The organism is Qipengyuania sphaerica, assembly GCF_019711595.1.
Lineage (GTDB): Bacteria > Pseudomonadota > Alphaproteobacteria > Sphingomonadales > Sphingomonadaceae > Qipengyuania > Qipengyuania sphaerica.
Genome location: NZ_JAIGNR010000003.1, coordinates 334,184 through 390,334 on the forward strand (window position 1 = coordinate 334,184; position 56,151 = coordinate 390,334).

Consider the following 56,151-nt stretch of genomic DNA (forward strand, 5'->3'; position numbering starts at 1 on the left):
TCGAACACGAGGGCTACCGCTTCGACATCGGCGGGCACCGCTTCTTCTCGAAGAGCCAGCAGGTTGTCGACCTGTGGAACGAGATCCTTGGCGAAGACGATTTCATCCAGCGCCCGCGCATGAGCCGCATCTATTACGAAGGCAAGTTCTACAGCTATCCGCTGCGTGCCTTCGAGGCCCTGTGGAACCTCGGCATCCTGCGCTCGACTGTCTGCATGGCGAGCTACCTCCAGTACAAACTCTTCCCCAAGAAGGACGTGAAGAGCTTCGAGGACTGGACCGTCAACCAGTTCGGCCACAAGCTCTATTCGATCTTCTTCAAGACCTATACCGAGAAGGTGTGGGGCATGCCCTGCGACGAGATGAGCGCAGACTGGGCCGCACAGCGTATCAAGGGTCTTTCGCTCTGGGGTGCCGTTGTCGATGGCCTCAAGCGTTCGCTCGGCCTCAACAAGAAGCCGAACGACGGCCAGGCTGTGAAGACGCTGCTCGAAACCTTCCGCTACCCGCGTCTCGGCCCGGGCATGATGTGGGATGCCGCACGCGACAAGATCCTCGCCACCGGCAAGGGCCATGTGATCATGGGTCACGGCCTCAAGCAGCTTGCCAGCGACGGCAAGGGCGGCTGGCGCATGAGCGCAGAAGGCCCCGATGGCGAAGTGGTGATCGAAGCCGCCCACGCCATCAGCTCGGCCCCGATGCGCGAACTCTCCAAGCGCCTGCACCCGCTGCCGCAGTCCACGCTGCAGGCGAACGATCTCAAGTACCGCGACTTCCTTACCGTCGCTTTGATGGTCGAGGGCGAGGACCTGTTCCCGGACAACTGGATCTACATCCACGACAGCAAGGTGAAGGTCGGCCGCGTGCAGAACTTCCGTAGCTGGTCGCCGGAGATGATCCCCGACGAAGACATGGCCTGCGTCGGTCTCGAATATTTCTGCTTCGAAGGCGACGGATTGTGGTCGATGGAAGACGAGGATCTCGTCAGCCTCGCCACCGACGAGATGGAAATCCTCGGTCTCGTCGACCGCAAGAAGGTCAAGTCGGGCGCCGTGGTTCGCCAGGAAAAGGCCTATCCGGTCTATGACGAGACCTATGCCGCCAATGTCGATGCCATGCGCCGCGAACTGGAGGAAAAGCATCCGACGCTGCACCTCGTGGGCCGCAACGGCATGCACCGCTACAACAACCAGGACCACGCGATGATGACCGCCATGCTGACGGTCGAAAACATCCTCGCCGGCGAACGTGTCTACGACACCTGGTGCGTGAATGAGGATGCCGAGTATCACGAGGCAGGCGACGAAGGTGCGGAAACCGCGCTTCCCAATCGCCAGCTCACCGAGGACCAGGCAGCCGCTCTCAATTCGGTGCGCGACGTGCCGACCAAGGTCGCCGAAGGCGATCGCGAAGCGGCGTAAGACGGGTCACGGGGGGGGCTCGCCATGACGGAGATCATTTCAAGGCTCCAGCGCATACGTCTCATCCGCTACGGGTTTGCCAGTGTGGCAGCCCTGGCGGTGGACATGGGAGCGTTCCTCGCACTGCTCGCATTCATGGTCCCGGCCGCCATCGCTTCGGCGGCGGCTTACAGCGCCGGGATCGTGACGCACTGGCTGTTTTCGAGCCGCACCGTCTTCACCGATACGGTGGCCGCGCGCGGTCCCGAACGCACCCGCCAGAAAGCGCTCTTCGTGGTTTCGGCGCTGGTCGGCCTCGCCCTCACCATCGCCATCGTCGGCGCAGCCGACCTGGCCGGGATCGATCCGCGGCTGGCCAAGCTTGTGGCGATCGTCGTGAGCTTTGCGGCAACCTGGCTCTTGCGCAGCCGCCTCGTTTTCCGCTCTACGCCCTGACATGACCGCCGATCGTCGCACCCGGCCCGGGGAATTTCCCGGAAGAGCCCTGTTCTTCGCGTTCCTGACGGTCGCCGCAATCCTGTTCATTTCGGGCATCGACCGGTTGGTGGAGCGCCAGTTCCCCGATCCCGACGATGTCTTGCGGCTGGTCCAGGTACGCGACGTGTTCGCAGGACAGGGGTGGTTCGACCCCACCCAATACAGGATCGATCCGCCCCATGGCACGCCCATGCACTGGTCGCGGCTGGTCGATGCGCCGATACTCTTCGTAATGGTTTTGCTGACCCCGCTCGTTGGGCAGGCCATGGCGGAGACCGCAGCGCTGATAATCGTGCCGCTGGTGACATTCGGCCTCACCGCAGCAATCCTTGGCAGGCTGGCCTGGCGATTGCTGGGAACGCGGGCCGCGATCTTCGCGGTTCTGGCTTGCGGTTTCCTTCCGCCGGTCCTGTTCCAATTCCGTCCGATGCGGATCGATCATCACGGCTGGCAGATATTCAGTGTCACGCTTGCGCTATGGGCGATCAGCTGGCGCGACGCACGCAAGGGCGGCTGGGTGGCCGGCCTTGCCATGGCCTTCGGCCTCAGCATTTCTCTCGAGGTGCTCCCGATGGCAGGGGCATTCGGCGGCGTGCTGTTCCTGCGCTGGTGGCAGGATGCCGGCCGGCGAGACTGGCTGGTCGCATTCATGCAGGCGCTCTCGGGCGGCTTGGCTTTCTTCTATCTGGCGACCCGCGGGCTTTCGCCGATCGAATATTGCGATGCCATATCGCCTGCGCATATCGCATTCTTCCTCGTCGCGGCCCTGGGCACATGGCTGGTTGCGAAAGCCGGCAGCTTGCGCGGACTGGCACTCGTTTTCCTCTTCGCACTGGTTGCGGCGGCAGGTTTGGGCGTGTTCGCGCTCATGTCGCCGGACTGTCTCGCGACGCCTTTCGCCAGACTCGATCCGGCTGTCGACCAGTTCTGGTACCGCCGCGTTCTCGAAGGCCAGCCGTTCTGGGAACAGGCGGCCAATTACGTCATTCCGATGCTTATCCAGTTTGCGGCCGCGATCGGCGCGACAGTGGTTTTGAGGATGCGCTCGCACGACTGGTTGCGAAGCTGGTGGACCGATTACCTCCTGGTGCTGGTCGCGGCCTTCGTACTCTCGCTACTGGTCGCTCGCTCTGCCGCAATCGCTGCAATGATCGCGACCATTCCGCTCGGCTGGCTGGCATCGAGCATGCTGCTCGGCTTGAGGCAGGCCGCCAGCACCGCTCGGAAACTTGCGATCGCACTCGCCTTCCTGCTGCTGCTGGCGCCCTATGCCCCGGTGACGCTGTATTCGATGGCACTACCCACCGAAGAGAACATGGCATTCCGGCAGGCGAATCTTGGCGAGGCGGAATGCCGGGTTCGCGAACAGGTTCCGCTGCTCGATGCTATCCCGGCTACTACGATCTTCACGCCGCTCGACATCGGGCCGACGGTGCTACTCGGCAGCCATCATTCGGTCGTGGCGACGGGCCACCATCGTTCCGAAGAGGCGATGGCTGACGTGATCAACGCGTTCTTGTGGAGTCCGGACGAGGCGGAACCGATTGTGAAGCGCCATGCCGATTACCTGGCTCTGTGCGCGGATCTGACCGAGACCCTGCTTTACGAAAACGGCAATCCCGAGGGGCTGGGCGCGCTGCTGAAGGCCGGAGGCCATCCCGACTGGCTGGAGCCGGTCGACCTCGGGCAGAGCGAACAGTTCCTGCTGTTTCGCGTGACCGACTAGGCCGCGACGAAATCCATCGCCACGCCATTGATGCAATGGCGCTTGCCGGTGGGGCGGGGACCGTCATTGAAGATATGCCCGAGATGCCCGCCGCAATCGGCGCAGTGCACTTCGGTGCGCGGATAGCCGATCTTGTAATCGGTGCTCGTTCCCACCGCGTCGCTGTCGATCGCCTTCCAGAAGCTGGGCCAGCCGGTCTTCGAATCGTATTTGGTTTTCGAGGAATAAAGCGCGTTTCCGCACCCGGCGCACACGAAGGTGCCCGCGCGCTTCTCGTCATTGAGCGGCGAGGAATAGGGCCGCTCGGTTCCCGCTTCGCGCAGGACGTAGAATTCGCTCTTGGTCAGCTTCTTGCGCCATTCTCCCTCGCTCAGCGAGACGGGGAAGTCCTTCGCATTGGCTTCGCTCGATCCGCATGCGGCAAGCGTCGAGGCGGCAACTCCCGAGCCAAGCAGGCCGAGGAAGGTGCGGCGATTGTGCGATTGGTCGTGCATGGGCTCATCCATAGGCTTCTGCCCATGAATACGCCCGGAACAGGCAAAAGGTTACCTCAGAACTCGGTAATCTCGACTTCGAGCTTGCGGAAACCATGGACGAAATTCGCCCGGACGCGCTCGATATCGCCTGCGACATGCACGCGCATGCGGCGCTTGTGCAGTTCCTCGAGCAGGATGCGCAGCTGGAGTTCGGCAAGCCGCGCTCCGACGCAGCGGTGGATGCCGTAGCCGAAGGCGATGTGCCGCCGCGCATTCTCGCGGGTAATGTCGAGCTTGTCGGGGTTCTCGAAGACCTGCTCGTCGCGGTTCGCCGAGAGGTACCAGAGCACGACCTTGTCGCCCTTCTTGATCTGCTGGCCGAAGACCTCGGTATCCTCGGTGCAGGTGCGGCGCATGTGCGCGAGCGGGGTCTGCATGCGCAGGATTTCCTGCACGGCATTGGGAATGAGGTCGGGCTGCTGCTCGAACAGCTTGCGCTGGTCGGGGTTTTTGTCGAGCTGGTAGATGATGCCGCTCATCGAATTGCGGGTGGTATCGTTGCCGCCGACGATGAGGAGGACCAGATTGCCCATGAACTCTTCCGGGCTCATCTGGTTCATCGCTTCCGAATGGATCATCATCGAGATGAGATCGTCGCCCGGCTCCTTGTCGTGCGTGCGCTCGATCCACAGCGACTGGAAATAGGCACCCATCTCATGGAGGAAGCCCCAGCGCATCTGGTCGAGTTCGCGCACGGTGGCCAGCTCGGTATCGCCCGACCAGTCGGACCAGAAGGTCAGCAGGCGGCGGTCCTCCCACGGGAAGCCGAACAGGATCGCGAGCATGCCGGTGGTGAGCTCGATCGAGACCTTGTCGACCCAGTCGAAGACCTCGCCGCGCGGGAGCGAATCGAGCAGTTCGCCGGTGCGCTGGCGGATTTCCGGCTCCATCTCGGTCATGCCGCTGGGAGTGAACTTGGGCGCGACAGTACGGCGCTGGCCAGTGTGCTGCGGACGGTCCATGGCGATGAACATCGGCAATTCGCGCCGTTCGATGCCGCTTTCGGCGAGCTCTTCTTCGGTTAGGCGGTTGAGAATGGTGATCCCGCCGTATTCCCAGCTGGACGAGAAGATGTCGGGCAGCGCCTCGATATGCTGGATCGCCTTGTGCTGGACCACCGCCCAATAGGGGCCGAACGGGCTTTCATCGATATAATGAAGGGGCCCCGCCTCGCGCATTTCCCGGAAAATCGGCTGCCAGGTATTGTCGGCATAGATATCGCTGCGGCTCACATCCCATTTGTGCGGATGTTCGGGCCGCTGTTCGGGATGCTCCTCGAAATGCTTCTTCAGCGCTTCGTAGGCGGTGGGGCTCGAACGGACTTCGGGCCGCTGGGGGGCGATGGTGGCCATGTCTCTCTCCCGGGCGGGAATCCGCGAAATTGGATTGCCGCTCTCTCATGCGCATCCTGCCTTAACTGACACGGGTGTCAATAGTGCGTTGCAAAAGAGAACCTAATGTCGCCGCCGGGAGCTGTCTTGGACCCTCCCGACATCAGGCGGGTTTCGCGCCGAACCTTTTCTTGCCTGCGCCGCCGCTCGGTCCCGATTTCATCACCTTGCGGCGGAACAGCGTAGCGCCCGTCTTTACGAAAATCGCTACCCACAGTGCCTGCCACGCCAACGCGAGCACATGCGTCCAGATCGCGGGATCCTGCGCGGCCCGGGCTACCATGGCGTAGGGGGAGGAGACGGGGAAGCCGACTGCGAACAGCTCTGTCGCCGATCCCGGATCGCTCAGCGAATAGGTCGCGAGAAAGAAGACGCCAAGCTGCAGGAAAGTGGCGGGCATGGACAAGGTCTGCACGTCGCGCACGGTGGGCGCCATCGAACCGATGGTCAGGAAGACCGAGCCGATCAGCAAATAGGCCATCGCGAAATAGATCACGAACAGCGCGATGAAGAGCGGCCAACCGACGGCGGGCACCGGAACCGGCCCGATGGCCGCGCTTCCGAGCGCCAGGATCGCGCCCGCAATCGACCCCCAGACGGCGATGCCGACGAAGCTGACACCCAGCATGGCGAAAATCTTGCCGTAGAAGACTGCGTCCATCGGGATGGCGGCAGCCAGGATCTCGATGATCTTGTTCGCCTTCTCCTCGACGAGGTTGGACAGAACCATGCCCGCGAGCAGCATGGTCAGGAGGAACAGCAGAGTGATTGCACCGGTTGCGGTGGCCGTTTGCGCGCTTCGGGTCTTGGCGACACTGGATTGCACGGGTTCAAGCGCAATCGATGGCAACGGCGTGCCAGTACCGCCGCTCGCCTCGGCGCTGAGCAAGGCGACTTCACCCTCCCAGCGCGCAATCCTGTCCTGCGTGCCGCTGAGTTTCGGCTCGGACAGCGAACCTGAAAGAACCGCACCGAAATTCCGCGAGGTGTCGGCCAGCAGGCCCTGCGCATCGAGCGCCTCGTCGCGCGCCACCAATTCTATCTGCGGCAAGCCGATGGCATCGTCGAGACGCGCATGCGCGGCTTCGAAGGCGGCACTTTCCGCCTCGTCCAGCATGACCGCCAGGCGCGGCGGGTTGTTGTTCTCTGCAGCCTTCGCGCCCAGCGTTCCGGCCACGATGCTGATCGCACCGAAAAAGATCGGACCGAGCAGGAAGAACAGGAAGGCCTTGGAAAACAGGATCGCCTTGAAGTCGCGGCGTGCAACCACGAAGGCTGCGCGCCACAGCGGCAGGCGGCTTGCGGTGTCGGTCATAGGATATCTCCCGCGGCATCTTCATCCAGCGCGCGCGCTGCCGCCTCGCCTGCGATTTCGACGAAGGCATCGTGCAGGCCCGCGCGCTCGATCGACAGCGAGAGAATGCCCGCATCGCCGTTGATTAGGCGCTTGAGCAGCGCTTCGATCCCGCCATCGGGGATCGGGAAATACCAGAAGTGGCCTCCGCCTTCCTTGCGGTCGTGCCGCGCATCTGCCGGGAGCGCGGCGCGCCATTCGCCCGCTTCGTTGCGGGTCTCGAGCCGGACCTGCGCCGGGATCCGGTCGCGCGCCGCGTCGACCGATCCTGCGTAGGGGACGCGCCCCCCGGCGATGATCGCGACATCGTTGCAGAGCCGTTCGGCGTGATGGATCACATGGGTCGAGAAAATCACCGTGGTGCCCTGCTTCGCAAGATCGCGGATCATCACTTCGAGCTTGCCCTGGTTAATCGCATCGAGGCCGCTGAAAGGCTCGTCGAAGACTACCAGCCTGGGGTGATGGACCAGCGTGCCGAGCAATTGCACCGTCTGCGCCATCCCTTTGGAGAGCTGGCGGATCTGCCGGTCGATGGCGTGCGAAAGCCCGTGGTTCTCCATCAGCTCGCGCCCGCGCTGGCGGCCTACGTCCAGCGGCAGTCCGCGCAATGCGCCCATGAAGGCGATCGCCTCGTCGCATTTCATTGCCGGATAGAGACCGCGTTCCTCGGGCAGGTAGCCGATCCACTTGGCGATCTCGTGCGGGCGGTCGTGCCCGAATACACGGCGCACGCCCTTGTCGGGATCGATGATGCCGAGCAGCATGCGCAAGGTCGTCGTCTTGCCCGCGCCATTGGGACCGAGAATGCCGTAGATCGCGCCTTCGGGAACGGAGATATCGACCCCGTCCACGGCGAGCGTATCGTCGAAGCGCTTGACCAGGCCATGCGCTTCGATGGCGAGGCTGGTGTTGTAATGATCGTCGTTTCGCGACATCGCGTGTTCCGGCTCCCCCAGGTCGGGAGCGAGTTAACCCTGCGAAGTGAACGGGAGCAACAGCAAGTTTGGTTAAATCCGTGTCACCCGGAGAATTGCAGGCCGCGCTGAGGGAAAAAGCGCGCGAACTGGGCTTCGTCGCTTGCGGGTTCACGGGGGCAGGCGAGGATCCGTTGCGCACCGAGCGTTTCGAACAATGGCTGGGCGAAGGCCGTCATGGCTCGATGGAATGGATGGAGAGCCGGAAAGGGCAGCGCGCCTATCCGCAAGGGCTTTGGCCGGAGGCGAAGAGCGTGATCGCGCTCGGCATGAGTTATGCGCCCGATGTCGACCCTCTCGCGCTGGAAGGCGACGGTGAGCGTGCGCGTGTCTCGGTCTATGCGCAGGGCCGCGATTACCACGATGTGGTGAAAAAGTCGCTCAAGGCGCTCGCGCGCTGGCTGATCGAGCAGGCGCCGGAGAGTGAACTCAAGGTCTTCGTCGACACCGCGCCGGTGATGGAAAAGCCGCTCGGGCAGGCGGCGGGGATCGGCTGGCAGGGAAAGCACACCAATCTCGTCAGCCGCGAGCATGGCAGCTGGCTGTTCCTCGGCGCGATCTATTCGACGCTCGAATTCGCGCCAGACACTGCGCACCGCGACATGTGCGGCAGCTGCCGCGCCTGTCAGGACGCCTGCCCGACCGATGCTTTCCCATCGCCCTACCGGCTCGATGCGCGGCGGTGCATTTCCTACCTGACGATCGAGCACAAGGGAGCGATCCCGGAGGAATTCAGGGAGGCTCTCGGCAACCGCATCTACGGCTGCGACGATTGCCTCGCGGTCTGCCCGTGGAACAAGTTCGCCGATGCGGCACACCGGCACATCAAGCTGGCCCCGCGCGAGGAACTGACTGCGCCGCGCCTCGCCGAATTCCTTGCCTTCGACGATGCGGGTTTCCGGCAGTTCTTTTCGGGCTCACCGATCAAGCGCGTGGGGCGCGACCGCTTCGTGAGGAATTGCCTCTATGCGGCAGGCAACAGCGGCAATCCGGCACTCGCCAGCCAGGTCGAAGAATTGAGAGGCGATCCCGATCCGGTAGTTGCAGAAGCGGCGGAATGGGCTGCGGCGAGGCTCAACCCATCTCCTTGAGCGCGACCTCGGTGTCGGCCAGCAGTTCCGGGTCGATTTCCGCGCGGTTCATCACCAGCTTGCGCCCCTGCGCATAGTCGCGCGTGTTGTTCACGCAATCGAGCGCGATGACCTGGCCTTCGCGCAAATAGATCAGCGCGAACTTCCCGTCCTCCGGATTGCCGCGCAGCACGGTGGCATCGTAGCCGGTCGATATGCCCACGGTCTGGAGGCGCAGGTCGTACTGGTTCGACCAGAACCATGGCACGGCATCGTAATCCTGCTTGTCGCCCATGATCGCCTTGGCGGCGACGCTCGCCATGTCGTTGGCGTTCTGGACCGATTCGAGCCTGATCACGGCGTTGCCGGCGTAAGGATTGGGATGCGCCGCGCAGTCGCCGATGGCGTAAATGTCGTCGAGCGAAGTGCGGCAGAACGTATCGACGTCGACGCCATTGCTGCCTGCCGCGCCCGCCGCAATCAGCGGGCCTACTGCAGGGACGATGCCTATGCCCACGATCACGATCTCGCAGGCCAGCGTCTCGCCGGTCGACAAAGTGACGCCGGTGACCTTCTCGCCGTCGCCTTCGATGCGCTCCACACCGGTTTCGAGGCGCAAATCGACGCCGTGCGCGCGGTGCTGCGCGGCGTAGAACTCGGAAATCTCCGGCCCGGCAACGCGCGCCAGCACGCGGTCCTGCATTTCTACCACCGTGACCTCGCAGCCGAGCTTGCGCAGCACGGCGGCCGCCTCGAGGCCGATATAGCCCGCGCCGATCACCACGGCGCGCTTGGCCCCGGCTTCGAGTTCGGCCTTCAACTGGTCGGTATCGCGGCGGTTGCGGATGGTGTGGATGCCCGCCAATTCAGCGCCCGGAACGCCGAGACGCCGCGCATCGCCGCCGCCTGCCCAGATAAGCTTGCGGTAGGTGACGCTGCTATCGTCCGATAGCGCCAGCGTGTGCCGCATCCAGTCGACTTCGTTGACATTGGCGCCAAGCCGCAGGTGCACATTGCGCTCTGCCCAGAATGCCTCGGGCCGGATCAGGACCTTCTCGAAGGGCTTGTCGCCGGCGAGGTATTCCTTCGACAGCGGCGGGCGTTCGTAGGGCGGATTGCGGTCGCGGCTGACCATGAGGATGGGTTCCTCATGACCGGCCTGGCGCAGGGCTATCGCTGCCTGCGCGCCGCCGTGTCCCGATCCCACGATGACGACGTCATAGTGCTCCATGGCGTGCAGGGCTGGCGTCAAACTGCCGCGCGGTCAAGCAAAGAGCGCTCGTTCACCGCGTCAGCAGGTTGCGTGCCATGCTGGCAATCTGGGCGAGCATGGCCGGCGCGACCGGACTTTGTGCCTGCGCGCGATCGACCATCGAACGGAACTGCTTGAGAGCTGTCTCGTGTTCGCTAGCCCATGCCGCGACAACGCCCGGCATGTCCTTCTGCGCATCCTTGCGGCGCGACAGGCGGCGGAGCAGCGCAAGCCGCATCTGCTGGAAATCGCGGGCAATTCCCGAAACCAGAAGCCGCTCCCACACATCCGAGGGGTTCATCGTTGCCGCCGTGCTCTGCGCCCAGTCGATACCCATCATGCCGCCGACATCGGAGAAGGCCTGCGTGACCGGTTTCGCTCCGATGCCCGTGTCGCTTGCCAGCTGGGCAAGCCCGACCGCGCCGTCGAGGTCGAAGATCTTCGTTACCTGGGTGGCAATCGCATCGGGTGCGCCCGCATCGGTGAAGCGCTGGTGAAGCTTGGCCGAGTGACTCTTGATCTCGCTGCCGAGCAGCTGGTCGGTGCTGTCGATCAGCACCTTCACGCCCTTGCCGAGTTCGGCGACCATCTCGTGCGGGACCACGCGGCCTGCACCGGTCCGCAGCACGTCGGACATGAGGTTGGCCGCCGCTGCCGCGAGACGGTCGAACATCAGAAGGCGCGCGCTTTCCTCCATCTTCGCGGTGTCGAGCTCGGCCCACAGCGTGCGCAGGTCGAACAGGTGCGCGACCGCGACGAAGCTGGCCGCAACCTGCGCAAGGTCGACGCCCTCTTCCTCAGCCAGCTCGAACGGGTGGATGATACCAAGGCGGTTGACCATGGCATTGGCGAGCTTGGTCGCGATGATTTCGCGGCGCAGGCGGTGGTTCTCGATCTGCGACTCGAACTTCTTCCGCATCGGCTCGGGGAAGCTGCGCATGAGCAGGTCGTGGAGGATCGGATCGTCGGGCAGGTCGCTCGCCTCGATCGCATCCTGAAGCACCAGCTTGGTCGATGAGAGCAGCACGGCAAGTTCGGGCCGCGTCAGCCCCGAACCATCGGCAGCGCGCCGCTGGAGCGCCTGGTTGTCAGCCAGCCCTTCGGTGCGCCGGTCGAGATTGCCGCCTGCTTCCAAGGTTTCGATGAGGTGCAGTTGCGAGCCCATCGCACGGGCGCCGCCGATCTCGGCGATCGAAAGCGCGAGCGCCTGGAGGCGGTTGTCTTCGAGCACCAGCTCGGCAACCTCGTCGGTCATCTGCTCGAGCAGAGTAACGCGCTTGGGTTCGGACAGCTTGCCCGAACGCTTGGCCGCTGCGAGCGCGATCTTGATGTTGACCTCGTTGTCCGAGCAATCGACGCCCGCCGAATTGTCGATGAAGTCGGTGTTGCAGCGTCCGCCGTTCTGCGCGAACTCGATGCGGCCGGCCTGTGTCGTGCCGAGGTTCGCGCCCTCGCCGATGACCTTGGCGCGAACGTCGCGTGCATCGACGCGCAGCGCATCGTTCGCCGGATCGCCGACCTGGACGTTATTTTCCGCCACCGACTTGATGTAGGTGCCGATGCCGCCGAACCAGATGAGGTCGACGGGTGCCTTGAGAATGCCCGAAATCAGCGCTTCGGGTTCGATCTCCGACACTTCGAGGTCGAGCACCTTCTGCATCGCCTTCGAGAGCTTGATGCTCTTTGCATCGCGCGGATAGACGCCGCCACCGCGCGAGATGAGGTCGGAATTGTAATCCTCCCAGCTCGAACGCGGCAGGTCGAACATGCGCTTGCGTTCTTTCCAGCTCTTGGCCGGATCCGGATCGGGATCGAGGAAGATGTGGCGGTGGTCGAAGGCGGCGACCAGCTTGATCGCCTTCGAGAGCAGCATGCCGTTGCCGAACACGTCGCCCGACATGTCGCCGCAGCCGACGACCTGAATCGGATCGGTCTGCACATCGACGCCCATTTCGAGGAAGTGGCGCTGCACGCTCACCCATGCGCCCTTGGCAGTGATGCCCATGGCCTTGTGGTCGTATCCCTTCGAGCCGCCCGACGCGAAGGCATCGTCGAGCCAGAAGTCCTTCGATTCCGCGATCGCATTGGCGACGTCGGAGAAGCGCGCAGTGCCCTTGTCGGCGGCGACCACGAAATAGGGGTCCTCGCCATCGGTGATGACGACGCCTTCCGGATGCACGACCTTGTCGTCGACGATATTGTCGGTGACCGACAACAACGTGCGGATGAAGACCTCGTAGCTCGCCTGCCCCTCGGCCGCCCAGCCTTCGCGGTCGAGCGCAGGGTCGGGCAGCTGCTTGGGATAGAAGCCGCCCTTCGCGCCGGTCGGCACGATCACGGCGTTCTTGACGCGCTGCGCCTTCATCAGCCCCAGGATTTCGGTGCGGAAGTCATCGCGCCGGTCGGACCAGCGGAGGCCGCCGCGCGCCACCGGGCCTGAGCGCAGGTGGATGCCTTCGACGCGGCGCGAATAGACGAAGATTTCGCGCCAGGGGATCGGCTTGGGAAGGTTGGGGACCAGCGAGCTGTCGATCTTGAACGCCAGTGCCTCGTTTGCTGCGGGAGCAAAGGAATTGGTGCGCAGGATCGCATCGACCAGCGCATTGTAGAGACGCAGCAGGCGGTCGTCGTTGATCGCCTTCACCTTGGAAAGGCCGCGCTTGATGACGCTGCGGGCGTCCTCGATCGCACCCTCGCGATTCCCTTTGAAATCGGGATCGTGGCGCGCGGTGAACAGGTCGATCAGCGCGCGGGTGATGTCCGGATTCTTCGCCAGCGCATCGACCACCGTGTAGATGGTGAAGCCCATGCCGGTCTGGCGCAGGTAGCGATAGAAAGCGCGCAGCCAGTCCGCCTGTGCTGCGCCCAGTCCCGCTTCGGCGACGAGGCGGTTGAAGACGTCGTTTTCGGCTTGCCCGTTGAGAACGGCAGACACCGCAGCCTCGATGGCTCCGGCGCGCTCGACCAGATCGTCGGCGTCGACCCCGGGCGCCAGCTGGAGCGCGAAATCATGGATCGTGCCGAGTTCGCCGCCGTTGAGCACGGTCGGCATCTCGGACTGCACGTGGAAGCCGAAGTTCTCCAGCACCGGAACCGCATCGGACAGCGGCAGGCTGCCCTCGGCCTGGTACAGCTTCAGACGAAGGCAGGCGGGGTCGTCACGCTCGCAAAGGTATAGCCGCGCGCCGCGATGGGGTGCATCGCCCTCTTCGTCCTCGTCGGCGTGGATGCCCAGTTCGCGCAGGCGGGCGATATCCTCGGCCGCCTCGCGCGGGCCGAAGCGGGCGCGGTAGGCGGTGGGGAAATGCTCCGCGAAGCGCATGGCGAGCGCGGCGGCACGGCCCTTCTCGACCAGGTCGAGGAGCTCGTTTTCGACCGCTTCGCTCCAGCCGCGCAGCAGCGTCTGGAGCTGTGCCTCGAGCGCGACTTCGTCGGGTGCCTTGGCGCCGTCGCGAATGTCGAGCACGAAGCGCAGCATGGCCAGATTGCCGCCTTCGACCTCGAGGCTCCAGTCGAGCAGGCGCGCTGCGGCGTTTTCTTCGAGCAGCGACTTGATCTGCAGGCGGACCTGCGTTGCCAGCATGTCGCGCGGCAGCCAGACGAAGGCGAACAGGTGGCGTGCGAGCGGCGCTTCCACGAGCGCGAGGCGCGGACGCGGGCGATCGACCAGCGCCATCATGGTGGTGGCAACGCGCTCGGTCGCCTCTTCCGAGAAACCGATAAGCAGGTCGTGCGGCAGCGCGGTCATGGCGTGGACCAGCGCCTTGCCGGCATGGCCGCCCTCGTCGAAATTGAGCTTCTCGCGAATGGCGTCGAGCCGCTCGCGCAGGATCGGTACGGCACGCGGCGGCGCGGCGAGCGCGGCGCTCGTCCAGACGCCGGCATGCACGGAAAGCGCGACCAGCTTGCCGCCTTCGCGCCGGGGCACGATGAAGAGGTCGAGCGGCACATGGCGATGGACGCGGGCGATGTGGTTCGCCTTGATGATGAGCGGCGTGCGCTTGGGGCCCTTGCCCTCGAACCACTTGAAGGCGCGCTCGTAGCTCGCATCGACAAGCAGTTGCGGCTCGCCTGCACGGCAGATGCCGAGTTCGCCCTGCTGGCTGCCGTCGCGCATGCGCACGACATGGCCGAGCTGGGTGAGCATTCCCGAATTGAGCCATTCGAGCAGCGCCTTGCCCTCCGCATCGTCGATCGACTTGGCATCGGCTACCATCTGGTCCTGCAGCTTGGGCCAGTCGGACACCGCGGCACGCACGTCCTCGAGAGTTGCGGCAAGTTCCTGTTCGAGAAGGCGGCGCTGCTTCGCATCGACGCGCGCGGTCTCGATGTAGATCATCGATTCCCAGTATGCGTCATCGGGCTCGCCATCGAGGATGCGGCTGAGCGTCCATTCCTGCGTGCGCTCGATGGGGACGACGGGGTGAACCAGGCGGTCGATCGAAATGCCCAGCGCGGCAATCGCGTTGGCGGTCGAATCGACGAGGAACGGCATGTCGTCATTGACGATGGCGATGCGCGTGTAACGCTGGCCTTCGGTCACCGAATCGATGGTGATTGCAGCCGTGCCGAACTCGCGGGTCTGGGCGGTTTCGCAGACGAAGCCCGCCGCTTCCTTCATGCGCTTGTCGTCGAACGGAGTGTCTCCCGGCAGCATCGAATCGCGCATGTGCTGCACGAGCGCCTTGGTCTGGGCTGCGGGAGTGGTGGCGGGCTTGGTGCCGGTCTTCGAACCCATCGGGGCCTCATAGCTTGCGGCGCGCGATATGTTGCGACGCCTTGAAATATCCGAGTCGTTGCCCGGATTGGTCAGGCGCCGCGATTAGGCCTGTTGCAAGGCAAGGGCAAGGCGGCGGATGCGCATTTTTGCAATCCTATGCATAGGCGCACGCCGTAGCGTCAGGCGAGTGCGCTCATCGCCAGGCGGAGGCTGTCGATACGCTTTTGCGGATCGAAGGTCGGCCCGGCGAAGATGATCTCGTCCGCCTGTGTGCGCCCAACGAAGCTTTCGACCGCATCGGCGCATTTTTCGGGAGTTCCGATGGCGCTCGCCTGCCCGATATGCGCGAGCATGGCCTGCGCAGGTGCGGGCAGCTGGTCGCGGTAATTCTCGATGGGTGGCTTCAGCTTGCTCGGCTTGCCCGTGCGCAGCGCGACGAAGGCCTGCATCTGCGAGGTGGCGAGCGTTTCCGCCTCCGCTTCGGTTTCGGCGCAGAACAGGTTCATCGCGGCCATGACATGCGGCTTTTCGCAGGCCTCGGAGGGCTCGAAATTGCGGCGGTAGAGTTCGAGTGCGGCATCGAGGTGATCGGGCGCGAAATGGCTGGCAAAGGCATAGGGCATGCCAAGCCGCGCGGCGAGCGAGGCGCCGAACAGGCTCGATCCCAGCATCCAGAATTCGCAGCCAGCGCCAAGGCCCGGAGTGGGCGAAATCTCGCTCGTCCCGTCCATATGCGCCATCAGCTCGACGACGTCTTGCGGGAACATCTCGGCGGCGCGGTGGAGATCTTTCCTGAGCGCGCGCTGGAGTTCGGGGCCGGCACCGGGCGCACGGCCGAGGCCGAGATCGACACGGCCCGGAAACAGCGCGTCGAGCGTGCCGAATTGCTCGGCAATCTGGAACGGCGTGTGGTTGGGCAGCATGATGCCGCCCGAGCCAATACGAATGGTGCCGGTGGCATTGCCCACATGGGCGAGGACGACCGAGGTCGCGCCTCCCGCAATCCCTTCCATGGCGTGGTGTTCGGCCACCCAGTAACGCTTGCAGCCCGCCTCCTCGGCGGCCCTGGCAAGGGCGGTCGCCGCTTCGAACGCTTCGCCCAGCGTCCCGCCTTCACGAACGGGAACGAGGTCGAGGATCGAATAGGCAGTCATTCCTCGATCGGCTCCGGCTCGGTCGGAGCGTTGAGCTGGTCGAGATAGCTTTGCGCGCGCTCGGCGGCAGGGGTTCCGGGGGCCACGCGCAGCACCGATTCAAAGCTCGCCCGCGCATCTTCGCCGCGGCCCGACAAGGCGGCGATAACGCCCGCTTCGAGCCCGATCTGCGGATTGCGCGGATCGAGCAGCGCGGCGCGGCGGATCTGGTCGAAGGCCTCGCCCAGCCGCTCGAGCCGGCGCGAAAGCGTTGCCGAGAGCAGCCAGGCCTCGGCATCCATCATGTCCGCTTCGCGCGCTTCGGCGAGCGCCAGCGCGGCATCGTCCTGCCTTCCGGCACGCACCAGCACGCGCGCGAGATCGACGCGCAGGTCCGCGGCCAGTTCGTTCTGGCCCTCTGCCAGCGCCATTCCGCCGGCGCGGTCGAGCAGGGCGATGGCGCCTTCGACGTCTCCTCCACTCACCGCCGCATTGCCCGCCATGGCCGCCAGCCGGGCGGCATAGGCGACATTGACGCGCGAGGCTTCCGCGCTCGCCAGTTCGAAGGCCTGCTGGGCTTCGACCATACGCTCGAGCTTCACGAGCGCGAGGCCAAGACAATGCGCACTTTGTGCAAAATCGAGATCGGTCTCGCCGTATTCTCGCCAGCGCTGGGCCGTGTCGAGCGCGGCCTGCGGGTTCGTCGTGGTCTGGCGCAGGCATTCGGTCAGCGTGCTGCGCTGATCCACCTGCGTGCGCGCCGGGCGATCGCGCAATTCTTCGGGCACGCCGAGCGTATCGTTCGCGGCCGGATTGGGTCCGACCTGCAGGAACATCAGGGCAGCGGAAGTGAAGAGGAGGTTGGTCAAAGCGTTTCCAGGTCTTGCAAGAGGCCGTCCACCGTCCGCAGCAGCAGGGCGATATCCTGCGGGCGCGAGAGGCGGTGGTCGCCGTCCTTGACGAAAGTCACTTGAACCGCGTCCGAACGCAGCGCGGCCGCCAGCTTCTGGCTGACAGTCCAGGGCACGTCACTGTCACGCTGGCCGTGGAGTAGGCGGACCGGCGCGTCGATGGCGATCTCGCTCCCGAGCAGGCGGTGGGCCTGACCATCGGCAAAGAAACCGGCGTGTGTCGGCGTCGGTTCGGGACCGTAGGGATTGTCCTCGAAAACCGTCTCGCCGGCAGCCATCCGGGCCTTCTGCTCGTCCGAATAGCCCCAATCGGTAAAATCGGGCGCGGCGGCGATGCCTATGATGCCCGCCAGCCGCTCGCCCAGCGCCATGCCCACCAGCAGCATCAGCCATCCGCCCATCGACGATCCGATGATTACGACATCGCCCTCGACAACCGCGTCGACCAGCGAGGCGACTTCCTCGCGCCAGCGAGACAGCGCGCCATCTGCGAAATCCCCGTCACTCTCGCCGCAGCCCGAATAGTCGAGGAGGAGGCAGGCACGCCCCTGCTCGCGCGCCCAGTCGAACAGCGCGGTCGCTTTTCCGCCCGCCATGTCGGACATGTAGCCGGGCAGGAAGACGACCGTCGGACCGGTCCCGCGAACATGGCGATAGGCTATGCGCCTGCCATCGGGCAACACGTGGTGCTTGATGTCGAACATGGAGGCCGGTGTCGGGGCAGGGGCGGCAGATTGCAAGCCCTAGAAGAAGTCGAATTCCTCGACGTCGGGGTCTTCCTCGCACATCGTCTTGAGCGCGCCGAATTCCTGCTCGGTCAGGACAGGCTCGAAGCTCTTGCCCTTGGCTGCGGCGCGATAGGCCTTGGCGCGCTCGGCAGGGTCCGGGTGGCTCGACACCCAGCCGATCACCGCATTCTCATCGCCCTCGCCATCGCCGCCGAGCCGTTCGAAGAATTTCGCCGCGCCCAGCGGAGAGATCCTGCTTTCTTCCATACGCGCACGCGAATACTCGTCAGCCTCGCGCTCGGCATCGCGCGAATAGCCCATCGCGGCGAGCCCGAACATCGTGTCGCCAACCGTCGTGTTCGCGCCCGATAGCAGGATCGAGAGGCCGAACTGCCGCAGCAATGCGGTCATCACATGGCGTTCGCGGACATGGCCAACCTCGTGGCCCAGCACGCCGGCCAGTTCCTCCGGCGTTTCGGCATCCTGCACCAGTCCGTCGAACAGCAGCACCTGCCCGCCGGGGAGCGCGACCGCATTGACCATGTCGAAATTGGCGATCCCTGCGCGCACCTGCACCTGTGACGGATCGACCGCATCGAGCAGCTTGGCGAGCGCGGCATCGCCTTCGGGCGTGGAGCAGACGCGATTGCCGAGATCGCCGATCATCGCGTCGCCGAGGTTGCGCTCCCAGCTTTGAGGGATGCGCGGACCGAGCCATTCGGGCGCGGTCATGAACAGCGTCACCGCGGCCGCGCTGGCAACCGCAAAGATCGCGGCCGCCTTGCCGAGGCCGAGCCTGTCCACCCATGCGCCGTAAGTCTGCTTCTCGGGCAGTTTCGAGGCGAGGCCGGGCGGCAGGTCGGCGGGCACGATCAGGCGGAAATCGGGCTCGCTGGCGCGGCGATAGACGATCTCGCCTCCGCGTTCCTCGCCATATTCGAGATCGTCCAGCGCCACGTCCATCGCACCGGTCCGGCCCTTCAGCGAAAGACGGCCGCCGCCATCCCACATCGCCTCGCCCTCGTGGCGAACGGCGCTATGGCCATCGTACCAGGTGGCCGATGTCTGGAACGCGCTTTCCACTGGCTCAGATCGCGCCGATATCGAAGGCGTCGAGCAGGCCCTCGCCATGGCGAGCAGTCGCAGTGGTGGACTGGGTCAGTTCGTCGAGCAGGATGTCTCCGCCCGCTTCCATGTGGGTGATGAAGAACTTCCAGTGGCGGTAGCTCAGGAAGATGTATCCAAGCCCCAGCGTCAGCACCACGAGCAGGAAGTCGCCGATATAGAGCTTGATCCAGTCCATGGTGGACGCTTCGAACCCGAAATGGAGATCCTTCCAGTGGGTCGCGCCGACAACCTCGCGGTAATATTTCGCATAGAAGGCCGCCGCGATCAGGCCGAGCGCGAAGAACCAGACGAACAGCGCGATGATGATGCCGAGGCCCATGCCTATGCCGAGCCCAGTGTCGCCGCCAAGGCCCGCGCCGATGCCACCGCCGGTCACTGCCGCGATGGCCATCGCCACGAACAGCAGGATCGGGGCGAGATAGAACAGCAGGTAGCGCGCGAAGATATTGCCCGAATCGGCATAGGCTTCGAACGGGTAGGGCCCGAAGCTCATCTTGCTCCAGCGCTCGTTCCACAGGCTGGTCATCGACCAGGGGACCAGCAGGCCTAGCGCAAACTGGCCGACCAGCGTCTTCCACGTATAGGACCAGCCGTATTTGAAGCCCTGGTCGTCGCTGCCGCCGCGGATGCCGCGCCAGCGCGTGCGCGACAGGCGATAGCGCAGCGCGCGGAAATAGGCGACGCCCGTGAGGTAAAGGATGCCGAAGAACAGGCCAAGGGTCGCAAGGATCGCAACGCCCTCGTACCCGCGCGCGATGAGCGCCTGCTGGACTAAGCCGAACAGCGAAATCGGGAGCACGAACAGCACCAGAACCAGCAGGAAGCCGATGAAGAGTTCCTTGCCCGTGCCCGTCCATTCGAGCCGTTCATCGACGAAGCGCGTATGCGACCAGAGGTACTTGCGCTCGCGCGTGGTCGCCCAGAAGCGATAGATGCCCAGCGTGACGATGGTCAGCAGGAGATTGGGCACGGCAATCCTGGCAAAATCCTGCCACGTGCCGTCGAAGCCGAATGCACTTTCGGCCTGCATCTGTTCATATTGTGTATTCAAGGCGACCCCCCAGATCGAATGTCAGTGATTTCCCGTCCGGAAATGAGTTTCGATAAGGGGGTCGCCCAAGTCAAGCGGAGCGCTGTCAATCGCGCTCGAAAATTTCCTCTATCGGCATTTCGAACACATCGGCGATGCGGAAAGCGAGCGGGAGCGAGGGGTCGTAGCGGCCCGTCTCGATCGCGTTGACGCTCTGGCGGCTGACTTCGAGCCGGTCGGCGAGGTCCTGCTGGCTCCAGTCGCGCATGGCGCGCAGCACCTTGAGGCGGTTCTTCACAATGCACCCCAGCTGCCGTGCGTGATCCGATTGGAAATTGCGCCGAAAAACTGTCCGAGGAAAAAGGCGACCGCGAACCAGTAGGCCGGAATATGCGGCACGACTTCACCCGCTTCGAGGAACCCCCAGATGGTTGCCGAGGCCAAGGCGAAGCCAGTCGCTATAAGGGTCTGGCGGATGATCAGCGTGCGGATGAACTCGTCTTTCTCCTCGACGATCAGGCGCCCGATAGCCCAGAACACCCCGCAGATCGCGAGGCCCGGCATGATCGACAGCCCGGCGCGCACGGCCAGCGAGGCTTCGCCATCGTCGAGCAGGCTGACCTGCAATGCGATGACGACGAGGTAGAGCGAGGCGAAGATGGCCACGCGCTTGACATAAAGGCGCTGCGCCTCGCCCCTTCCGCTGCAGGCGGCCCTGCGACCGGCCGCACGCATCGTCTGGAAAAACAGCGCCGCCGGGACGATCATCATGATCATCGTCGTCGTCGCGTTGATGGCATCGGTCAGCGCAAGCCCCATGACCGCGCCGAAGGTCCCGAAGGTCAGTCCCGCCCAGAACGGGACTGTTCGGGTGAACCCAGGCTTTTCAGTCGCGGTCATGCCCGGCTCCGCTTCAGAAGATTGCAGGAGTTGCGATCACGCAACCAGGCGCCGGGGAACAGGACAAGGAGGAGAAAGGGCGCATATTGCGCCACCTCCGCAGGCACGATTTCGAATATGGAGAGCACAGCAATCCCGATCATCGCGAAGGCGAGGAGGAGGGGGGCACGATACTGTTTCATGGCAAGGGTCCTTTTCTTGATGTAAAGTGTGTTTGTCATGATTCGTCGAGCATGTCAAGCCTGCTTTCCAAAATGGCATGGACGCTTGTCGCGATGAAGTTTCCGCTTGTCACAGCTCTGCAATCGGGCGCAGGCATTGGGGTGAGAGGAGAACCCACGCCCATGTCCGTCACCGAGCCACCCCAGTCGGCCAAGATTCCGCCGCTCGATCGCCGCCTGTTCCTGAAGGGCGGCGTGCTGGGTGCGGGGCTCATGGGAGCGCCGCTGGCAGCGCAAAGCACGGCGGGCGGGTTCACGCATGGCGTGGCAAGCGGGGAGCCGGGACAGGACCGTGTGCTCTTGTGGACGCGCTTTGTGCACCGGCAGGACGTGCCGCTGACATGGCAGCTCCTTTCCGCCGACGGCACACGCAGACTCGTGGCCGAGGGCGAAGTGGTCGCATCGCCAGAAAACGACTTCTGCGCCAAGGCCTGGGCCACGGGCCTCACGCCGGGCACCTGGTATTACTACCGCTTCGTATCGCCCGACGGTTCGATCTCGGACGAGGGGCGAACCAGGACGCTTCCCGAAGGCCGCACCGCGCGCTGGCGGATGGGGGTGTTCTCCTGCTCGAACATCGGGTTCGGCTGGTTCAACGCCTATGCCGCCGCTGCCAGGGCCGACGATTTCGACTGCGCCTTCCACCTCGGCGATTACCTCTACGAATACCCTCTCGGCACCTATCCCGGCGAGAACCAGATCCAGCCCGGCCGCTGGCTCGACCCACAGACCGAAATCGTTGCGCTGGCCGACTACCGCGCCCGCTATGCCAATTATCGCAGCGATCCGGACCTTCGCCGCATCCACCAGCTCTTCCCGATGATTTCGGGCTGGGACGACCACGAGAGCACCAACGACAGCTGGGCCGGCGGTGCGCAAAACCACCAGAGCGAAACCGAAGGCGAATGGTCGGTGCGCAAGGCCGCCGCCAAGCGCGCCTATCGCGAATGGATGCCCGTATCGGACGAGGACTGGGCGACCTACGAGGTCGGCGACCTCGCCACGCTGTTCCGGCTCGAAACGCGCCTCACCGCCCGCGCCGAGCAGTTCGATTTTTCCAAGGTGCTCGCAGGGATCGACGATCCCGGACAGGCGCAGGCCGCGCTCGTGGCGTTCCGCGATGGTGCCTATACCGATCCCTCGCGCGAAATTCTCGGCTCCAGCCAGCGCGCATGGCTTTCGGCGGGGATGAAACAATCGCGCAAGGACGGCAAGCCGTGGCAGGTGCTGGTCCAGCAGGTGCTGCTCGGAAGCGTGATGACCCCGCCGGCCTTCGCCGATGCCATGCCGCCCGGAACGCCCGATTTCATCCGCCGCTACATCACGCAGGGTGCGCTTGCCGCCCGCGCCGAATTGCCGCGCAGCATGGACGCGTGGGACGGCTATCCCGCCGCCCGCGCGCGCCTGTTCAGGGATGCGCTGGAGGCCGATGCCAATATCGTCAGCCTTGCGGGCGACACGCATAATGCCTGGGCCTTCGACCTCGATCTCGCAGGCGAGCGCGTGGGCGTGGAGTTCGGCGGCACCTCGGTCACCTCGCCGGGCATCGAGGGCGCGCTGGGCTCGATCCCTCCGGCCAATGTCGAACGCGCCATCGTGGGGACGAACAGCCAGCTGAAATGGATGGACAGCTCGCGCCGCGGCTACATGGTCGTCGAACTCACGCCCGAGCGCGCCTCGGCCGAACATCGCTTCGTGGCGAGCGTGCGCGACAAGGGCGCGGGCGTTACCGCAACCACGACCATTGCGACCGGCGCGAACCGGCGCATGCTCGACCTGTCTTGAGATTTTAACCCGGTGCCGCTATCTCACTGCCCATGACGCAAGAGCGCATCACGACCACTACCACCACCACCCCGGCTTTCCGGGGGCGGGCGGTCGCGAACTGACGCGACGCTCCGCCGCCCGGTTTCGGGTGGCAGGCGTTTCCTCCCGAAATCGCGAAATTCCCTGAAACGCCGCTTCAAGCGCGTGGCCCTTTGTGTCATGGGCCTCGCAACGTAACGGATGAGACGATGACGGAACTGCTCAAGATCAGCCTGCCCGATGGTTCGGTGCGCGAAATGGAACGCGGCAGCACGCCTGCCGATGTCGCCGCCGCGATCGGCCCCGGCCTCGCCAAGGCCGCGATCGCCGCGCGCGTGGACGGCGAACTGCGCGACATCAACCGGCCCTTCGAGGGCGATGCAGAACTGGCGCTGGTCACAACCCGTGACGAGGAAGACGCGCTCGAACTCGCACGCCACGATTTCGCGCATGTGCTGGCCGAAGCGGTCCAGTCGCTCTTCCCCGGCACGCAGATCACCTTCGGCCCGGCGACGGACGACGGCTTCTATTACGATGTGAAGGCGCCCGATACTCGCGAGCCGTTCAGCATGGACGACCTCCCCGCGATCGAGGAGGAGATGCGCCGCATCATCAAGGCCGACAAGCCTTTGACGCGCGAAGTCTGGAGCCGGCAGCAGCTGATCGACAAGTGGGAAGCCGAGGGCGAGGTCTTCAAGGCCGAATGGGCCAAGGAACTTCCCGAGGGCGAGGAGCTGACGGTCTATCGCAGCGGCGAAGACTGGCTCGACATGTGCCGCGGCCCGCACCTTGCCAGCACGGGCAAGCTCGACCCGCAGGCCTTCAAGCTGATGCGTGTTGCCGGGGCATACTGGCGCGGCGACCAGAAGAATGCGCAGCTCACGCGCATTTACGGCACGGGCTGGCTCAACAAGAAGCAGCTGAACGCGCATCTCACGCGTCTGGAAGAGGCCGCCAAGCGCGACCACCGCAAGCTGGGGCGCGAAATGGATCTCTTCCACCTGCAGGAAGAGGCGCATGGCAGCGTCTTCTGGCACCCCAACGGCTATCGCATCTGGCGCGAGCTCGAAGCCTATATGCGCCGCAAGATGGACGGCGCGGGCTATCGCGAGATCAAGACGCCGCAGCTGATGGACGTGCGCCAGTGGGAGCAGTCGGGCCACTGGGGCAAATATGCCGAGAACATGTTTGCCGTGCCCGACATGGTGCCCGAAGTCGACGACAGCGGTGCGGGTGCGCATCCCAGCGTCGCCAAGGACGCCGACTGGATGGCGATCAAGCCGATGAACTGCCCCGCGCATGTGCTGGTCTTCAAGCAGGGCATCACCTCCTATCGCGACTTGCCGATCCGGCTGGGCGAGATGGGCTGCTGCCACCGCAACGAACCGCATGGCGCGCTTCACGGCCTCATGCGCGTGCGCCAGTTCACGCAGGACGATGCGCATATCTTCTGCACCGAGGGCCAGGTGGTCGAGGAAGTCCGCGCCTTCTGCAAGCTGGCACAAAGCGTATACAAGGACTTCGGCTTTACCTTCGCGATCAAGCTTGCACTGCGCCCCGAAAAGCGGCTCGGCTCCGATGCCGATTGGGACAAGGCCGAGCAGGAACTGCGCGATGCCGTCGAAGAAGCGGGCATGATGAACGAGGAGTTCGGCTGGGAGGAACTGCCCGGCGAAGGCGCGTTCTATGCGCCCAAGCTCGAATGGCACCTCACCGATGCGATAGGCCGCACCTGGCAGGTCGGCACGATCCAGGGCGACCGCGTGCTGCCCGAACGGCTCGATGCGAGCTATATCGGCGAGGACGGCGAGAAGCACCGCCCGGTCATGCTGCACCGCGCGATCTTCGGTTCGTACGAACGCTTCATCGGCATCCTGATCGAGCATTACGCGGGCCGCATGCCCGTCTGGCTCGCCCCGACGCAGGCGGTGGTTGCGACCATCGTTTCGGACGCGGACGATTATGCCAAGGAAGCACTCGCCAAGCTCGAAGCTGCCGGTATCCGCGTTTCAAGCGACCTTCGTAACGAGAAGATCAACTACAAGGTGCGCGAGCACAGCCACGCCAAGGTGCCGCACTTGCTGGTGGTCGGCATGCGCGAGGCCGAGGAAGGCACGGTTGCCGTGCGCACCTTGGGCCAGCAGCACCAGAAGGTGATGCCGCTCGACGAGGCGATCGCGATGATCAAGGCCGAAGCGACCCCCCCGGACCTGCGCGAAGGCTAAACGGCTCGTGGAGCTGATCGGCGGCTATTCGGCGGCGGCCATAATCGCCGCGCTGCTGGCCGCTTTCGGCTCCGCCTTCGTGCGCGGGCTTACGGGGTTCGGCATGGCGATCCTGCTGGTGCCGATCCTCGCGCTGGCGCTCTCGCCGATCCACGCGGTGTTGCTGACGAACTTCCTCTCGGTCTTTATCGGTGTGTCCGAAATCCGCCGCCTGTTGCGCGGAGCCGAGCGGTCGGCCTGGGTCATCATCGCGCTGGTGGCGGTGACGACGCCGGTCGGCCTCTACCTGCTCAGCATCACCAGCACCGACGTGGCGCGGGTGGCGATTGCAGGGATTGCCTTGTCGGCCTTTGCGGCGGTCCTCCTTCCCCGTCGCGGCGCGCTCGACCACCATCCGGCGACCACCACAGGCGTCGGCGTGCTCAGCGGTCTGATGACGGGCTATGCGGGCATGCCCGGCCCGCCGGTGGTGCCCTATTATGTCGGGCGCGATATCCCGCGCGAGGTGGCCAAGGCATCGATGATGCTGATCTTCACCTGCGCCTCGACCGCCGGCATTGCGAGCGGCGCGGCGCTGGGCGTGCTCGAATGGTCGCAACTGGTGCTGGCCGGACTGCTCTTCCCCGCCGTGCTGCTGGGCAACTGGCTGGGCAACCGCGCATCGGGCCGGATCGAGGACCGGACCTGGCGCATCTGCGTGGGGCTTGTGCTCGGCGGCGCTGCCTTGGCGGCGCTGTGGAAGGCTTTCGCCTGAAAGGACCTGTCCAAGCGCCCGAAAAGCGCTAAACCGGCCATATGGAGCGGGTCGGGGTCAGGATAGTCTTCGCATGCGGGGTCGCGGCGATCGTGCTGCGAACGCTGCTCGATAGCGACTTTGCCACCAGCACGCTGGTCTATATCCTCGTGCCCTTCGTGTTCTCCGCTGCGCTCTATTTCCTCGTGCCGAGCGCGAAGGGCGAAGGCGTGGTCGCCGATTTCCTCAACCATCTGCGCATCGTCACCATCGGCTTCCTGCTGACCTCGGCCTTCCTGTTCGAGGGCTTCATCTGCGTGCTGATGTTCATGCCGATCTACTATTTCCTCGCCACTCTGGCCTTCGTGTTCGCATGGCTGCTCAAGCGCCGCGAGGACAAGAACCGGCTGCAGGTCGTCGCGATCCCGGCGCTGGTGCTGGTCGCTGCTGCCGAAGGGCTGATTCCCGCCACGACCTTCGAGCGGGAGGAGGCGCAAACCTTCTCCGCCTACAGCCCGCAGTCGGTCGCAGAGCTTAAAGCGAACATGGCCGAGCCGATCACCTTTTCCGGCGAGCGGCACTGGTTCCTGAAGCTCTTCCCGCTGCCCGACCGGGTGGAGGCAAGCAGCCTTGCCGCAGGTGACGTCCACAAGCTCCACTTCACCTATCGCCGCTGGGGCTTCACCAATGTCCACAAGGGCGAGATGCATGTAAAAATCACCGAGGTGGGGACGCGCACCATCGCGACCGAGATCACGCGCAACGACAGTTACCTTGCCAACTATCTCGACGTCCACGGTACGCGTATCCGCTTCGAGCCGGTGGCGGATGGGGGCACCAAGATCCACCTCACCGTGCTGTCGCGCCGCACGCTCGATCCGGTGTGGTATTTCGGGCCGGTGCAGCAGTTGGCGACGAAGAATTCGGCGCGCTTCTTCATCGAGGAGATCATCGCGCGCCATCCGGTCGAGGAACTCGAATAGGGAGGGGTTATGGGACGCGCACTGCAAACAGGGAGCGAAGCCTTCAAGGTCAATTCGCTGACCGGGCTCGACGAAGCCCGGCCCGACAAGGGGCGCGTGGTGTGGGACCCGGCGCGCTCGATCTGGAACATGAGTTTCCTGTTCGGTGCGCTGATCCTCGGCCCGCTATACTTCACCTGGGGCGCCTTCGCGGTGTTTTTGGCCCTGAGTGCAGTGACGCTGTGCGCGGGCCATTCGGTCGGCTTCCACCGCCGGCTGATCCATCGCAGTTTCGAATGCCCCAAATGGCTCGAGCGCACCTTGGTCTACATGGGCACGCTGGTCGGCATGGGCGGCCCGATCTGGACCATCGGCCTGCATGACAGCCGCGACTGGGCGCAGCGCGAGGAGGACTGCCACTGGTTCCTTCGCCACGGCAAGCCGCTGTGGATCGAAGGCTTCTACTACCTCAATTTCAAGCTCATCCTCGACCGCCCACCCGGGTTCGATCCGGGGCCGGAGATCGCGGGCGATCCCTTCTATCGCTTCCTCCAGAAGACCTGGATGCTGCACCAGATCCCCATTGCGCTTGCGCTGTTCGCGATCGGCGGCTGGGCGTGGGTAGTGTGGGGCGTAATCGTGCGCGTGGCGGCCTGCACCACGATGCACTGGTTCATTTCCTACTTCGCGCATAGCCGCGGGCCGCAGGACTGGCATCTCGACGGCGCGGCGCTGCAGGCGCACAACGTCCCGATCATGGCGATCCCGACTATGGGCGAGAGCTGGCATTGCAACCACCACGCTTTCCCGCGCTCGGCGGCGCACGGCCTCTATCCGGGTCAGATCGACCTCGGCTTCCAGTTCATCCGCCTGCTCGAGAAGCTGGGACTGGCGTGGGACATCAAGCTACCCTCCAACCTCCCCCCGCGCCCCGGCATCAGCCCGATGAGCGAGCGCGCCTTCTCGGTCACCGCGCCGGGGCAGGCCGAGGTCTGCGGGAGGGCGGATGTCGCCTGACGAGCGGCCATACCGGCTCGACACGGGCGAGGAGAGCGTCTGGCTTGCACGGCTGGGCGATCTCGTCCTGCCGCTGCCGAATTTCCGGTGGCGGCGCGAGGCTCTGGCCGTCCACGACCGCAATCACGAACTGACCGGATACGGTTTTTCGGCCGCGGACGAATGCCGGCTGGCCGCATGGGAGCTTGGTAGCCGCTGCTACGATCACTGGGGCGCGCGGCTGCTGTGTCGGTTCCTGGTGGTCGCGGGCATGCTCTACGGACCGCGCAGCATCATTGCCGCCTACAGAAACGGTCGTAGCCACCTGGCGATGTCGGGAAAATTTTAGAAGGGCAGTGCGGGTCCGGCGAAAATCGCCGCGAGGCCGCAGCCGGTCACCAGCGCGACGCGTGCCATTTCGCCCAGCGGGAGCGCCGGGACATGGATGCGTGCGAGAGCGATAGCTTTTGCCATGACGCCTATTCTCCGCCCAAATTCCTAACGAAAGGTTAAATTCGCGCCCGGGCAGAGGGCATTTGCTGGCTGGCGCAGTGGAATCCGCCGCCCCCTGCCAGCACCGCATCGCCGCGAACCCCTATGGTTGCGCGATCGGGGAAGAGTTCGGCGATGGCCGCCACGCCGTCCTCGTCATGCGGGCTGCCGAAGGTCGGCACCACTACGAGATGGCTGGTAATGGCGAAATTGGCGTAGCTTGCCGGCTCCACCCGGTCGCCGCTGGTCACGAGGCCGGGCGAGGGGATTTCCTTCACCGTCACCCCTGCCTCTTCGGCGCGGGCCCTGGCATCGGCATAGATATCCGCGTTGGGATCGTCCTTGCCCGTCGCGCGGGGCAGCGCGAGCGTATTCGCCCCGACGAAGCGCGCGAGATTGTCGACATGGCCATCGGTGTGGTCGTTGATCAGCCCCTCTCCGAGCCAGAGCACACGGGTGAAGCCGAGGTCGCGTTCCAGCCGCTCCTCGATATCCTCGCGCGAAAGCTGCGGGTTGCGATTGGGGTTGAGCAGGCATTGCTCGGTGGTCGCAACGAGGCCGGTGCCGTCGCCATCGATCGCCCCGCCTTCGAGGATCCAGTCGGCGACTTCGAGCGGCAGGCTGGCGTCCTCTGCCAGCTGCGCACCGACCGTCTGGTCGCCATCCATCAAATATTTCCCGCCCCAGCCGTTGAAGCCGAACCGCTGCGCCATGCGGTGGCCGGTGAGGTCCGCCAGCACCAGCGGTCCGGTATCGCGCAACCAGACATCGCCATAGGTCAGACGCTCCAGCTTGACCGCGCCGCTGACGAGATCGCGCGCGCGCTGCTCGTTATTGGCATCGCGCACCAGCAGGCGGACTTCCTGCCCGCTCACCGCCACGGCATTGGCGAAAGCGGCGATCTGCTCCTGCGCGCGCGGCAGGACTTCGGGCCATTCGTCGGCATCGTGCGGGAAACCGATCCACAGCCAGTCCTGCGGCGCCCATTCGGGGGGCATGGTCCATCGGGGAGTATCGCTCATAGCGCTGCGGTTAGGCGCGCCCGGCGGGGCTAGGCAACAAAAAAGGGGACGCCGAAGCGCCCCCTTCCCTTTGCATATCGCCGGTCGATCAGGCGTCGGCTTTCTCGCCGTCATCCTTCTTCGACTTGCCGTTTGCCGGAAGCGCCCGCGGTTTGACGGCCGGCTCTTCCTTGGCTTCTGCGGCGTCGCTGTCGGCTTCGAAACCGCCGGTCTGCTCGGCCGGGCCCTTGACCAGGCTGTTCAGGCTCGAGCCGTCGAGGCCCAGTTCCTTCATCAGCCCGTCGAGCACCGGAGCCTGCGCGCGGTAGGCGAGTGCTGCGCTGACCGCATCGGTCGCGAGGTTGCCCGATCCGCCGCCGGTACCGGCTGCTCCGCCGGAGCCGCCTTTCCCGCCGCCGTTGGTAAGGCCGTCGACCTGGACGATCTTGATGCTCTCGATCGCTTCCATCGGCTTGGCGCTTTCGCGGACGAGGTCCGGGAGCACCTTCAGGAGCGCCAGCTTGGTCTGCAGGCTGATCTGGTCCGAGGACAGGATGTTGGCCGCCTCGTTGATCGCCTTCTGACCGGCAGCTTCGACTTCGAAGCGGACACGCGCAGCTTCTGCACGCAGCTTCTCGGCCTCGGCCTCACCCTGCGCTTCGAGACGCAGCGCTTCGGCGCGGTTGGTGGCAGCATCCTTCTCGGCCTCGGCTTCCACGCGGACGCTGATTGCGTCGCGCTCTGCCTGCTTCGAAGCCTCGATCAGTTCGATGCGCTTCATGCGCTCGGCGATCTCGGTCTCGCGGCTGGTCGAAACCTGCTCCTCGGCGGCAACCGCCTTGGCGCGGGCTTCGTCGGCTTCCGCCTTGGCCTGGCTTTCCTCACGGCTCTTGTTCTGCACCGCGATCTGCTGCTCCTGCCGGGCGATTTCGAGCGCCCGCTGCTGGTCGATCCGCGCCTCTTCGACGAGACGGTCGGCCTCGATCTGCTGCGCGTCGACCTGCTTCTTGGCCTCGATCCTCGCGGCATCGGCCTCGCGCTGGCGCTCGGCCTGTTCGCGGGCGATTTCCGAAGACTGCGCGGCGCGGCGGATTTCCACCTCGCGCTCCTGCTGGAGGCGGGCATATTCCTTGTCGCGTCCGATTTCGAAGCTCCGGGCATCTGCCTCGAGGTTCTTCGTCTCCATCTGCACGCGCGTGTCCTGCTCGATGTCGTTGCGCAGTTTCTTGCGCGCCTCGATCTGCTCGGTCAGCTTGGTGAGACCTTCGGCGTCGAAGGCGTTGTTGGCGTTGAAGTGCTCGATGCTCGTCTGGTCGAGGCCGGTCAGCGAGACCGATTCAAGCTCCAGGCCGTTCATGGCGAGGTCGTTCGACGACACCTGCTGCACCTTCTGGACGAAGTCGGCACGCTGTTCGTGCAGCTCGTTCATCGTCATGCCCGCAGCAACGCTGCGCAGCGCGTCGACGAACTTGCCTTCGACGAGGTCCTTGAGCATTTCCGGCTGCATCGTGCGCTGGCCCAGCGTCTGCGCGGCCATGGCGATGGCTTCGCTATCGGGCTTCACGCGGACGTAGAACTCGGCCTTCACGTCGATCCGCAGGCGGTCGAGCGTGATCAGCGCCTCGCCGTCGCGGCGGACGACGCTGAGCACGAGCGTGTTCATGTTGACCGGCATGGTTTCATGGAAGACCGGCAGCACCAGAGCGCCCCCGTTCATCACGACCTTCTCGCCGCCGACACCGGTACGCACAAAGGCGACTTCCTTCGACGCGCGGCGATAGAGTTTTGCCAGGAACAGTCCCAGGGTGAGCACGGCGATGACGCCGGCCACGATCAGGACCAGTGTGTTGGATAGAATGTCCATTTCTCCTCCTTCTTAGTTTCGAGCAGGCGACAGGCGGCGTTCTGCCAGCGCTGTGCCGTAGAAAGTGTTCTCCTCGCGGCGGACGAGGAGGACCTCGTCGCCGGCGTGGAATTCGGATGCGCCCTCGTGCGGTTCGACCATCACGTAATGCGACTGGCCGTGCACGTCCTTCACCCGGGCGCGGGCGGGCGAACCTGCCCTCGCTATGCCTTCGGTGATTGCCGCGCGGCGGCCCACCAGCGTGTCGATACCGACCGCGCTGGTTTCGTCCTGCGGCAGGATGCGGCCCAAGGGCCTCGCGATGAGCGAGGTCACCGGCAGGGCAGCGGCGCCTGCAAGGACACCCGCCAGCCATGCGTCGAGCGGTCCGCCGGTGAAGCCTTCTGCCAATTCCTGTATCCCGAGGCCGAGGGCCGCGAAGAAGAACAGGAACACGACCAGCCATACCGTAAGTGGTACCCGGCCGAGGCCGAGCAGCGTCAGCAGCCCGTCGACGGGGCCCGCGCTTATGGCTCCATCGCCATCGGTGTCGATATCGATGTCGATATCGAGCACGCCCAGCACCTGGATCACCAGCAGCGCCGCCATCAGCAACAAGGCTATCGCGAAGGGCGCGTTATAGGGCTCCAGTAATGTCATCTAACCCCCTTTCATTGGCGTAGGAAATACCGGCCCCCGGCACCAGCCGAAAGCGGATCGTCCTACTGTTGTAGTCATGTGGTTCACTTAGCAAATTCCACCGATCTTCCGTAGGAATATGCGACGAACCGAGTTCGATTTTTCCCGCAATTGCGCGGGTTTGACTTGGATTATCCGTATTTCGACTTCAGTTCGTCGTAATGCGCAGCGGCAGCGTCTTGAGCCCGCCGACGAAGGTCGATTTGGCGCGCTTGGGCTCGCCTGCCAGCTCCACCGTTTCGATCCGGTCGAGCAGCGCTTCGAACAGGATGCGCATCTCCAGCCGCGCGAGGTGGAGGCCGAGGCACTGGTGTGCACCCGCCCCGAAGGCGAGGTGGCGGTTGGGGCTGCGGCTCGCGTCGAACCGGCGCGGGTTCTCGAACTGGTCGGGGTCGTGATTGGCGGCGACGTAATTGATCATCAGCCATTCGCCCCTGGCGATCTGCTGCCCGCCGACTTCGGTGTCTTCGGCTGCCGTGCGCATGAAATGCTGCACGGGGCTGGTCCAGCGGATCGCCTCTTCCACGATGCCGGGCAGGAGCGAGCGATCCTCGCGCACGCGCTCCCATTGCTCGGGATCGCGCGCCAGCGCCAGCATCGCGCCCGCCGTGCTGGCCGAGGTGGTGTCGTGCCCGGCGGCGGCGACGATGATGTAATAGCCCATCATGTCGCGGTCATTGAGCGGCTCGCCGTCGACGGTCGCATTGGCAATCACGCTGGCGACATCGTCGGTCGGATTGGCGCGTTTCTCGGCCGTGAGCTTCGCGAAATAGGCCTCGAAATCCTTTACCGCGCCCGCGACCAGCTGGGTGATCGCCTCGGGAGGCAAATCCTTCATGCCCGACTGGTTGAGGTCCTCGTCCTGCCCGCCGAACATTTGCTGGGTGAGCATCAGCATGCGCGGCTCGTCTTCCTCGGGTACGCCGAGGATCTGCATCACGACGTGCAAGGGATAGGGCTGCGAGACCAGCTTGCAGAAATCGGCCTCCGGTCCTGCTTCGATCAGCCGGTCGACCGTCCGCTGCGCCAGTTCGCGCACCTCCTCCTCGATCCGGGAGAGGCTCTTGGGCATGAACCATTCCTGCGTCAGCTTGCGATACTTCATGTGGATCGGCGCATCGAAGGTGACGAGGCTGGCGACCATATGCTCGCTGCCGCCCGAAAAGGCCTTGGCGAACTCGATCCCCTCGGTGAGGCTGAAGACAACCGTGCGCGGATTGTTGAGGAAGGTCGCATTGTCCTTCGAAATCCGCATCACGTCGTCGTAGCGGGTGACCAGCCAGAAGGGCGGGTGGCGGTTTTCCGGATCCTCGACCCAGGCGACCGGCTTTTCCTCGCGCAGCACATCGAAAGTATCGAGCAGCGGATCCCAGTCCGCATAGCTCAGGGGCGAGATGATCGCATAGGCGGTTTGCGGATCAAGCCGGGGCTTCGCCTGCGTCGCCATTAGGCTTCCTCCGCCTGCCTCGCATATTCGTCGCGCAGCTCGCGCTTGTAGAGCTTGCCGTTGGCCTCGCGCGGCAGTTCGGGGCGGAAGTCGAACAGCTTAGGCATCTTCACCTTGGAAAGGTTGGGCGCGAGGAATTCGCGAAGTTCGGCTTCCAGCGCCTCGCCTGCCTCGTCCATGTCCATAGGCTGCACGACCGCGACGACCTTCTCGCCGAAATCGGGACAGGGCGCGCCGATCACGGCGGCGTCCATCACCTTGTCATGCGTGACCAGCAGGTTCTCGATCTCCTGCGGGTAGATGTTGACCCCGCCCGAGATGATCATGTGGCTCTTGCGGTCGGTGAGGAAGAGATAGCCGTCCTCGTCCAGGTGCCCGATATCGCCCAGCGTCATCCAGCCCTTGGGATGCATGGCATCGGCGGTCTTTGCGGGGTCGTTGTGATAGCTCGGTATGGTGTCGTTCTCGAAGAACAGCAGCCCGTCCTCGCCTGCGGGAAGCTCGTTCCCTTCGCCATCGCAGACATGGATCGTGCCGTAGATCGCCTTGCCCACACTGCCTGGATGTTCGAGCCAGTCCTCGGCCTTGATCAGCGTCATGCCCACGCCTTCGGACCCGGCGTAATATTCGTTGATGATCGGCCCCCACCATTCGATCATCGCGCGCTTGATCGGAACCGGGCAGGGCGCGGCGGCATGGAGCGCGCGCTGGTGGCTCGAAAGGTCGTGCCCCTCGCGCTCTTCGGGTTCGAGCTTGAGCATGCGGACGAAATGCGTCGGCACCCACTGGCTGTCGGTGACGCGGTAACGCTCGATCGTCTCGAGCGCATGCACCGGGTCGAAATGCTCCATCACCACCACCGTGCCGCCAAGCCGCTGCGCGGTGGTGCACCAGCCTAGCGGTGCGGCATGGTAGAGCGGCGCGGGCGAGAGATAGACCATGGAGCCATCGGCAGGCATGCCCGCACCCATTATGGCAAGGCCCACCAGCGGGTTGGGCGCGAGGATATCTTCGCTATCGGGCGGGGCGGGGCGTACGCCCTTCGGCGCGCCGGTCGTGCCGGAGGAATAGAGCATGTACTGCCCCGGCGCCTGGTCGGGGATCGGGTCGCCGCTTTGCCGGGCAAGCGCCGCCTCGTAATTCTCCTCGCCCTCGCCGCCCACGGTCAGCACTTCCATATCGCCGCATTCGGCGCGGATGGCATCGATCCGGTCGTCGAACTTGCGGGTGGTGATGAGCAGCTTCACGCCGGCATCCTTCAGGATGTAGCAAATCTCCGGCGCGGTCAGCCGGGTGGAGACGGGCACCATCATCGTGCCCGCGCGCTGCGAACCCCAGACGATGGGCAGGTAATGGAACGAATTTTCCATCAGCACGGCGAAATGGTCGCCTCGTCCCAGGCCCCGTTCGCGCAGCAGTTGCGCGAAGTGGTTCGCATAGACATCCATCTGGCCATAGGTCATGACCTCGCCGCTCCCCGCCATGATGATCGCGGGGTGGTCCGGTCGGGTCTGGGCGTGCGTAATCGGGTGCATCGGCCGTCCTCTCTCTCGTCCCGGCGATCCTCCTTTGCGGGATTCGTCCGGTTTCATCGAGAAACGTAACCGCCTGCGGGCATTGGGCAAGGAAAAACGCGGGCAAGAAAAAAGGCGGTCGGGTCAGACCCGCCGCCTCTTTTAGTGTGCGTCGCCGAAAGGCTCTGCGACCGAAACTCTATTCCTCGTCGTTGCCGCCCTGGCCGCCTTCGCCGATGGCGAGGGCGAAGGCCTTTTGTGCTTCCGATTCAACCATGTAGGGAACCGGGTTCACGGCCTGGCCGTCGATGCGGACTTCGTAATGCAGGTGCGGACCGGTCGAACGGCCGGTCGATCCTACGTAACCGATGATGTCGCCCTTCTTGACCCAGCTGCCGTCGGCAACTGCGATGCGCGACATGTGGGCATAGCGCGTCTGGATGCGGGCGCCGTGTTCGATGGCAACATAGTTGCCGTAGCTCGAATAACGCTCGGCCTTGGAGACGAAACCGTCGGCCGTGGCGTAGATCGGGGTGCCGGTCGGGGCGGCAAGGTCGACGCCCTTGTGGCCCATGCGGCGCTTGAGCACGGGGTGCGTGCGGTCGCCGTAATCGCTGCTCATGCGTGCATCGAGCAGCGGCATGCGCGAGGGGATCGAAACTGCCGGGCGGATTGCCGCCACGGTGGCTGCAGCGGGCTGGCCCGGGTTTTCCCAGCGTGCGAAGAGCTGGGTGAACTCTGCGTCGGCATCGTCGGAAGCGGGTGCGGCCACCTTGGTCATGTCGATCGCGCCCGTCGCGGCAGCAGCTGGGTTGGTCTCCGCAGCAGCCGGCGCGGCAGCGATCGAAAGACCTGCAGCAACCATGGTGAATGCAAGCGTGAAGCGCTTGGTGTTCATGCTAAACCCGTCCGTCCGGCGCGGGTTGCCCCGCGCCCCTTGTCCCTGACCGCTTTGGGCGTCCCGGCCCGATCGCGGTCTTTTTCACATCTCGCCGGAACCCCCCGGCATCTCGTGAGTATGGGTTATGACCACAAAGGTTAATCAGACAATACTTATGTAGAAGTCCCGCGACAGACCGGCTGCCGAACGCGCCGAGTCGTTGAATGGTGGCTTCAGGCCTCCCGAAAAGTGGGTTTTGACCAATTTTCGCCATGATTCCGGCGGGTTCTCGCCGCGCGCGGTACAAATTGCGCGGAAGTGTTTGGCGCCGAAGCCGACATGGCGGATTTCGTCGTCAAGGATTCGTTTCAGAATTTTCGCCCCGTTTTCATCACCTTGCGCGCGCACTCTTTCGAGCGTGGCAGGCGTGACGTCGAGCCCGCGCGCCTCCAGGACCATGGGAACGATCGCAAGACGTGCTGCGACATCATGGGCCGTGTCCTGCGCCGCGCGCCACAGACCGTCGTGCGCAGGCAACGCTCCATAGCGCGAACCCAGCGAATCGAGTTTGCGGTCGAGCAGGGCGAAGTGCATCGCCTCGTCCGCAGCAACAGAAAGCCAATCTGAAACAAAGGCTTGGCCCATCGAATCGCCGAATCGCCCGGCCATGTCGAGCGCCAGGTCAATGGCGACGAACTCGATATGGGCCAGCGCGTGCCACAGCGCGATACGGCCCTTTTCACTGCCGCCCTTGCCGCGGCGCGGCATGTCGCGCGGCAGCCTGAGGTCGAGCTCGTCGGGCCAGCGCGGGCGGTCGGGCATCGGCACGTCGAAAGCGAAGTCGAGCCGACCCATCCGCCAGTCGCGCGCGACCTTGCGGGCGGCGAAGACCTTGGCGGTCGTCGCGCCGGTCAGCAGCGCGTCGCGAATGGCGCTGGCAACCGAAATCATGCAGAGCGTGCGGCTTCGAGCACTTCCTCGGCATGGCCCTTCACGCGGACCTTGGGCCAGACGCGCAGGATCTTGCCGTCCTCGGACAGCAGGTAGGTCGAGCGGATCATGCCCATGTAGGTGCGGCCGTAATTCTTCTTCTCGCCCCATACGCCTAGCGTGTCGGAGAGGCCCTTCTCTTCGGCATCGGTGGCGAGGTCCACGGTAAGGTCGTGCTTGGCGATGAAATTCTGGTGCTTCTTCGCCGAATCCTTGGAGACGCCGAGCAGGTAAGTGCCGGCCTTTTCGAACTCTGCCTTCAGCGCGGTGAAGTCCTTGGCCTCGGTGGTGCAGCCGGGCGTGTTGTCCTTGGGGTAGAAGAAGATCACCGCTTTCCTGCCCGCAAGGTCGGCCTTGGTGACGGTGCCTCCGTCGGGCGTTTCCATGGTGAAGTCGGGGAAGGCATCGCCTTCTTTGTAAGTGCTCATGGTTCAAGCTCCAGTGTCTCGCCGAAGATCGCCTGCCAGCGTTCGGCCACTTGCTGCCGCGCCTCGGCAAAGCGGGCGAGCAGCGTTTCGAAATCCTGCGCCTCGCACAGCCGTGCAAGGATCGCCTGCGGCGCCTCGCCCGGAATGGCGAGATCGGGTGCCAGGAGGCGCGTACCCACCAGCAGCCGCGTCATCAAGGCGTGGGCCTCGGAAAGCCCGGAAAGGTCGGGCAGCGCCTCCAGCGCCTCGTCGATCCGCGGGGTCAAGGCCTCGCCATCGCGCAATTGGAGGAAGTGGACGAGGAACTCGAGATCGACCAGCCCGCCGCGCAGCAGCTTGGCATCGAGCACCCCCTTGGCAGGCTTGTGCGCCGCCATCTCGCCGCGCATCTTGAGGAGGTCGGCGCGCAGCTTGTCTTTCTCGCGCGGCCGAGCCAGCACATTCGAGAGAATCGCATCGATGTCTTGTCGCGCATCCTCGCTCCCCGTTAGCGCCCGCGCCCGGGTCAGCGCCATATGCTCCCAGGTCCAGGCATCCTGCCTCTGGTAGCGGGCAAAGCTCTCAAGGCTCACCGCCAGCGGCCCCTGCGCCCCTTGCGGACGAAGCCGGGTATCGACCTCATAGAGCGCGCCCTCCGCCGTCGGCACCGAAAGCGCCGCACTCACTCTCTGGGCGAGCCGGTTGAAATAGAGCGTCGCGCCAAGCGGCCGCTCGCCATCGCTTTCCGCCTCGTGACTTCCGGTGAAAAGATAGACGATGTCGAGATCGGAAGCATAGGTCAGCAACCCGCCGCCCAGCCGTCCCAACCCCAGCACCAGAAGTTCGCCGCCATCGATCCGGCCGTGCTTCTTCGCGAACTCCTCTTCCGCTGCAATCTGCGCGCTTTCCAGCGCCGCTTCGGCGACACGCGAGAGGGCAGCGGCGATTTCGAGCGGGTCATGCGCCGCTTCAATCAATTGTACCCCCAATGCGAAGCGGGTTTCGCCGGTCACGATGCGGATACGGTCGAGCCGGTCCTCGTAGGTGTCGCCGCGCTCGCCCTGCTGCATGCGGGCGAGGATTTCCTCTCGGCTGCCCGGCAGATCGAGCGCGCTGCGGTCGATCAGCGCGTCGACCAGCTCGGGCCTGCGCGCAATGGCGTCGGCGAGCGGCGGGGCCAGCGTGAGACAATCGGCGAGCAGTTGGAGGAGACCCGGGCGCGCTTCCAACAGGCGGAAGAGGTTGATCGCGCTCTTCATCCGCTCGAGCAGGCTCTCCCACCGTGCCACCGCACGCTCGGGTTCGGGCGATGCTGCCAGCGATTCGAGCAATGTCGGTCGGATCGCCTCGAATGCCGACAGCGCTGCCGTGCTCCGCAAGGGGGGATAGCGCCCGTCAGTCCAACCGCGCACCCTTTCGGCAAGTTCGGGGGTGAGCGAGGCGGAAACCTCCGCCGCCTCGACATGCGGGCTGTCCGAGGGGACCGAAACCTCGTCTTCGGCCAGCAGCGCATCGTATCGGGCTGCAACCGGCGCGGTGAGAGTGGCGACGTGCGCGAGCCAGGATTGCCCCTCGGCAAATCCATCGAGCCGCGCGACATTGTCCAGCGCCTCGCCTGAAGGCAGCGAGTGCGTCTGCTGGTCGGCGACCATCTGCAGGCGATGCTCGATCCGCCGCAGCGCGTCGTAACTTTCGCCCAGCGCGCGCGCATCCCCCGCGCCGATCCGCCCGGTCGCTGCCAGCGCATCGAGCGCCGCGCGCGTATGCTTGTGCCTCAAGGACGGATCGCGCCCGCCATGAATAAGCTGGTGCGTCTGCGCGAAGAACTCGATCTCGCGGATCCCGCCGCGGCCCAGCTTGACGTTGTAGCCCGGCGCCGGTTCGCGCGGGCCGGTCTGCTTGTCGCGGATGCGGTGAGTGAGACGGCGCACTTCGTCGATTGCGCCGAAATCGAGGCTCCTGCGCCAGACGAAGGGGCGGATATGGTCGAGGAAGGCCTCGCCCGCGGCGATGTCTCCCGCACAGGCGCGCGCCCGGATGAAGGCGGCGCGTTCCCACGCAAGCGCACTGCTTTCGTAATGCGTGATCGCGGCGTCGAGCGGGATCGCGAGCGGGCTGACCTCGCTCGCGGGGCGCAGCCGCAGGTCGACGCGGAAGACGTACCCCTCGCTGGTCACCTCGGACAGCATCCGCACCACTTCGCGGGCATAGCGCTGCGCCGCTTCGCCCGGCTCGTCGCGGTCGCGCCGGGGCAGGGTCTCCGGGTCGTAGATCAGGATCGGATCGATATCGGAGGAATAGTTCAATTCGCCCGCCCCGTGCTTGCCCAGCGCGAGGCCGATCAGGCCATCGGGCGCGGCACCCTCGACCCGCCGGGATATCGCGGCCTCGATCGCCCGGTGGAGCGCCCTGTCGGCGAAGAGCGAGAGTTCGCGCATCACCTTGTCCAGATCGAATACGCCGGCAAGGTCGCCGATCGCCAGCACGAGTCCGAGCGCGCGCTTTTCCCGCCGCAGCGCCAGTCCGGTATCTTCGATTCCGTCACCTGCAGCCTTTGCGCGGTCGAGCGCGGCCTCGCCCTTTCCCTCCGCCAGCAGATCGGCAAGTGCGGGCAGCTTCTCCAGCCCGCGCGACAGGAAGGGCGCATGCTTGCGTGCGCGCTCCAGCGCCGAGGTCCAGTCTGCTTCCATCTCTCCGCGCTCTGCCCAAGCCCGTTCGCCTGCGCAAGCTTGCGCCGCGTGCGCACGAGTGCAACAAGCCTGCGCCACGGACACACGCAAACGAGAGGTTGCCCCCCAATGATCCGCAATTCCCTGGTCGCAGCGACTGCCCTGCTGCTCGCCGCCTGCTCCAACGATGTCGAAGAACGCGCCGGCAGCGCCGGTCTCGACATTCCGGACGTCGCCAGCGGCGATATTTCCGAAGAGACGATGAAATCGATCACCGAGCGCCTGTCTTCAGACGAGTTCGAAGGCCGCATGCCCGGTACGAAAGGCGAGGAACTGACCGTCGCGCTGCTGACCGAGCGATTCGAGGCCGCAGGTCTCGAGCCGGGTAACAACGGCAGCTGGGTCCAGCGCGTCCCGCTGGTCGAGATCACCGGCAAGGATTTCGCCCCGCTGACGATTACGGTGGGTGAAGGCCATAGCGATGACCTTGTCTTCGACTATGCCAGCGACTGGGTCGGAGTGACCTATCGCGAGGATGCCGAGACCAGCCTCGAAGACAGCGAACTCGTTTTCGTCGGCTATGGCATCAATGCGCCCGAGAAGGGCTGGAACGACTATGAAGGCGTGGACATGGCCGGAAAGACCGCGGTCATTCTCGTCAATGACGCAGACTTCGGCACCGAGACCCTAGAAGGCCCGTTCAACGGCAAGGCGATGACCTACTATGGCCGCTGGACTTACAAATACGAAGAAGCAGCGCGCCAGGGTGCGGCGGGCGCGCTTATCATCCACGATACCGAACCGGCGTCCTATGGCTGGAACGTGGTCGAAAGCAGCTGGTCCGGCCCTCAGGCCTATGCACAGCGCGGCGAGAATGCGCCTCCGCTCACTGTGATGAACGGCTGGGTTACCAATGAGGCGGGCCGCCAAATTCTCGAAGCGGCCGGCCAGGATGCTGCCAAGCTGATGGCTGCGGCCAAGCGAAAGGGCTTCAAGCCCGTTCCGCTGGGCCTCACTGCATCGACCAGCTTCGCAAATGACATTCGCACTTTCGAATCGCAGAATGTCATCGGGGTTCTTCGCGGAAGCGAGGCGCCGGAGGAATATGTCATCCACACGGCGCATTGGGACCATCTCGGTCGCTGTACGCCTGCCGACGATGGCGACGACATCTGCAACGGCGCAGTCGACAACGCCACCGGCACAGCAGCGCTGGTTGCCCTTGCCGAAGCGCATGTGAAGGCAGGGCCGACTCGTCGCAGCCAGGTCTTCCTCGCTGTGACGGCGGAAGAATCGGGCCTGCTGGGAGCGGATTACTACGCCGCCAACCCGGTCTTCCCGCTGGACCAGACGGTAGGCGGCATCAACATGGACGCATTCCTGATCGCCGGGCCGAGCAAGGATGTGACCGTGGTCGGGCCGGGCAAGTCGCAGCTCGACCAGTTCCTCGAGGCTGCACTCCAGGCCGACGGGCGCGTGTCGACACCCAACCCCAATCCCGAAGCAGGCTATTATTACCGCTCCGACCACTTCGCCTTCGCCAAGCGCGGCGTGCCGATGCTCTATGTCGATGGTGGCGAGGACCTGGTCGAAGGGGGCACCGAAGCCGGTGCTGCTGTAGCGAAGGATTATCGCGAGAACCGCTACCACGGACCCAAGGACGAATACGATCCGAACTGGGACTGGTCGGGCGTAATGGCCGATCTCCAGCTCTTCTATCGCCTCGGCCGGATGATGGGCATGAGCACGAGCTGGCCCAACTGGAACGAGGGCGACGAGTTCAAGGGCACGCGCGACGAGACCTGCGCTGCCGAAGGAGCTGCCTGCGGGGCAGTCTAGCCAGGCAGGACTGCGAATAGGAAAAGGGCCGGCCCGCACACGCGGACCGGCCCTTTATCAGTCTTGGGGTAATTTATATTTATCTCGCGAGCAGCCTTTCGGCGATCTCGCGAACTTCTGCGCCCATGTCCTCGCGTTCGAGCGCGAGCGCAAGCGTTGCCTCGACAAAACCGGTCTTGCTTCCACAGTCGTAGCGATTGCCTTCGAAGGTCACCGCGTGGAACGGCTGGTTGCCGATCATCTTGGCCATGGCGTCGGTCAGCTGGATTTCGCCGCCCGCACCCTTTTCCTGACCTTCGAGCGTGCGCATGACTTCGGGCTGGAGGATGTAGCGACCGGATATGATCTTGTTCGATGGGGCTTCGGCCACCGGGGGCTTTTCGACCAGGCCGGTGACTTCGGTGAGCGTATCGGACTTGGTTCCGCCCGGCGCGATCACGCCGTAGCTCGAGACTTCTTCCCGCGGCACCTCGAGCACCGATATGAGGTTTCCGCCGACTTCGTTATAGGCCTCGACCATCTGCTTCATGCAGCCGGTCCCGCCCCTGTTCGCGACCATCAGTTCGTCGGGCAGCAGGATGGCAAAGGGCTCGTCCCCCACGATGGCGCGCGCGCACCAGATGGCGTGGCCCAGCCCCATCGGTACCTGCTGGCGCACGGTGATGATGTCGCCCGGCGTGGCGCGGGTCGGTTCGAGCACGCTCATGTCCTTCCCGCGCTCTTCCATGGTGGTCTCGAGCTCGAAGGCCACGTCGAAATGCTCGACGATCGCGGTCTTGCCGCGCCCCGTCACGAAGATGATTTGTTCGATTCCCGCCTCGCGCGCCTCGTCCACCGCATACTGGATCAGCGGACGGTCGACGATGGGGAGCAATTCCTTCGGGATCGCCTTGGTTGCGGGGAGGAAGCGCGTGCCGAGCCCCGCGACGGGAAAAACGGCCTTTTTGATGGGTTTGTGCTGGCTCATGGGGATGCGGGTTAGGTCCAAGGGGGGAACAGGTCAATCGCTTGGCGGTTTAGCGGGGAATGGAGGGGATGGATGACAGGCGCATGACGCTTGCCAAGCCTCCCGCGAAGACTAAGGCAGGGGCCCATGGACAAACTACTCGTACGCGGCGGTAACCGCCTTTCCGGCACCATTCCCATTTCGGGCGCGAAGAATGCGGCGCTCACGCTCATTCCCTGCGCGCTGCTGACCGAAGAGGCGGTAACGCTGCGCAATCTGCCGCGGCTCGCCGATATCGACGGCTTCCAGCACCTGATGACGCAGTTCGGGGTGAGCCACACGATCCCGGGCAAGCGACCCGAGGAATTCGGGCGCAACGTGACGCTCGAAGCGATGCGCATCACCAGCTCGGTCGCGCCCTATGACCTGGTGCGCAAGATGCGCGCCTCGATCCTCGTGCTCGGTCCGCTGCTCGCGCGCACCGGCGAGGCGACCGTGTCGCTGCCCGGCGGCTGCGCTATCGGAAACCGCCCGATCGACCTCCACCTCAAGGCTCTCGAAGCCTTCGGCGCGCATATCGAGCTGGCGCAGGGCTATGTGAAGGCAAGCGCGCCCGATGGCGGCCTGCCCGGCGGCGAATTCGATTTCCCCGTGGTTTCGGTCGGCGCGACAGAGAATGCGGTCATGGCGGCGGTTTTGTGCAACGGCACCTCGATCCTCCGCAACGCCGCGCGCGAGCCGGAGATCGTCGACCTGTGCAATCTCCTCACTGCGATGGGCGCGGAGATCGAGGGCATCGGTACATCGGAACTCACGATCCACGGCGTGAAAAGCCTCCACGGCGCGACCTATCGCGTCATGCCGGACCGTATCGAAGCTGGCTCCTATGCCTGCGCTGCAGCCATCACCGGCGGTGAAGTGTTGCTCGGCGGTGCGGATGCAGGCGACATGGGTTCGACGCTCCACGCGCTGCGAAACATCGGCGTCGAAGTCGAGACGACGAAGGAAGGTGTGAAGGTCGCGGCCAATGGCCCGCTCAAGGCCTACAACCTCACCACCGCGCCTTTTCCGGGTCTCGCCACAGACATGCAGGCGCAGCTGATGAGCCTGCTGTGCAAGGCCGAAGGCACCAGCATCCTGAAGGAAACGATCTTCGAAAACCGTTTCATGCACGTCCCCGAACTGGCACGTATGGGTGCGGATATCGAGACCACCGGCCGCACGGCTGTCGTCAAGGGCCCGGTCGAACTGACCGGCGCCGAAGTCATGGCGACCGATTTGCGCGCCTCGATGAGCTTGGTGATCGCCGGCCTTGCCGCCAAGGGCGAGACCACCGTTCGCCGCCTCTACCACCTCGATCGCGGATACGAGCGGCTGGAAGAGAAATTGCAGCTCGTGGGCGCAGATATCGAACGGGTGGGCGACGACTAGGCATCGCCAACGGACCTTTCGGACACGCCAACCGTTGGTTGGTGTAAGTCATTTATTCGAAAGGGAAGTACCCATGATCCTCAAGCTCGCAGCACTCGGCGCCCTCGGCTATGCCGGCTATCGCTATTACGAGAAGAACCGGACCGACAAGAACGGTGTCGCCTTCGCCGGCGGAGAGCCGGAAGGCCAGTTCCGCAATGCCGGCGCGGAATCGACCGCCACGCACGACGCGATGAGCAGTACCGATGAAGCGCTCGACGAAACCTATCCGGCCAGCGACGCCACGGCGAAATACTAAGCCGGGAAGCTAATCCGAATTCGAAGGGGCGGCGGAAGCGATTCCGTCGCCTTTTCCGTGGGCAGGCAAAAGTTCGTGCGTCGCCAGCCAAACCCTGATCGCACCCGCCAGGCCGGGCGGGGTGTCGCTGCGGATCCGCTCGGCATCGATGCTTGCCACCAGCGTATTGACCGCCACTCCGCGCCTTGCGGCTGCCGACCGGAGCAGATCCCAGAACACCGGCTCGAGGCTTATCGAGGTTCGATGCCCTTCGATGCGCACCGAATATTTGACCGGCGGGTGATATGGCGTCGTCATCGCTTTCCTGTGCCATGCCTGCGAACGCAATGAAACATTGGCTCGCCCGCGCGTTGTCCGCTAGGAGCGCAAAAAATGCGAGGGGACCGGCGTAAGTGAGCGAAAAGGACGTGGGAAAAGGCGAAAGCGAAGGCATCCGGCCTTCGGGCGCGCTTCCTCCGCGCCCGGGCAGCTATTCTGCCGAGGAACTGGCCGAACTCGAGCGGCGCGAACGGATGAGCGGCTGGTTGCTGCTGTTTTTCGGCGGCGCCGCCATCGCGACGGCAGTGCTCGCCTTTTACCTGTTTTCCGATGACCTGGACCAGACAGACCAGTACGAGCGGCTCGAGCGCACGGACGAACCGGTGCCTGAGGATGAGGGCGATGACAATTTCGTCTGGGGTCAGACGACGATTGCAGCGCCGGAAGACCCGGTAGGCCCGGCTCCCACGAACGAGCGGCCGGGCAAGAACTCCGCTCAAGCGCCGCTTCAAGACGTTCCGCAGATGGAAACCGGGCCGCAGCAATTCGAATTCCCCTCGCCTCCGACCCAAGCAAGCGGTCCGCGTTTCGCGGGCCCTCCCGCCGGGTCGGTCGATCGTGAGACCTCGCGCGCGCTGCGCAGCGGCAAGGCCCAGCTCTGGCGCGAACAGGGACAGCGGGGATACGTGCTCGTGAGCGAAACCGTCACCTACGGCACGCGCGAGTGCCGGCAGGTCAGCTATACCCGCTTCGAACAGGGCGAGCAGGCGACCTCACCGTCGACCCAGTGGTGCCGCCTCGGCAAGAGCGGCAAATGGCGCCCCGACCCGCGAGGGCCGGAATAGCGCCACCCGATCAATACATGTGCTGACCGCCGTTGATACTCATGGTCGAACCGGTCACGAATTCGGCGTTCTCGGAGCACAGGAAGCTCACCCCGCGGGCGATTTCGCTCGCCTGGCCAAGCCTTCCGACCGGGATCTTGGCGACGATCTTCTCCAGTACGGGCTCGGGCACTGCGGCGACCATGTCGGTGTCGATATAGCCCGGTGCGATGGCGTTTACGGTAATGCCGAAGCGCGCGCCTTCCTGCGCCAGCGCCTTGGTAAAACCGTGAATGCCGCTCTTGGCCGCGGCATAGTTGACCTGCCCATACTGGCCGGCCTGGCCGTTGATCGAGCCAATGTTGACGATCCGGCCCCAGCCGCGCTCCTTCATGCCGGCGAAGGTCGCCTTGGCCATGTTGAAGCAGCCGCCGAGATTGGTGCGCATGACCGCGTCCCAATCTTCGTAGCTCATTTTCATGAGAGTGCCATCGCGGGTGATACCGGCGTTGTTGACCACGATATCGATCGGGCCATGTTCTTCCTCGACCTGCTTGCAGGCGGTCTGCACCGCATCGTAATCGCCGACATCGAATTTGATCGTCGCGATGCCGGTTTCCTCGGTGAACTTTTTCGCGGCATCGTCATTGCCTGCGTAATTGGCAATGACGGTGCAGCCGCGCTCGTCGCGCAGGCGTTCGCAAATGGCGCGTCCGATACCTCGGGTACCCCCGGTCACGATGGCAACTCGTCCCATAAATCCTCTCTCCTTGCGCCTGTTCCGTAGCGTCACGACCCTCTTAGGCGTGCAAAACCAGCAAGGTAAAGGCAATCCGACTTTGGGCGGAGGCAATCAATCGTATTCTTGGGAAAGGGAGAGGGCGCATTGCCCGCGCGGATCAGAAGCGGATCTGCGTTCCGACGTAGACCGCCTGGTCGTCTTCCATGCCGTCGGTCAGCGGCGAGAGGCGATCGCGATCCTGCTTGATGCGCACGCCTGCCGTCACGTCGAGATTGCGGCCAAGGCGATAGGAACCGCCAAGGTCGACACGCTGCGTGCCTGCACCTTCGAGGGTGAGCGGTGCGCTACCCGCATTGCCCTTCTGTTCGAGGGCGATGCGCGACTGGAAGCGGCTGGGCTTGCCGTCGTCTTCCTTGCCATCGAACTTGCCCAGATCGGGCATGGCGAAGTCCCGCAGTTCCTCTGCAACCGCGGCGGAGGTCACACTGCGGGTCGGTTGCGCGAAGCTCTGGTAACCGCGGGCAATGCCGAGGTTGTAGCGTGTCGGTGCAACAGGAAGCCCAGCCTCGACCGGGCTTGCCTTGACGTCCGCTTCGAGATCGCGGCGGCCTGTAAGGGTCTTAGCCGTGGCTGCGTCGACGCGAACGGCAAAATTCACCGTACGATCGCGCGCGGGAGCAGGCTTGCTCGCCGGGGTGAAGCGCAGGGCATCGGTGCCGACAAGCGCGGCAACCTTCTGCGCCAGTTCCGGATCGGCGCCTGCGGGCGTGAACGGAAGGAAATCGAGATCGGCGGAGGCGGCCGCAGTTTCGGGCGAACCGACAGCAAGGCCGGCACCGGGAATCACAAGCGCGAGACCGGCGACAGCGAGCACGGCCGGTGCAAACCGTCCCTTGCCCTTGCTGTTCAAACCTTTGCCCATCGAACGCCTCTTGCATCCCCAAAATTGCGGGTGTCCGTGCCAGTTTAAGGCATGTCCCGCTTAACGGTTCCCGAACGATGTCGCCAAACGACTCGCTCAAGTTTCGAAAGCTACGCTTGCTGCAGGTCGATGGCCAGCTTTTCCACAGGCCGCGTCCCGATAGGGGATAAGGTGTTGCCCTGCGCACACAGGCCCGCCGGGGATTCAGGAGGGGTTCACCCGCGAGAGGCGTCTATGCCCCTTGGTGCGGAGAGAGGGTTAAGGCAATGCTTGCCCCTGTCCGCCCAGCCATTATAGAGCCGCAAAACGCTTTTCGAACCAAGGATCGTTCATGACCGCATTCCGTAATTTCCGCCGTCCCGCCGCCATTGCCGTGCTCGGCGTGGCCAGCATCGGCCTTGCGGCATGCGCGAAGAGCGAACGCCCGCGCGCGGATCTGGCCGCAGCGCAGGTCTCGACGATCGGTGTGAATTCCTACCTCTGGCGCGCGGCGCTCGAAGCGGTCAGCTTCGCTCCGCTGCTGCAGGCCGATTCGTCGGGCGGTGTGATCGTCACCGACTGGTACGCCAATCCGCAGAACCCGGGCGAGCGTGTGAAGATGACCGTCTCGATCCTCGATACCGACCTGCGCGCCGATGCGCTGCGTGTCGCGGCAAGCCGGCAGGTCAACCAGGGTGGCGCATGGGTCGATGCCCCGGTCCAGGCCGCCACGGTACAGAAGCTGGAAGACATCATCCTCACCAAGGCACGCGAGCTTCGTCGCCAGGCTCTTTAAGGCAGCAAACGCCTTCCATTCGCGCCTGAAATCCTTACAGGCGTGCGCATGAGTGATACCCGTTTCGAACCGGCGAAAGCCGACGCACGCTGGCAGGCCGCCTGGGACGAGGCGCAGACCTTCCGCGCCGACAGCAATTCCGCAAAGCCGAAGAGCTATGTGCTCGAGATGTTTCCCTATCCCTCGGGGCGCATCCACATCGGCCACGTGCGCAATTACACCATGGGCGACGTGCTCGCGCGCTACAAGAAGGCGACCGGGCACGAGGTGCTCCACCCGATGGGCTGGGATGCCTTCGGCATGCCGGCCGAAAACGCCGCTATGGAAAAGGGCGTGCATCCCGGCGGCTGGACCCGCGACAATATCGAACACATGAAGGCGCAGCTCAAACGCCTCGGCTTCGCGCTCGACTGGAGCCGCGAGCTGGCGACCTGCGAGCCGGAATACTACGGTCACGAGCAGGCGCTCTTCATCGACCTTTATGAGGCGGGCCTCGTCTATCGCAAGGAAAGCGAGGTCAACTGGGACCCGGTCGACATGACCGTGCTCGCCAACGAGCAGGTGATCGATGGCAAGGGCTGGCGCTCGGGCGCCGAGGTCGAGAAGCGCAAGCTAAACCAGTGGTTCCTCAAGATCACCGACTTCGCCGAGGAATTGCTCGAAGGTCTCGGCAGTCTCGAGAACTGGCCCGACAAGGTCCGGCTGATGCAGGAAAACTGGATCGGCAAGTCGAAGGGTTTGGAATTCAGCTTCGACCTGTCGAACGGCGAAAAGCTGCCGGTCTATACCACGCGCCCCGACACGATCTTCGGTGCCAGCTTCGTTGCGGTCGCGGCAGACCATCCGGTCGCCCAGGGCATCGACAACGACGAGGCGCGCGCCTTCATTGCCGAGTGCAAGAAGGGCGGCACGACCGCTGCCGAACTCGAGACCGCCGAAAAGCTCGGCTTCGATACCGGCATCACGGCAAAGCACCCGTTCAGCGGCGCGGACCTTCCCGTCTACATCGCGAACTTCGTGCTCATGGATTACGGCACAGGCGCGATCATGGCGGTGCCGGGCCACGACCAGCGCGACTTCGAATTCGCCACCAAATACGGCCTCCCCATCCCGCGCGTCGTGGCGCCGAGCGTCGATGAGGCTTCAAAACCCTTCGATGGCGAGGCCGAAGCGGGCGAAGGCGTGATCGTCAATTCGGACTTCCTCGACGGTATGAATGTCGAGGACGCGAAGCGCGAAATCATCCGCCGCATCGAGGAGCAGGGCCGGGGGACAGGCAAGACCGTCTGGCGCCTGCGCGACTGGGGCGTTTCGCGCCAGCGCTACTGGGGCACGCCGATCCCCTTCATCCACTGCCACACCTGCGGCGTGGTTCCCGCGCCCAAGGACAGTCTGCCGATCACCCTGCCCGAGGATGTCGACTTCCAGACGCCGGGCAACCCGCTGCTGCGTCACGAAACGTGGAAACATGTCGACTGCCCGAAATGCGGCGGCAAGGCCGAGCGCGAAACCGACACGCTCGACACCTTCGTCGACAGCTCGTGGTACTTCCTGCGCTTTGCCAGCCAGCCCGATGACAGGCCCTTCGACGCAGAAGAAGTCGCCAAGTGGCTCCCCGTCGAACAATATATCGGCGGCATCGAGCACGCGATCCTGCACCTGCTCTACGCCCGTTTCTGGACCCGCGCGCTCGCGCATATGGGCCAGATCGAGGTAAAGGAGCCTTTCGCCTCGCTGTTCACGCAGGGCATGGTCACGCACGAGACCTATTCCCGCCGCGAGGGTGGCAAGACGGTCTATTACGCCCCCGACGAGATCAGCCGCGAGGCCGACCGCGCCTTGCTGAGCGCCGATGGCGGCGAGGTCGACATCGGCCGCGTCATCAAGATGTCGAAGTCGAAGAAGAACGTCGTCGACCCCGACACCATCATCGACACCTATGGCGCCGATGCGGTGCGCTGGTTCATGCTCTCCGACAGCCCGCCAGAGCGCGACCTTCCCTGGTCTGAAGCCGGGATCGAAGGGTGCAGCCGCTTCGTCCATCGCCTGTGGCGGCTTTTCTCGGCCTTTGAGGCCGGAGCCGAAGGCGAGGACAAGGTACTGATGCGCAAGACGCACCAGACCGTCGCCGCGGTGGCAGAGGACATCGAAGCCCTGGGCTTCAACAAGGCTGTCGCGCGCATCTATGAATTGACCGGCGCGGTCGAGAAGGCTGCTGCTTCCGCCAGCCGGTCGACCGCCATCCGCACGCTCGTCCAACTGGTCGCACCGATGATGCCGCATCTTGCCGAAGAGGCATGGGCCATGCTCGGCCAGAGCGGGATGGTCGCCGATGCCGCATGGCCCGAAGTCGATCCGTCGCTGCTGGTCGAGGACGAGGTCACCATCGCCGTGCAGCACAAGGGCAAGCTGCGCGACACGCTCACCGCTCCCAAAGGCGCTTCGAAAGAAGACCTCGAGGCCATGGCGCTGGCATCGGAGAAGGTGCAGCGCTCGCTCGATGGTGCAGAAGTTCGCAAGGTCATTGTCGTGCCCGACAGATTGGTGAATATCGTTACCTGATGCGGTTGCTTCTCATCCTCCTTGGCGCGCTTGCGCTTTCGGCCTGCGGGCTCAAGCCCATGTATGCAGGCGGAAGCGACGGCACCGTTGCACAGGGCCTTCGCGCAGTCGACGTAACGCCCATAGAGGGAAAGGCCGGCTGGCTCGTGCGGCAGGCGCTCGTCGACAGGCTCGGCGCGGCGGGCGATCGGGAGAGCCAAACGATTTATCCCTACCGCCTGGAAGTGCGGCTCGACGACAGCCTCGAAGGTCTCGCCGTGCTGGCCGACGACACGGTCAGCCGCGAACGGCGCACCTTGCGGGCACGCTACCAGCTCTACGATGCGCAGACCGGCGAAGTCCTCCTCGATGCGACCGAGGGCGCCGACGCGGGTATCGATGTGGTGTCCAGCGAATATGCCACTATCGCGGCCGAAAATACCGCGCTCGAAAACCTTTCGAGGGAAATCGCCGACCGGATCGTGACGCGCGTCGCACTGACGCTGCGTAACCGGTGAAGCTCACCAGCCGCGATTTCGCCGCCAAGGCGCGCGATGCGGTGCGCGAATGCTCGGTGTTCTATTTCTGCGGGCAGGACGAGGCAGGAGCCACCGCTGCGGCCAACGACCTGATCGCCATGCTTCCCGATCCCGGCGAGCGAGTCGATATGTCCGGAGCGGACCTGCGCCGCGACCCCGTGATCCTTGGCGACGAGGCGCGTTCGAGCTCGCTGTTCGGCGACAAGCGCCACATCTTCGTGCGGGCGACCGGTGACGATGCGCTCGATGCGATCGGCAACCACCTTCTCGGCCATGGCGAGGCCTGCCCCGTGATCATCGTCGCGACTTCGGCGACCGACAAATCGAGCACCGCCAAGCTGCTCGAAAAGCGCAAGGATGCGCTGGTGGCGATGTTCTATCCGCCCGATCTGCGCTCGGTTACCCAAAGCGTGCGCGCGATGGGCGATGCTGCGGGTGTGCGGCTCGACAGCGCAGTGGCGGAGCGGATTGCGCGCGGTGCCAATCTCGACGTGCGGCTGGCGCAGAGCGAAGTGACCAAGCTCGCCACCTATCTCGACACCAGCCCGCAATCGCCCAAGCCTGCGACCATGGAGCACCTGGATGCGATCGGCGCGGCGACTGAGGAGGACGGCTTCGCGTCGCTGGTCAACGCGGTGCTTGCCGGACAGGGGCCGAAGGTCGCCACCGAAATCGCGCGGATGAAGCAGATCGGGCTCAATCCGGTCGGCACATTGCTTGCGGTCGAGCGGCGTGCGGCGCAGCTGGCGCGGATCTCTGCTGCGCTGGGCAACCGGCGCTACCAGGATCTCGAGAAGGGCGAGAAGGCGCGGCTCGGCATTTTCTGGAAGGAAGAGCGCGAGATTGCCGAGCAGGTGCAGCGCTGGCGCGGGCCCAAGCTCGACCGGCTGACCCTGCGATTGACCGAGCTGCACCGCGAATTGCTGACCAACAGCCAGTCTTCCGAGCTTCTGCTGGCGCAGGGCCTGACCGGCATCGCGCGCGTTGCAGGCGCAGGTCGCCGCTAACCGTCCATCCATTTCTGCAAGCGCGCCGTCGCGCGGCCATCGCGGCGCGTGCCCGGCGAGAGGAGGCTTTTCGATAGCGATGCTGCCCGGCCTGCGAGCTGGCCGAACCGGCCGATAACCGACTCCCTCGTGCTGGCCCGATCGAGCGGGTGCTGGGCGGTCCGGCCTGCGAGATTGGCAACCGACAGCGAGGCAATCACGCTCACGTCCTTGCGCTGGCCGAGGTCCTGCACCAGCAGCAGTTCCGCCTCGTCGAGTATTTCTGGCGAGACTTCGTGCGGACAGCCCGTCTCGGCAAGGAAGCCAAGGCGCCGCCATCGCTCGACCAGCGCGAAGACGAGCGCTGCCGGACGGTCGAACCCGTCTCGCTTTGCCCGCTCCCAGAAGGCGGGCCAGTCGACCGGCTTGCGGGCGGACCACAGGTCGATGTCTATGAGAGCCTGCGGTCCGACATTGAGCAAGTGCGAACAGGCGGCGTGGACCACGAGGTGCGCGAGCATGTCCTGCCCCGACGGTATCGCGGCCCCCAGCGCCTCGCTGTGCCGCGCATTGCCGAGCATTCCCGCATCATCGCGCTTTGGCATGGGCGAGCCGGGAAGTGGAGGCCTGCCCCATGCGTGGGCGTGGAGTTCGCACACCACTCGCTCGGGCGAGGTCAGCGGCGGGAAATGCGTTTCGGTCTGCGCGAAGTCGCGCAATTCGCTTTCGCCCAGCGCAGGTGCCTGCCAACCTGCCGCTTGCAATGCGGTGTAGGCGCCGGGCGCATTTGCTTCCGCGACCAGCAGGTCGATATCGCGCATCTCCCGTTCGGCGGGGGCGGGATAGACCGTCCACGCCAGCGCCGAACCCTTGAGCGCTACGGCTCCGATACCCTGCTCGCCGAGCGCCGCTACGGCTTGCGCCAGTGCGCGTCGCTGGGCGAGGACGACGATGCCATTCCGGCGATGCGAGGCCTGCCAGTTGGCAGCGACGGTCGCCGGAATGTCGCCAATCTCACCCCGCGTCATCCTGCCATGGAGATAGGGGCGCAGGCGGTGTTCCTCCGCCATCTCGTCGAGACAGGCCCATTCGGCCTCTGTCAGGCCCTCCGCCTCATCGGCGCGATGCCCGCACAGCGCCAGCAGCGCCCGCCCGATCCGGGCCCGCTGCATGGCTTTGGCCATCAGTTCTCCGGAACGGAGAAGGTGCCGGTCACGCGGCCTTCGGAATTGGTGCTCGATCCGGTGACGCCCGAAGACCCGCTCGCACGCCCGTCGATGCTCGACACGCCACTGGCAAGGTCGATCACCAGCCGCCCGCCATTGAGCGTATCCCCGCCGCGGTTGAGCCGCACATTGCCCGCCATGGTGATGATCCGGCGGTTGAAATCATAGACCGCCGTATCGCCGCGCGCGCGCTCGTTGCCGCGCTGTACGTTCACGCCGCCCGTCGCCATGATGCGCTGGATGCTGAGATTGCCGGCATCCGAATAGTTCACGATGGTGCGCGCCGCATTGAGGCTGAGACCGGCCTGCGTGATCTGCACATTGCCCGACAGGACCACGCGATTCTGGCGGTCCTGCAATTCGATCCGGTCGGCAGCATAGGACACGGGCGCGTTGGAATTGTGCCCTGCGATAGCCTGCGCCGAAAGCTGCATCCCGGCGAAACCGGCGATGGTCAGGGCAAAGCCCGCAAGGGCGCTCTTGGCCATGGTCGGGAAATGCTGCTTCATCATGGCATCCTCAGCTTGCCGGGCTCCATGCGCAGCCGCGCATTGCCCGAGAGTGTTATCCGGCGCTCGTCGAGATCGGCATCGAGCCGGTTCGCGCGGAAGGTCCCTGCAGGAACTGCGCCCTGCACCCCGCCCGCCCCTTCGAGTGTCTTGTCCTTGAGGTTGAGCGAAACGCCGCTTGCGCGCATGCGGTAGCCATCGGCCGCTTCCATGCGCATCGTGCCGTTCACCGCCACCACTTCCTCGTTGATATCGTATTGCCCGCCTTGCGCCTCGACGCGCGCGGGGCCTTCGCTCATCAGCATGCGCGCGACGAGATCGTCCATCCGCACGATGCCCTCGATGCTCGACTTCTGCACCGCCTCGCCTGCAGTCAGCGAGAAGGGCCGACCCTGCTCGTCCTGTCCGCGATAAAGCGCATTGTCGACGCGCAGTCGCTCGTTGATGACGGCGACTTCGTTGCGGTCGAGGAGGAAGCTGATTTCTCCGCGCGGGCTCAGCGGCGTGATGAGCATCAGCGCCGCGACCACGCCCACGCCCATCGGCAGGAACCGCGCGAGGAAACGCACGAGCTTGTCATGGCTGCCGCCGGGCGCAGCGAAATGCTGGCGGCGCGAGCGCAGCTGCTTCGCCTCCTGCGTTTCATGCCTGCGTTTCCGGAACACCATGCGTTGCGTGCCTCAGGTCAGCCCATGTGGCTGAAGATATCGTGGTCGCCCCAACCGAGAATGTCGAGATGGGCGCGTGCAGGAAGAAAATCGAAACAGGCCTGCGCCAGTTCCATCCGCCCTTCGCGTTCCAGCCTGCGGTCGAGCTCTTCCCTCATGCGGTGGAGATAGCGAACGTCGCTCGCGGCATATTCGCGCTGGGCATCGTTCAGCACCGGCCCGCCCCAGTCGCTGCTCTGCTGCGCCTTGGACATGTTTTCGCCCAGCAGTTCCTCGACGAGGTTTTTAAGGCCATGCCGGTCGGTATAGGTGCGCACCAGCTTGCTGGCGATCTTGGTGCAATAGCAGGGCGCTGCGGTGACGCCGAGATAGTACTCGATCGCCGCCAGGTCGAAGCGCGCGAAGTGGAACAGCTTGAGCCGCTCGGGATCGCCGAGGACCGCCTTCAGGTTCGGCGCGTCGTAGGTGCTATCGGGGCCGAAGCGCACGAGGTGCTCGTCGCCGTTCCCGTCGCTGATCTGCACCACGCACAGCCGGTCGCGCACGGTGATCAGGCCCATGGTTTCGGTATCGACGGCCACCGGGCCATCGGCGAGAACGCCTTCGGGGAGGTCTTCTTCGTGGAAATGCACTGCCATGGCCAAGGGCCTTAGGAGCATTGGGGAAAGTAGGGAAGGGGCCACTGGTCGCCGGGCCTTGCGCGGCGCATTGTGCGGGACATGAGCGAGCAGGTCCCGACAAGCTGGAAGCCCGTCCTCGACCCCGTGCTGGCGAGCGAGGAAGCGCGCCGGCTTGGCGGCTGGCTGCGGGGGCAGGAGGAGGCGGGCAAGACCGTCTATCCGCCGCGCGGATGCCGGTTGAAGGCGCTCGAGCTGACCCCGCTCGACAAGGTGAAGGTCGTGATCCTCGGGCAGGATCCCTATCACGGGCCGGGTCAGGCGATGGGATTGTGCTTTGCCGTGCCCGAAGGCATTCGCGTGCCGCCGAGCCTCGTCAACATCTACAAGGAGCTGGAGGCCGACCTCGGCATTGCGCGGGCAGGCCACGGGGACTTGAGCAACTGGGCGCGGCAGGGCGTGCTGCTGCTCAACAACACGCTGACGGTGGAAGACGGCAAGGCGGGCAGCCATGCGGGGCGCGGCTGGGACGCGGTGACCGATGCCTGCGTCGCGGCAGTGGCCTCGCGCGCGGCGCCTAGCGTCTTCATCCTCTGGGGCAGCCATGCGCAGGCCAAGGCGAAGCGGATCGGGGGGCTGCAGGGCGGCCCCCACCTCGTCATCGAAAGCCCGCACCCCAGCCCGCTTTCCGCCCATCGCGGGTTCTTCGGCTCGAAGCCGTTCAGCCGGACCAACGCATTTCTCGAAGAGCACGGTCGCGAGGCCATCGACTGGCGGGTGTGAAGTTGACACAGTTGACACTATGTCGCCCTCGATTTTCAGCCTTAAGGCCCTGAATTGCAGTGAAAATCCTTCGGGCGTCGAAGTTGACACATGCGCGGAGCGGTTCGCTGGAACTATCGACGATTTGAAAGAGCGCACACCTGCCCTATCGTGACGGGCGGGAGTAGGAAATGACCGAAAACGAAGCGAGAGAACGCCTGCTGGCCCGCCGCGAGGCGCTCGCCGCCGAGGATGCGGCCAATGCCGATTCGCGCGAGGTGGTCGAGCTGCAACAGGACAGCGTCGGCCGCCTCAGCCGGATGGACGCGCTGCAGCAGCAGGCGATGGCGCAGGCGACAGCCCGCCGCCGCACCGCCGAACGCGCCCGTATCGAAGCGGCGCTCGCGCGGATCGACGAGGGCGAATGGGGATGGTGCACGGCCTGCGGGAATGCAATCGCCGAGAAGCGGCTGGCGCATGATCCCAGCGTGGCGAAATGCGTGCAGTGCGCGGGGTGATGTCCGCTAACGACCCGATTGCGGACGTTAGCGACCGGCAAGTTCCCTGCGGTGTAAAGCCCACCATGCAAGGCCAGTTGGCAGGCCGTAGACTATGCCCAAGTCGGGGAAGCT

General features: G+C 64.8%; 53 protein-coding genes (2 of these 53 only partly in view). 20 read left to right on the forward strand and 33 right to left on the reverse strand.

Annotation, left to right across the window (positions count from 1 at the left end; all coding sequences use genetic code 11):
• The 3 genes in view from K3178_RS11530 to K3178_RS11540 are tightly spaced (at most 24 nt apart) and all read left to right on the forward strand, a layout consistent with a single transcriptional unit that may run on beyond the window.
• Positions 1–1,421: the 3' portion of an NAD(P)/FAD-dependent oxidoreductase gene (locus tag K3178_RS11530; RefSeq protein ID WP_221571565.1), read on the forward strand. The gene continues 154 nt to the left of window position 1, outside the view; the window shows 1,421 of its 1,575 coding nt (coding positions 155–1,575); its start codon lies off the left edge, out of view; the stop codon is at positions 1,419–1,421.
• 24 nt (positions 1,422–1,445) lie between these two features.
• Positions 1,446–1,856, forward strand: coding sequence for a GtrA family protein (locus K3178_RS11535; RefSeq protein WP_221571566.1), 411 nt, complete (start codon positions 1,446–1,448; stop codon positions 1,854–1,856).
• A gap of 1 nt (position 1,857) precedes the next feature.
• Positions 1,858–3,624, forward strand: a complete 1,767-nt coding sequence (locus K3178_RS11540) for a hypothetical protein (RefSeq protein WP_221571567.1) — start codon at positions 1,858–1,860, stop codon at positions 3,622–3,624.
• Here the strand turns inward: K3178_RS11540 and msrB are convergent.
• The 4 genes from msrB to K3178_RS11560 form a co-directional block, all read right to left on the reverse strand.
• A complete protein-coding gene (gene msrB, locus K3178_RS11545) occupies positions 3,621–4,130 on the reverse strand; it encodes a peptide-methionine (R)-S-oxide reductase MsrB (RefSeq protein WP_247713735.1) in 510 nt (169 codons plus the stop codon). The genes K3178_RS11540 and msrB overlap by 4 nt on opposite strands.
• A 44-nt stretch (positions 4,131–4,174) precedes the next feature.
• Positions 4,175–5,512, reverse strand: coding sequence for a cytochrome P450 (locus tag K3178_RS11550; protein ID WP_221571568.1), 1,338 nt, complete (start codon positions 5,510–5,512; stop codon positions 4,175–4,177).
• 142 nt (positions 5,513–5,654) lie between these two features.
• Positions 5,655–6,866, reverse strand: a complete 1,212-nt coding sequence (locus tag K3178_RS11555) for an ABC transporter permease (RefSeq protein WP_221571569.1) — start codon at positions 6,864–6,866, stop codon at positions 5,655–5,657.
• Positions 6,863–7,840 (reverse strand): ABC transporter ATP-binding protein, encoded by a 978-nt coding sequence (locus tag K3178_RS11560; RefSeq protein WP_221571570.1) that lies wholly within the window; start codon positions 7,838–7,840, stop codon positions 6,863–6,865. The genes K3178_RS11555 and K3178_RS11560 overlap by 4 nt, the downstream gene beginning before the upstream one ends.
• 68 nt (positions 7,841–7,908) lie before the next feature.
• Here K3178_RS11560 and queG point away from each other — a divergent pair, with 68 nt between their 5' ends.
• The gene (gene queG, locus K3178_RS11565) at positions 7,909–8,970 is read left to right on the forward strand and encodes a tRNA epoxyqueuosine(34) reductase QueG (RefSeq protein ID WP_247713736.1); all 1,062 of its coding nucleotides are present in this window, start codon (positions 7,909–7,911) and stop codon (positions 8,968–8,970) included.
• Here the strand turns inward: queG and K3178_RS11570 are convergent.
• From K3178_RS11570 to K3178_RS11615, 10 genes are all read right to left on the reverse strand, one after another.
• Entirely contained in the window at positions 8,954–10,180 is a 1,227-nt protein-coding gene (locus K3178_RS11570; RefSeq protein ID WP_221571571.1) for an NAD(P)/FAD-dependent oxidoreductase, read from the reverse strand. The two genes, queG and K3178_RS11570, sit on opposite strands and share 17 nt — an antisense overlap.
• A gap of 52 nt (positions 10,181–10,232) precedes the next feature.
• Entirely contained in the window at positions 10,233–14,939 is a 4,707-nt protein-coding gene (locus K3178_RS11575) for an NAD-glutamate dehydrogenase (protein WP_221571572.1), read from the reverse strand.
• A 161-nt stretch (positions 14,940–15,100) separates the two neighbouring features.
• Positions 15,101–16,075, reverse strand: a complete 975-nt coding sequence (locus K3178_RS11580; protein ID WP_221571573.1) for an LLM class flavin-dependent oxidoreductase — start codon at positions 16,073–16,075, stop codon at positions 15,101–15,103.
• Complete coding sequence (locus tag K3178_RS11585; protein WP_221571574.1) at positions 16,072–16,923, reverse strand: hypothetical protein; 852 nt, start codon at positions 16,921–16,923, stop codon at positions 16,072–16,074. Before K3178_RS11585 ends, K3178_RS11580 begins: the two co-directional genes overlap by 4 nt.
• Positions 16,920–17,669, reverse strand: a complete 750-nt coding sequence (locus K3178_RS11590) for an alpha/beta fold hydrolase (RefSeq protein WP_221571575.1) — start codon at positions 17,667–17,669, stop codon at positions 16,920–16,922. The genes K3178_RS11585 and K3178_RS11590 overlap by 4 nt, the downstream gene beginning before the upstream one ends.
• A gap of 39 nt (positions 17,670–17,708) precedes the next feature.
• Positions 17,709–18,776, reverse strand: coding sequence for a M48 family metallopeptidase (locus K3178_RS14400; protein ID WP_221571576.1), 1,068 nt, complete (start codon positions 18,774–18,776; stop codon positions 17,709–17,711).
• Between the two features lie 4 nt (positions 18,777–18,780).
• Positions 18,781–19,851, reverse strand: coding sequence for a YjgN family protein (locus tag K3178_RS11600; protein ID WP_221571669.1), 1,071 nt, complete (start codon positions 19,849–19,851; stop codon positions 18,781–18,783).
• Positions 19,852–19,957: 106 nt separating this feature from the next.
• Positions 19,958–20,149 carry a helix-turn-helix transcriptional regulator gene (locus K3178_RS11605; RefSeq protein WP_221571577.1) on the reverse strand — a complete coding sequence of 64 codons (192 nt, stop codon included), beginning with the start codon at positions 20,147–20,149 and terminating at the stop codon, positions 19,958–19,960.
• Positions 20,146–20,751: a hypothetical protein gene (locus tag K3178_RS11610; protein WP_221571578.1), complete on the reverse strand. Its 606-nt coding sequence runs from the start codon at positions 20,749–20,751 to the stop codon at positions 20,146–20,148. Before K3178_RS11610 ends, K3178_RS11605 begins: the two co-directional genes overlap by 4 nt.
• On the reverse strand, positions 20,748–20,933 hold the full coding sequence (locus tag K3178_RS11615) for a hypothetical protein (RefSeq protein ID WP_221571579.1): 186 nt from the start codon (positions 20,931–20,933) through the stop codon (positions 20,748–20,750). Before K3178_RS11615 ends, K3178_RS11610 begins: the two co-directional genes overlap by 4 nt.
• Before the next feature lie 162 nt (positions 20,934–21,095).
• Here K3178_RS11615 and K3178_RS11620 point away from each other — a divergent pair, with 162 nt between their 5' ends.
• The 6 genes from K3178_RS11620 to K3178_RS11645 all read left to right on the forward strand — a co-directional run bounded on the left by K3178_RS11620 (position 21,096) and on the right by K3178_RS11645 (position 28,043).
• Positions 21,096–22,757 (forward strand): alkaline phosphatase D family protein, encoded by a 1,662-nt coding sequence (locus tag K3178_RS11620; RefSeq protein WP_221571580.1) that lies wholly within the window; start codon positions 21,096–21,098, stop codon positions 22,755–22,757.
• A gap of 230 nt (positions 22,758–22,987) precedes the next feature.
• Entirely contained in the window at positions 22,988–25,003 is a 2,016-nt protein-coding gene (thrS, locus tag K3178_RS11625; protein ID WP_221571581.1) for a threonine--tRNA ligase, read from the forward strand.
• A 7-nt stretch (positions 25,004–25,010) separates the two neighbouring features.
• Positions 25,011–25,757, forward strand: coding sequence for a sulfite exporter TauE/SafE family protein (locus K3178_RS11630; RefSeq protein ID WP_345719898.1), 747 nt, complete (start codon positions 25,011–25,013; stop codon positions 25,755–25,757).
• A gap of 41 nt (positions 25,758–25,798) precedes the next feature.
• Positions 25,799–26,719, forward strand: coding sequence for a hypothetical protein (locus K3178_RS11635; protein WP_221571582.1), 921 nt, complete (start codon positions 25,799–25,801; stop codon positions 26,717–26,719).
• A gap of 9 nt (positions 26,720–26,728) precedes the next feature.
• A complete protein-coding gene (locus K3178_RS11640; protein WP_221571583.1) occupies positions 26,729–27,715 on the forward strand; it encodes an acyl-CoA desaturase in 987 nt (328 codons plus the stop codon).
• A complete protein-coding gene (locus K3178_RS11645) occupies positions 27,705–28,043 on the forward strand; it encodes a hypothetical protein (RefSeq protein WP_221571584.1) in 339 nt (112 codons plus the stop codon). The genes K3178_RS11640 and K3178_RS11645 overlap by 11 nt, the downstream gene beginning before the upstream one ends.
• Here K3178_RS11645 and K3178_RS14330 read toward each other — a convergent pair.
• From K3178_RS14330 to K3178_RS11690, 10 genes are all read right to left on the reverse strand, one after another.
• Positions 28,040–28,168, reverse strand: coding sequence for a hypothetical protein (locus K3178_RS14330; RefSeq protein WP_282098865.1), 129 nt, complete (start codon positions 28,166–28,168; stop codon positions 28,040–28,042). The genes K3178_RS11645 and K3178_RS14330 overlap by 4 nt on opposite strands.
• A gap of 35 nt (positions 28,169–28,203) precedes the next feature.
• Positions 28,204–29,208, reverse strand: a complete 1,005-nt coding sequence (locus K3178_RS11650) for an agmatine deiminase family protein (protein WP_221571585.1) — start codon at positions 29,206–29,208, stop codon at positions 28,204–28,206.
• An 88-nt stretch (positions 29,209–29,296) separates the two neighbouring features.
• A complete protein-coding gene (locus K3178_RS11655; protein WP_221571586.1) occupies positions 29,297–31,051 on the reverse strand; it encodes a flotillin family protein in 1,755 nt (584 codons plus the stop codon).
• A gap of 12 nt (positions 31,052–31,063) precedes the next feature.
• A complete protein-coding gene (locus K3178_RS11660) occupies positions 31,064–31,690 on the reverse strand; it encodes an OB-fold-containig protein (RefSeq protein ID WP_221571587.1) in 627 nt (208 codons plus the stop codon).
• 187 nt (positions 31,691–31,877) lie between these two features.
• Entirely contained in the window at positions 31,878–33,176 is a 1,299-nt protein-coding gene (locus K3178_RS11665) for a cytochrome P450 (protein WP_221571588.1), read from the reverse strand.
• Entirely contained in the window at positions 33,176–34,711 is a 1,536-nt protein-coding gene (locus K3178_RS11670; RefSeq protein WP_221571589.1) for an acyl-CoA synthetase, read from the reverse strand. Before K3178_RS11670 ends, K3178_RS11665 begins: the two co-directional genes overlap by 1 nt.
• Positions 34,712–34,889: 178 nt before the next feature.
• Complete coding sequence (locus K3178_RS11675; RefSeq protein WP_221571590.1) at positions 34,890–35,588, reverse strand: M23 family metallopeptidase; 699 nt, start codon at positions 35,586–35,588, stop codon at positions 34,890–34,892.
• Positions 35,589–35,732: 144 nt separating this feature from the next.
• Entirely contained in the window at positions 35,733–36,521 is a 789-nt protein-coding gene (locus tag K3178_RS11680) for a ferritin-like domain-containing protein (protein WP_221571591.1), read from the reverse strand.
• A complete protein-coding gene (locus K3178_RS11685; RefSeq protein WP_221571592.1) occupies positions 36,518–36,988 on the reverse strand; it encodes a peroxiredoxin in 471 nt (156 codons plus the stop codon). Before K3178_RS11685 ends, K3178_RS11680 begins: the two co-directional genes overlap by 4 nt.
• A complete protein-coding gene (locus tag K3178_RS11690; protein ID WP_221571593.1) occupies positions 36,985–39,657 on the reverse strand; it encodes a bifunctional [glutamine synthetase] adenylyltransferase/[glutamine synthetase]-adenylyl-L-tyrosine phosphorylase in 2,673 nt (890 codons plus the stop codon). The genes K3178_RS11685 and K3178_RS11690 overlap by 4 nt, the downstream gene beginning before the upstream one ends.
• 108 nt (positions 39,658–39,765) lie before the next feature.
• On the opposite strand from K3178_RS11690, the gene K3178_RS11695 reads away from it, so the two are divergent.
• Positions 39,766–41,475, forward strand: a complete 1,710-nt coding sequence (locus K3178_RS11695) for a M28 family metallopeptidase (RefSeq protein ID WP_221571594.1) — start codon at positions 39,766–39,768, stop codon at positions 41,473–41,475.
• A gap of 79 nt (positions 41,476–41,554) precedes the next feature.
• On the opposite strand, the gene galU is transcribed toward K3178_RS11695, so the two are convergent.
• Positions 41,555–42,442, reverse strand: coding sequence for a UTP--glucose-1-phosphate uridylyltransferase GalU (galU, locus tag K3178_RS11700; protein ID WP_221571595.1), 888 nt, complete (start codon positions 42,440–42,442; stop codon positions 41,555–41,557).
• Between the two features lie 126 nt (positions 42,443–42,568).
• Between galU and murA the strand changes: the two genes are divergently transcribed.
• Positions 42,569–43,852 (forward strand): UDP-N-acetylglucosamine 1-carboxyvinyltransferase, encoded by a 1,284-nt coding sequence (murA, locus tag K3178_RS11705; protein ID WP_221571596.1) that lies wholly within the window; start codon positions 42,569–42,571, stop codon positions 43,850–43,852.
• A 73-nt stretch (positions 43,853–43,925) separates the two neighbouring features.
• Complete coding sequence (locus tag K3178_RS11710) at positions 43,926–44,150, forward strand: hypothetical protein (protein ID WP_221571597.1); 225 nt, start codon at positions 43,926–43,928, stop codon at positions 44,148–44,150.
• 9 nt (positions 44,151–44,159) lie between these two features.
• Here the strand turns inward: K3178_RS11710 and K3178_RS11715 are convergent, their stop codons facing one another.
• Positions 44,160–44,447 (reverse strand): ribbon-helix-helix domain-containing protein, encoded by a 288-nt coding sequence (locus K3178_RS11715; RefSeq protein WP_221571598.1) that lies wholly within the window; start codon positions 44,445–44,447, stop codon positions 44,160–44,162.
• 95 nt (positions 44,448–44,542) lie between these two features.
• Here K3178_RS11715 and K3178_RS11720 point away from each other — a divergent pair, with 95 nt between their 5' ends.
• Positions 44,543–45,253 carry a hypothetical protein gene (locus K3178_RS11720; RefSeq protein WP_221571599.1) on the forward strand — a complete coding sequence of 237 codons (711 nt, stop codon included), beginning with the start codon at positions 44,543–44,545 and terminating at the stop codon, positions 45,251–45,253.
• Positions 45,254–45,263: 10 nt separating this feature from the next.
• Here K3178_RS11720 and phbB read toward each other — a convergent pair whose 3' ends face one another.
• The gene (gene phbB / locus K3178_RS11725) at positions 45,264–45,989 is read right to left on the reverse strand and encodes an acetoacetyl-CoA reductase (RefSeq protein ID WP_221571600.1); all 726 of its coding nucleotides are present in this window, start codon (positions 45,987–45,989) and stop codon (positions 45,264–45,266) included.
• A gap of 142 nt (positions 45,990–46,131) precedes the next feature.
• Complete coding sequence (locus tag K3178_RS11730) at positions 46,132–46,896, reverse strand: hypothetical protein (protein WP_221571601.1); 765 nt, start codon at positions 46,894–46,896, stop codon at positions 46,132–46,134.
• A gap of 331 nt (positions 46,897–47,227) precedes the next feature.
• Between K3178_RS11730 and K3178_RS11735 the strand changes: the two genes are divergently transcribed.
• From K3178_RS11735 to holA, 4 genes are read left to right on the forward strand one after another with little or no spacing between them, the layout of a single operon-like run.
• Positions 47,228–47,671 (forward strand): DUF3576 domain-containing protein, encoded by a 444-nt coding sequence (locus K3178_RS11735; protein WP_221571602.1) that lies wholly within the window; start codon positions 47,228–47,230, stop codon positions 47,669–47,671.
• A gap of 48 nt (positions 47,672–47,719) precedes the next feature.
• On the forward strand, positions 47,720–50,233 hold the full coding sequence (leuS, locus tag K3178_RS11740; protein ID WP_221571603.1) for a leucine--tRNA ligase: 2,514 nt from the start codon (positions 47,720–47,722) through the stop codon (positions 50,231–50,233).
• Positions 50,233–50,730 carry an LPS assembly lipoprotein LptE gene (gene lptE, locus K3178_RS11745; RefSeq protein ID WP_221571604.1) on the forward strand — a complete coding sequence of 166 codons (498 nt, stop codon included), beginning with the start codon at positions 50,233–50,235 and terminating at the stop codon, positions 50,728–50,730. Before leuS ends, lptE begins: the two co-directional genes overlap by 1 nt.
• Complete coding sequence (gene holA / locus K3178_RS11750; protein WP_221571605.1) at positions 50,727–51,758, forward strand: DNA polymerase III subunit delta; 1,032 nt, start codon at positions 50,727–50,729, stop codon at positions 51,756–51,758. Before lptE ends, holA begins: the two co-directional genes overlap by 4 nt.
• Here holA and K3178_RS11755 read toward each other — a convergent pair.
• Genes K3178_RS11755 through K3178_RS11770 form a run of 4 tightly spaced genes read right to left on the reverse strand, consistent with a single transcriptional unit; the run spans position 51,755 to position 54,778 of the window.
• Positions 51,755–52,921 carry a nucleotidyltransferase domain-containing protein gene (locus K3178_RS11755; RefSeq protein WP_221571606.1) on the reverse strand — a complete coding sequence of 389 codons (1,167 nt, stop codon included), beginning with the start codon at positions 52,919–52,921 and terminating at the stop codon, positions 51,755–51,757. The genes holA and K3178_RS11755 overlap by 4 nt on opposite strands.
• Positions 52,921–53,472, reverse strand: coding sequence for an LptA/OstA family protein (locus K3178_RS11760; RefSeq protein ID WP_221571671.1), 552 nt, complete (start codon positions 53,470–53,472; stop codon positions 52,921–52,923). The genes K3178_RS11755 and K3178_RS11760 overlap by 1 nt, the downstream gene beginning before the upstream one ends.
• Entirely contained in the window at positions 53,472–54,140 is a 669-nt protein-coding gene (gene lptC, locus K3178_RS11765) for an LPS export ABC transporter periplasmic protein LptC (RefSeq protein WP_221571607.1), read from the reverse strand. Before lptC ends, K3178_RS11760 begins: the two co-directional genes overlap by 1 nt.
• A gap of 17 nt (positions 54,141–54,157) precedes the next feature.
• Positions 54,158–54,778 carry a ribonuclease D gene (locus tag K3178_RS11770; RefSeq protein ID WP_221571608.1) on the reverse strand — a complete coding sequence of 207 codons (621 nt, stop codon included), beginning with the start codon at positions 54,776–54,778 and terminating at the stop codon, positions 54,158–54,160.
• Positions 54,779–54,859: 81 nt separating this feature from the next.
• Here K3178_RS11770 and ung point away from each other — a divergent pair, with 81 nt between their 5' ends.
• Both ung and K3178_RS11780 read left to right on the forward strand, forming a co-directional pair.
• Positions 54,860–55,540 (forward strand): uracil-DNA glycosylase, encoded by a 681-nt coding sequence (ung, locus tag K3178_RS11775; RefSeq protein WP_221571609.1) that lies wholly within the window; start codon positions 54,860–54,862, stop codon positions 55,538–55,540.
• 170 nt (positions 55,541–55,710) lie between these two features.
• Positions 55,711–56,037: a TraR/DksA family transcriptional regulator gene (locus K3178_RS11780; protein ID WP_221571610.1), complete on the forward strand. Its 327-nt coding sequence runs from the start codon at positions 55,711–55,713 to the stop codon at positions 56,035–56,037.
• A gap of 27 nt (positions 56,038–56,064) precedes the next feature.
• Here the strand turns inward: K3178_RS11780 and K3178_RS11785 are convergent, their stop codons facing one another.
• A protein-coding gene (locus tag K3178_RS11785) for a hypothetical protein (protein ID WP_221571611.1) crosses the window boundary here: on the reverse strand, positions 56,065–56,151 show its final stretch. It continues 351 nt past the right edge of the window; the window shows 87 of its 438 coding nt (coding positions 352–438); its start codon lies beyond the right edge, outside the window; it ends in the stop codon at positions 56,065–56,067.

What these genes read in the sequence shown, in the direction of transcription:
- K3178_RS11535 (WP_221571566.1), top strand. Translation starts at nt 1,446, where the DNA reads ATGACGGAGATCATTTCAAGGCTCCAGCGCATACGTCTCATCCGCTAC.
- thrS (WP_221571581.1), top strand. Translation starts at nt 22,988, where the DNA reads ATGACGGAACTGCTCAAGATCAGCCTGCCCGATGGTTCGGTGCGCGAA.
- K3178_RS11770 (WP_221571608.1), bottom strand. Translation starts at nt 54,778, where the DNA reads ATGGCAGTGCATTTCCACGAAGAAGACCTCCCCGAAGGCGTTCTCGCC.
- K3178_RS11600 (WP_221571669.1), bottom strand. Translation starts at nt 19,851, where the DNA reads ATGCAGGCCGAAAGTGCATTCGGCTTCGACGGCACGTGGCAGGATTTT.
- K3178_RS11675 (WP_221571590.1), bottom strand. Translation starts at nt 35,588, where the DNA reads ATGAACACCAAGCGCTTCACGCTTGCATTCACCATGGTTGCTGCAGGT.
- K3178_RS11570 (WP_221571571.1), bottom strand. Translation starts at nt 10,180, where the DNA reads ATGGAGCACTATGACGTCGTCATCGTGGGATCGGGACACGGCGGCGCG.
- K3178_RS11690 (WP_221571593.1), bottom strand. Translation starts at nt 39,657, where the DNA reads ATGGAAGCAGACTGGACCTCGGCGCTGGAGCGCGCACGCAAGCATGCG.
- K3178_RS11650 (WP_221571585.1), bottom strand. Translation starts at nt 29,208, where the DNA reads ATGAGCGATACTCCCCGATGGACCATGCCCCCCGAATGGGCGCCGCAG.
- K3178_RS11575 (WP_221571572.1), bottom strand. Translation starts at nt 14,939, where the DNA reads ATGGGTTCGAAGACCGGCACCAAGCCCGCCACCACTCCCGCAGCCCAG.
- K3178_RS11640 (WP_221571583.1), top strand. Translation starts at nt 26,729, where the DNA reads ATGGGACGCGCACTGCAAACAGGGAGCGAAGCCTTCAAGGTCAATTCG.
- K3178_RS11680 (WP_221571591.1), bottom strand. Translation starts at nt 36,521, where the DNA reads ATGATTTCGGTTGCCAGCGCCATTCGCGACGCGCTGCTGACCGGCGCG.
- K3178_RS11610 (WP_221571578.1), bottom strand. Translation starts at nt 20,751, where the DNA reads ATGACCGCGACTGAAAAGCCTGGGTTCACCCGAACAGTCCCGTTCTGG.
- K3178_RS11655 (WP_221571586.1), bottom strand. Translation starts at nt 31,051, where the DNA reads ATGGACATTCTATCCAACACACTGGTCCTGATCGTGGCCGGCGTCATC.
- K3178_RS11550 (WP_221571568.1), bottom strand. Translation starts at nt 5,512, where the DNA reads ATGGCCACCATCGCCCCCCAGCGGCCCGAAGTCCGTTCGAGCCCCACC.
- leuS (WP_221571603.1), top strand. Translation starts at nt 47,720, where the DNA reads ATGAGTGATACCCGTTTCGAACCGGCGAAAGCCGACGCACGCTGGCAG.
- K3178_RS14330 (WP_282098865.1), bottom strand. Translation starts at nt 28,168, where the DNA reads ATGGCAAAAGCTATCGCTCTCGCACGCATCCATGTCCCGGCGCTCCCG.
- K3178_RS11620 (WP_221571580.1), top strand. Translation starts at nt 21,096, where the DNA reads ATGTCCGTCACCGAGCCACCCCAGTCGGCCAAGATTCCGCCGCTCGAT.
- phbB (WP_221571600.1), bottom strand. Translation starts at nt 45,989, where the DNA reads ATGGGACGAGTTGCCATCGTGACCGGGGGTACCCGAGGTATCGGACGC.
- K3178_RS11760 (WP_221571671.1), bottom strand. Translation starts at nt 53,472, where the DNA reads ATGAAGCAGCATTTCCCGACCATGGCCAAGAGCGCCCTTGCGGGCTTT.
- ung (WP_221571609.1), top strand. Translation starts at nt 54,860, where the DNA reads ATGAGCGAGCAGGTCCCGACAAGCTGGAAGCCCGTCCTCGACCCCGTG.
- K3178_RS11695 (WP_221571594.1), top strand. Translation starts at nt 39,766, where the DNA reads ATGATCCGCAATTCCCTGGTCGCAGCGACTGCCCTGCTGCTCGCCGCC.
- K3178_RS11555 (WP_221571569.1), bottom strand. Translation starts at nt 6,866, where the DNA reads ATGACCGACACCGCAAGCCGCCTGCCGCTGTGGCGCGCAGCCTTCGTG.
- K3178_RS11735 (WP_221571602.1), top strand. Translation starts at nt 47,228, where the DNA reads ATGACCGCATTCCGTAATTTCCGCCGTCCCGCCGCCATTGCCGTGCTC.
- K3178_RS11645 (WP_221571584.1), top strand. Translation starts at nt 27,705, where the DNA reads ATGTCGCCTGACGAGCGGCCATACCGGCTCGACACGGGCGAGGAGAGC.
- K3178_RS11715 (WP_221571598.1), bottom strand. Translation starts at nt 44,447, where the DNA reads ATGACGACGCCATATCACCCGCCGGTCAAATATTCGGTGCGCATCGAA.
- K3178_RS11665 (WP_221571588.1), bottom strand. Translation starts at nt 33,176, where the DNA reads ATGGCGACGCAGGCGAAGCCCCGGCTTGATCCGCAAACCGCCTATGCG.
- K3178_RS11580 (WP_221571573.1), bottom strand. Translation starts at nt 16,075, where the DNA reads ATGACTGCCTATTCGATCCTCGACCTCGTTCCCGTTCGTGAAGGCGGG.
- K3178_RS11730 (WP_221571601.1), bottom strand. Translation starts at nt 46,896, where the DNA reads ATGGGCAAAGGTTTGAACAGCAAGGGCAAGGGACGGTTTGCACCGGCC.
- lptC (WP_221571607.1), bottom strand. Translation starts at nt 54,140, where the DNA reads ATGGTGTTCCGGAAACGCAGGCATGAAACGCAGGAGGCGAAGCAGCTG.
- K3178_RS11615 (WP_221571579.1), bottom strand. Translation starts at nt 20,933, where the DNA reads ATGAAACAGTATCGTGCCCCCCTCCTCCTCGCCTTCGCGATGATCGGG.
- K3178_RS11540 (WP_221571567.1), top strand. Translation starts at nt 1,858, where the DNA reads ATGACCGCCGATCGTCGCACCCGGCCCGGGGAATTTCCCGGAAGAGCC.
- galU (WP_221571595.1), bottom strand. Translation starts at nt 42,442, where the DNA reads ATGAGCCAGCACAAACCCATCAAAAAGGCCGTTTTTCCCGTCGCGGGG.
- K3178_RS11560 (WP_221571570.1), bottom strand. Translation starts at nt 7,840, where the DNA reads ATGTCGCGAAACGACGATCATTACAACACCAGCCTCGCCATCGAAGCG.
- K3178_RS11660 (WP_221571587.1), bottom strand. Translation starts at nt 31,690, where the DNA reads ATGACATTACTGGAGCCCTATAACGCGCCCTTCGCGATAGCCTTGTTG.
- K3178_RS11590 (WP_221571575.1), bottom strand. Translation starts at nt 17,669, where the DNA reads ATGTTCGACATCAAGCACCACGTGTTGCCCGATGGCAGGCGCATAGCC.
- K3178_RS11780 (WP_221571610.1), top strand. Translation starts at nt 55,711, where the DNA reads ATGACCGAAAACGAAGCGAGAGAACGCCTGCTGGCCCGCCGCGAGGCG.
- K3178_RS11685 (WP_221571592.1), bottom strand. Translation starts at nt 36,988, where the DNA reads ATGAGCACTTACAAAGAAGGCGATGCCTTCCCCGACTTCACCATGGAA.
- K3178_RS11635 (WP_221571582.1), top strand. Translation starts at nt 25,799, where the DNA reads ATGGAGCGGGTCGGGGTCAGGATAGTCTTCGCATGCGGGGTCGCGGCG.
- msrB (WP_247713735.1), bottom strand. Translation starts at nt 4,130, where the DNA reads ATGGATGAGCCCATGCACGACCAATCGCACAATCGCCGCACCTTCCTC.
- K3178_RS11755 (WP_221571606.1), bottom strand. Translation starts at nt 52,921, where the DNA reads ATGGCCAAAGCCATGCAGCGGGCCCGGATCGGGCGGGCGCTGCTGGCG.
- K3178_RS11710 (WP_221571597.1), top strand. Translation starts at nt 43,926, where the DNA reads ATGATCCTCAAGCTCGCAGCACTCGGCGCCCTCGGCTATGCCGGCTAT.
- K3178_RS11670 (WP_221571589.1), bottom strand. Translation starts at nt 34,711, where the DNA reads ATGCACCCGATTACGCACGCCCAGACCCGACCGGACCACCCCGCGATC.
- murA (WP_221571596.1), top strand. Translation starts at nt 42,569, where the DNA reads ATGGACAAACTACTCGTACGCGGCGGTAACCGCCTTTCCGGCACCATT.
- lptE (WP_221571604.1), top strand. Translation starts at nt 50,233, where the DNA reads ATGCGGTTGCTTCTCATCCTCCTTGGCGCGCTTGCGCTTTCGGCCTGC.